This is a genomic window from Micromonospora sp. NBC_00389, from assembly GCF_036059255.1.
Classification (GTDB): Bacteria; Actinomycetota; Actinomycetes; order Mycobacteriales; family Micromonosporaceae; genus Micromonospora.
Genome location: NZ_CP107947.1, coordinates 5,134,537 through 5,192,207 on the forward strand (window position 1 = coordinate 5,134,537; position 57,671 = coordinate 5,192,207).

Consider the following 57,671-nt stretch of genomic DNA (forward strand, 5'->3'; position numbering starts at 1 on the left):
CGGCGTGGCCGCTTCGCCGACTTCGCTGCGGAGCTTCGCCGCAAGCGGGGCGGCAGGTCCTTCCGGGAGCTGTTCGAGCAGTACCCGGACGCAGTGCTCGCACTGACCCCGTGCGTGCTGGTCAGCCCCGCGTCCGCGGCGAACTTCCTGGCACCGGGGAGCCAACGCTTCGACCTTGTCATCTTCGACGAGGCCTCGCAGATCCGCGTGGCGGAGGCGATCGGCGCGATGGGCCGGGGCAGTGCCGTGGTGGTGGTCGGCGACTCCCGGCAGATGCCGCCGAGCAGCATCATGCAGGCCAGCCACACCGTGGACGAGGTCGACGAGGGCAACGGCCCGGTGCCGGAGGACCTGGAGAGCATCCTCAGCGAGGCCGTCGAGTCAGGGCTGCCGCAACGGTGGCTGTCCTGGCACTACCGGAGCCACGATGAGTCACTCATCGCCTTCTCGAACCGCTACTACTACGACAACAAACTCTCCAGCCTCCCGTCGCCCGGTGCCACGAGCACCGCGGGTGTCACCTGGCGGCGCGTCGACGGCCAGTACGACCGGGGCGGATCACGGACCAACGAGGTCGAGGCGCGGGCGATCCTCGCGGACATCACCCGGCGGTTGCACGACCCGACGACCGCCACCCAGTCCGTCGGCGTGGTCACCTTCAACATCCAGCAGCGGGACCTCATCCTCAACCTGCTTGAGGAGAGCGTCGACCCGATAATCCGCGAGCATCTTTCCGGTGCGGTCGCGGAGCCGATCTTCGTCAAGAACCTGGAGAACGTGCAGGGCGACGAGCGGGACGTCGTCCTGTTCTCCCTGGCCTTCTCCACCAACCCGGAGACCGGCCAGCTCCCGCTGAATTTCGGTCCGCTCAGCCAGGCGGGCGGCGAGCGGCGGCTCAACGTGGCCATCACCCGCGCCCGCCGCCAGGTCGTCCTGTATTCGTCCTTCGACCCGTCGGACATCGACCTGTCCCGTACGTCCGCGCTGGGCACGCAGCACCTGCGGGCGTACTGCGAGATGGCCGCCGCCGGTGCGGACCGTCTGGGTGACCTGGCCACCGACCGCACCGAGCGGCGCAGTCGGATTCGCGAGGAGGTGGCCGCGGCGCTGCGCGACCGCGGCCACGAGGTCCGCACCTCACACGGCCTCTCCGACTTCACCGTGGACCTCGCCGTCCGCATGCCAGGGGCGCCGCGGTGGCAGGTGGCCGTCATGCTCGACGGCCCCGACTGGAGCGCCCGCCCGACGGTGGCGGACCGGGACTCGGCGCCCGCGCTGCTTCGTACGATCATGGGCTGGCCGGAGGTGGTGCGGTTCTGGCTGCCGGCGTGGATCCACGACCGGTCGGCGCTGCTCGACCAGGTCGACGAGGCGGTCACCCGAGCCGAGGCCCCCGCGACAGCCGAACCGGAGCCCGAGCCGGAAGAGGCGCAACACGGCGAGATCGAGCTGTCGCAGCCGCGCGCCGCAACGGACATCGAGCCGTCGCCGTCGCGCCCGGCGCGGGACGCCGAGTTGCCACAGTCGCGCCTCGCCGCGGACGAGGAGCCCCTCCGGGGCGCGTCGTTGGCGCCCGTCACCGGACTCGCCGCCGTGTCCGCACCGCCTTCGGTGACGGTCGCGCCCGCGAGAGCGTCAGGCACCATCACGGCGAGCCCGTTCGTTCCGTACGTCCCGACGCCGCTCGGCGACCAGGCGGACCTCGACCTGCTCGCCACCGATCAGCGGGTACGCAGTCTGATGCGGACCGCGCTCCGCGAGATCATCGAGGCGGAGGGACCTGTCGAGCAGCACCGGCTCGCGCGCCTGGCCCTCGCCCGGTTCGGCTTCCTCCGAACCCGTGAGGACCGCCGCACCGCCGTGCTCGCCCTCGTCGACTCCCGACGGCTGTACGCGCACCCGACCGTGAGCCGGTACGCCTGGCCCGACGGGGCTGACCCGCAGACGTACCGCGCGTACCGGGTCACCCAGGCCAGCAACGACCGGGCGTTCGAGGAGGTGCCGCCCGAGGAGGTGGCCAACGCCTTCGTGCACGTGCTGCAGCACGCGCCGAGCATGGACGAGGAGCGGCTGCTGCGCGCCGGCCTGGAGCGGCTCGGCTACCGCCGCCGTACCGACAAAATCGACAAGCTGCTCCGGTACGGGCTCCACGTCGCCCTGACCAGTGGCCGCCTCCGCTTCGACCAGGAGGGCCGCCTCACCCTGGCCTGACCGGCGCACAAGGGTTCGTCAGCCGCTGACGCCCCGACGTCGGCGCGCCCGTCGTGTCAGGACGGTCAGCCGGCACCGTTCGAGCGCTGGATGAGGTGCTGCACCCACTTGTCGAACTTGCCGCTGGCCCCGCCGAGCAGGCCGGTCAGATCCTGCTCGGTGACCATTCCACGGTCGGTCAACGACACGATGAGGCCGCGCAGCCGCCGGTGGTCGTCCGCCTCCGAGGGCTCGACCGGGCCGCCGGTGCCCATGTGCCGCTGCAGGTCCTGGAGGATGTCCATCATCTGCGGCAGCGTCTCGATGATCTGCGACAGGCCGGTTTCGTGCGGGCTCGACGAGCCGCGCAGGTCCTGCAGGGTCAGGGCGACCGACATCGGGGTGACGATGTCGGCGTCCGTGGTTATCGAGTCGATGGCACGGCCGAGCTGTTCCTTGGCGGAGTGGACGCTGTCCAGGTCGGTGTGGTCGACCAGGATCGTGCGCATGCCCTGCACGTCGAAGGGGAGTTGCTGGTCCTTCGCCATCAGCTGCACGAACGGCTTTCGCAGCGCGTGCCGCACGGCCAACTCGTAGAAGACGTTGGCGTTCTGGTCGGTGAGGTCGGCGATGACCAGGTCGTTCTGGATGATCCGATCGAGCACCTGCGAGGTGATCAGGCCGGCGCGTTCGATCTCGTCACCCCGGATCGCCTGGAACCCCCGCGCCTCGACTACCGGGCGGATGACGTGCTTGAGGATCTGGTCGCTACGCCGGCGGATCTCGGAGCCCTCCGGGCCGATCGGAGCGATCACGAAACACTCACGGCGGGTGGGTTGCTCGTTACCGTCCCCCATGCGCGACAGCGTAGAGGAGCTCGGCGAGTCTCGCTGTCACGCTGGTCGCGCCCCGGCCCGCTCCCGGTCCCAGCGGGCCCGGTGCGCGGCGAGCAGTTGCCCGGCTTCGGCCGCCGCGTCCGGGGTCACCGGTTCCCGGGCCCAGCGGTCGAGGACCGGTGCCATGCCGTCGACCAGGCACCGGCCGACCGTGGTCAGGCGCGGCTGCGCGGTCAGCACCTGGACGGTCTCCCCGGCGGCCCGGGTCCACCGGGCGAACTCGACCTCGGCGTGGTGCCGGGCGGCCCGGTCATGCTCCACCAGCCGCTGCCGGCGCCAGAAGCCGGCGACCCCCAGGTGGGCGTACGCGCCGTGCAGAAGGCCGTCCAGCGGTCGGGGGTCGGGTCGCCACGGCGCGTAGAACGACTCCTCCGGCCCCGGCTCCACCAGCGGGAACAGGTCAGTCAGCCCGGCCAGCTTCAGGTGCTGGATCTCGTGGGCCAGGGTGACCGCCGTGGAACGGGCATCCGGCGGCAGGGACATCGCCACCGACCCGAAGCCGTGGTGGAACGTGCCGCTGCGGACTCCGGCCCGAGGCGCGGCGAGCGGCACCAGTGCGCAGAGCGCCGCCGACAGCTCCTCGGCGACCGCCCGATGCTCGTCGGTGAGCAGGCGCCACGCCCCGCGCAACCGGTGCAGCCACCGGCCCGGGTCGGAGACGGGACCGGCGATCGGGTGGGCGCCGACCTCGACCGTCATCGGCACGTGTCGCCACGTCCCGGTGTCCAGCAGCAGCCGCAGCGAAAGCCCGCCGTGGGTGGCGCGCAGCTCGGGGAAGGGCCGCCACCGGTGGTCGGGCACGTGGTCGTACCCGATCTCGATCCGCTCGCCGGCGCAGCGCACCTCCGCGCGCCCGCCGGCGCACCGCACCCGGGCGCGGGTCGCCGTGGGGTCGACCCGCAGGGTGCCGAGGCCGGGCAGGTCCAGCCGTCCCGGCGTGGCCGGGTCGAGCGGCACGTCCAGGTCGGCGTCCGCGCGGGCCCGCACCGCCGCGGCCGCGGCCACCGCCGCGAGCAGACCGGGGTACGCCGCCGCGCGTCCGCCCCGGCGCAGCAGCGACGCGGTGCCGAAGGCCCAGGCGGCCACCGGCGGATGGCCCCACGCCGCCCGGCGCTGGTCCCGGGTCAGCCCACCCACCATCCGGTACGCCGCCTCGACCGCTGCCCGGTCCGGATGGTCCACCCGGTGGGTGAGGACGACCAGAGCCCGGACCAGCATCAGGTTCTTGCTGTGCTGTGCGGCCCTCAGCAGCTCGATGGTGGCCGAGCCGCCCTGCCCCTTGGCGAGGTCGTCGAGGATGGATCGCGGCAGCCGGTGCCCGGCCGGCGTCACCGCGCCGCCCTCCGCAGCGCCGTCACGTCCCGGCGCAGGGTGCGGCGGATGTGGCCGATGAGCCGGTACAGGTCGGCGCAGTACACCGACGGGTTGTCGAAGCCGCTACCGGCGCGCCAGCGATGCGTGTAGAGGCCGCCGCCGCAGACCCGGTGCAGGTCGCAGGCGCGGCACTCGGCGGAGAGCCCGGCCACCCCGGCCTGCTGCGCCCGGACGCCGGGCTGGTCCAGGGCGGCGTCGAAGGTGTCCCGGTCCACGTGCAGGCCGGTGTGCCCGGCACCGGCGTGGGCGGCGCCGAGGGTGTCGTCCATCTCGATCGCCCCGTCGGTCTCCACCACGGCGACAGCGACCGGGCTGACCCCCACCCCCGCCAGGCGGGAGGAACCACCGAGCAGGAGTTGGATGATCTCGTCGAAGAGGCGGACCCGGGTCTGCTGCCCGCCGTCGGCGTGCCACTCGTCGAAGACGGCGATGAGCCAGTCCGCGTACGGGGCGTGCAGTGGGTCGGGTGGGCGGCCGGCGGGCGGCGCCGACCAGGTGCCGTGGGGCAGCAGGAAGTCCACCACCGGGGGCTGGTGGGCCAGCAGGCTGCGATAGGTGGTGAGCGGATCGTTGCGCAGGTCGACGGTGCAGAGCAGCCCGTTGAAAAGCCTCCGATACGACCCGGTGAGCCGGTGCAGCGCGGCCTCGACCCGGTCGTGGCTGCCCTGCCCGTCCGGCCCCCGTCGGTGCCGGTCGTGCGCGGTGCGGTCCCCGTCGAGGCTGACGCTGACCCCGACGTCGAGCCGGTCGAACAGGCGCAGGAAGGAGTCGTCCAACCGGAGGCCGTTGGTCTGCACGCTCACCCGCGCCGGCACCGGGGCGGCCCCGCGCCGCAGCAGCTCGACGGCCCGTGCGACGCCGCCCACCCCGGACAGCAGCGGCTCGCCGCCGTGCAGGACGATGCTCACCCCCTCCAGCCCGTGCCGGTGGGCGTGCTCGCCGATCCGCTCCCCGGTGCGCGCCAGCGTCGCCGCCGACATCACCCGGGGTCGGGACCGCCAGCGTTGGTCGGCCATCGTGTAGACGTAGCAGTGGTCGCAGGCCAGATCGCAGCGGCTGTGCAGCTTCACCACGAACTGTCGAAAGGGGACCGGTCGCCTCGGCGGCGCGGAGCGGACCGTCGCGCCGAGCGACGGCTGGTGGCCGCCAACGGGTCCGGGCATCAGACGCTCCGCCGTCCTGTCGGTCGCCGATCCGGCCACCTGACCAGAGTGGAGCATACATCGACATGCGACGTTCCGCGTGCCGCCGCCGACCGGCGGGTGCCGGTGCGGACCCGTCGTACCTGGTCTGACCGCCGTCCGGGTGTCCGCCTGAGGTGCGGCGCACGGTTATCATGAGCACACTCAGCGGATCTGGCCACCGGTCAATGTCTGGCCCGGCGGTGGGGAGCGGACCGGGCGCGGCGCGACACGGAGACAGGCGGTGGTCGGGGATGGACACCGGAGAGGACGACTTCCGTTCGGAGCTGATCGACCTCACCGACCTGGACCTCACCGAGTTGGACGCTCTGCCGGTCGGCGTCCTCGTCGCCGCGCTGCGACGGCTCGACCGCCGCGCCGCCGCCCCCGGTGACCAGTACGCAGGCTTCGAGAGCGCCCTCGATGGCGACGACTGACCCCACGGGCGCCGCGGCCGACGCTGGCGACCCGCACCACCGCCCGGGCCGGGGAGAGCCATGAACATCAGCAGGGATGCGACACCGGGTATCGCCACGATCGTCTCGTTCGTGTCGCCCGCCGACGACACCGGCCGCAGCAGCGCGGTGGCCAACGTCGCCTGGATCCTCGCCGGCAACGGCAAGAAGGTGCTCGCCGTCGACTGGTGCCCGAAGACCCCTCGGGTCTACGACTTCCTGCGCCCAGTCCAGGTGGACGCCGTCCCGGCGGCCCGGGAGCTGGGCGACGACCTCGCCGCCGTGCTCACCCCCGCACCGGACGCGCCGCCGGTGCCACCCGCGACGGTGATCGCACCGACCGCGCCCGAGCAGGGCACCCTCTACCGGTACGCGGTGTCCGGCTCGACCGCCACGTTCGCCATGGTCGGTCTCGGCGCCACCGCCGCCGGCCCGCCCACCGGCGATGCCGCCCGGCTCCGGCAGCTGCTCCAGCAGGCCGAGTACGACTACGTCCTGATCGACGCCCCGGTCGACCTGACCGAGCCGGGGATCACCCACGGCGCGGTGCTCAGCGACGTCGCGGTGGTGTGCATGCCACCTCGCCGGCCGGCGGTGCAGCAGGCGGCCGGGCTCGCCGCGGAGCTGCGGCAGCGGGCCACCGGCGGGATCCGGGTGCTGGCCGCGCCAACCCTGCACGAGGTCCCCGAGCCGTGGCGCGGGGAGTCCCGCGACTTCGTCCGCCAGGCCTTCGCCCGGCTGCTCGAAAAGCCGTCCGACGCCCCCGACCCCGCGGCGGTGGGGATCGTCGAGGTGCCGGGGCGCAACTACGACACCTTCGAGGACGTGTTGTCGGTGCTCGCCGACGAGCCCGACGACGCGGGCAGCCCGCTGGCGGCGTACGAGCGGATCACAGAGTGGATCACCGGGGGTGAGGTCACCCGGGCGGCCCCGGTGCCGGAGCGGATCCGTAAGCGCTACCGGCATGCGGTGCTCCTGGAGCCGGCGGAGAGTCTCGGCGACATCGCCGTGGCGTACGACCCGGTCGACCGGCCGTGGGCGGACTGGATCAGCGGGCAACTGCGCCGCACCGGGGTCCGGCCCCACCTGTGGGCGGTACGCCCCGGCGTGGAGCCCGACTTCGGGCCGAACGCCACCGTGCTGGCGGTCCTCTCGCCGGATCTCGCCGACCGGGCCGGTGCGGAGCTGTCCGGGCTGCGTCCGGAGTCCGCCGACCAGTCGGCGGAGGTGCTCGGCGTGCTGGTGGCCGGCGACGCGTGGCGGGAGCGGTTCGACCCCGAGCGGATCATCGATCTGCGCGCGGCGGACGCCATAAGGGCGCAGTCGCTGCTGCTGAGCCAGCTCGGCCTGATCGCCCCCGCCCAACCCGCCGGCGACCTGCGCAACGTCGCGCGCTTCCCGGCGGACGCCGACCGGCGACTGCGGTTCAACGTGCCACCCCGCAACCCGTCCTTCGTCGGCCGGGACGACTACCTGGAACGGGTGCGCGACCACCTCGCCAGCGAGGACCGCCCGTTGACCCTGACCGGCGGCGCGGGGGTCGGCAAGAGCGAGCTGGCCCGGGAGTTCGCGCATCGCTTCGCCTACGACTACGACGTGGTCTGGTGGATCCCCGCCCAGGACCGGGAGACCGTCCAGAACGGGCTCGGCGCGCTCGCCGACGAGATCAACGCGGTGGACAGCACCGGGGCTGCGGAGGCCGCCCTGGAGGCGCTCTCCGCACCTGACGGTGCCTTCCCGCGCTGGCTGCTGATCTACGACAACGCCGACGACGCCGATGTGCTGACCGGCCTGCTGCCGCACGACGGCGCCGGGCACGTCCTGATCACTTCCCGGGACGACGGTTCCTCCGGGCTGCCCTCACCGCTGGAGGTTGCCGCCTTCACCGGCGACGAGAGCGTCGCGATGCTGCGTCGGGTGCTCGGCATCGGCACCGAGGACGCCCGGTCGATCGCGGTGGCGCTGGAGCACCTGCCGCTGGCGCTGCGCCTGGCCACGGCCTGGATGCGGCAGCGCGTCGTACGGTTGGAGCACGGCGGGGTGCCCAGCCTGGAGGCGGTGGGTCAGGGTGTTCGGGAGTTGCTGGCCGCGCTGGAGGGACAGTCCGACGAGGACCTCGGCGAGCAGATCCCCGGGTCGCACACCGCCAGCGTGGCCCGGGTCCTCAGGATCACGCTGGAGGCGCTGCGCGCCACGCCCTTCGGTGAGTTGGCCATCCGGCTGGCCGAGCTCAGCGCCTTTCTCTCGCCGGAGGGCATCGGGCTGCCGCTGCTGCGTTCCACTCCGATGTTGACCCAGCTCGCCGCCGCGTCCGGCACCGACGCCGACGAGTTGCTGATCAACGCCGTCGAGGTGGACCTGGTTCTCACCGTCGGCGCCCGCTTCGCGCTCTATGACGTCGACTGGGGGCACGGTGCGGCCCTGCGGATGCACCGCGCCATCCAGGTCCTGCTCCGGGAGGCCATCCCCGAGCCGGAGCGGCGGGAGCGGCACCGGCAGGTCCTGCACGGCCTCGCCGGCTACGCTCCGACCGATCCGGAGGCCGACGACAACCGCTACGCCGCCGTCTTCGACGAGCTGCAACGGCATCTCGTACCGGCCGGGGCGCTGGAGTCCGACGACCGGCGGGTCCGGCACTGGGTCGTCAAGCAGGTGCGCCACCTGTTCCTGTCCAACGACAGCGATGCCTGGCGCTCGGCGCTGCTGTTGGCGTCGGCGGCGTGCGAACGGTGGGACCGCGGTGACGAGACCGACCAGTTGACCATGCGGCTCTTCGTCCAGACCGCGAACCTGTACCGGGCGCTGGGCAACCACCAGGAGGCGCTGCGGCTGGACGAGCGGGTGCTCAGCGAGCAGCGCCGCCGCTACGGCCTGCGCCACTTCCATACCCTCATCGCCGGTCGCGGCCGGGGCGGTGACCTGCGCGGCCTGGGCCGGTTCGAGGATGCCCTGGTCGAGGACCAGGCCACCTTCAATGGCTTCCGCCAGACGGTCGGCGACGACCACCCGAACACCCGGATGGCCGTGAACAACCTCGGGATCTCCTTCCTGCTCACCGGCGACGCCCCGGAGGCCCTGCGGCTCGCCCGCCTGGAACGGGACCGCCGGATGCTGCTGTTCGGCCCGGAGGACCCGCGGACCTGGCGGGCGTCGTGCCAGGTCGGCACCTGCGAGCGGGAGATCGGCGAGTACGAGCTGTCGCTGGCCACCCTGCGGGAGGCGCTCGCCCGCATCCACGAGCTGCCCACCGGCCGCCTCCTCGACGAGCTGCGGGTCAATCGCAGCCTCGCCGTCACCGAGCGCCGACTCGGCCTGACCATCCCGGCCAAGAAACGCAGCACCGAGACGTTCCGCGGCTATGTCGAGCACCTCGGCGAGGACCACCCGCACACCCGGGGCAGCCTGCTCAGCCTGGCGGCCGACTACTACCACGCCGGCGACGCCGGGATCGCCGTCAAGCACGCCATGCGGTGCCTGCGCGGTTACGAGCGGAAGCTGGCGTCGGGGCACCCGTTCACCGCGATCTGCTCAGTCAACCTGGGCCTGTTCCAGCGCGGCTCGAAGGAGTTCGACCAGGCAGTCTGGTACGGCGAGCGCGGCCTGCGCTCGCTGCGGGCGAAGCTCGGTGACGCGCACCCGTGGACGCTGGCGGCGACGACCGGCCAGGCCGGCAACCTGGCCGCCCGTGGGGACCTCGACGGCGCGCTGCCGGTCCAGGAGGAAGCATGCGTGACCTCCCTGCGGTATCTCGGCCGTGGGCACCCGGTCACGCGGGACGCCCTCGCCAACCTCGCCGCGATCCAGGCGCTGCGGGACGACGCCCCGAACGCCGCCGCTGCGCTGACCGATACCGACATCGATGTGCCGCAGAGCTGAGGGAGTGACCTGGTGACGGATCCGGAGCTGCGCGACGCCCTGGTCGAGGAGACGGCCGAGCAGGACGTCCCGGGTTTCCTCAAGAAGCGGGACCTCTGCCGAGGGCTGCTGCTCAGCGGCTGCGGCGTCTACCACGTCGCCTACTACACCACCGGGGTGCTCGACTTCGCGCTGGACCTGTTCGCCCATCCGTCCGCCCCGCCGCCGGGTGACGAGGCGGACCCGTCGCAACGCCGCGAGGTGTACCGCCGGGTCGGCGCCCAACTGGTGTACCGGGTCAGCGAGCTGCACCGCCGGCTGGGGGAGTTGCACACCGGGGCACTGATCCGGACGGTCGTGCAGACCCGGTCCGGTCTCGTCTTCTGCAACTCTGTGGTGGGCAACGAACACGTGGTCGGCTTCGCCGCCGTACCCGGGGCGGACGCCGAGCCGGTGGCCGACCCGAGCCGGGTCGGCGTGGTCGACCGGGCCGCCTCGCAGCTCGCCACCGACCTGCGCCGGTTGCTGCGGCAGCGGTCGCAGAACCCCGGCGGCTGGAACGCGGACACGGACGGGGAACCGGCACCGGACCCGGCGCCGGGGGAGGACTTCCCGACCCACGTGACCGGGTCGTCCACGCCCGACGGGGCCCTCACGGCGGCACTGCGCCCGGCGGGCCTGCACTACCTGAGCCACCACCGGATGGGTGAGCACGCGGCGGTCGACATCCTTGAGCACCCCGATCTGGAACCGTTCTTCAACCGGGGCATCACCGTGGCCGATCGGCGGGACCGCTACCAGCGCCTCGCCGGTGACCTGTCGCTGCTGGCCCTGCAGGTGGGTCGGGACCTGCGCCGGGCCGTCGCCGGGGACGTCACCCGGCTGGTCCTCGACGTGGAGATGGGCGCGATCTACTACTACCGGCTCTCCTCGGACGACTACCTGTTCGGCGTCACCCTCGACCAGGACCTGGTCGCCCGCGCGGACGAGGAGATGGCGACGGTGGCCCGACGACTCGCGGTGCCGGCCTGAATTGTCCGGGGGGATCGACGTGGTTCGTGATTGAGGTGGTTCTCCGCCGTCGGTATCGTCACCTCGGATCAATCAGGAGCGACGCGTCGGTTGGATGGCCGTGACCGTACTGGCGAGATCAGCGGCCGTGGTCGCCGCCGCCCTGGCCGGGTTGCTGGTGGCCTGGGCCGGCGACATCGACGGGCTCGAACGCGCCCCCGAGTACCTCCTGCTCGCGTCGGTCCTGCTGGCGGTGGGCCTGGTCGGGAGCACCCGGGACATCAGCCTCGCCGAGGTCCGTGCCCACCTGGGCACCGTGCTGCTGGCCGTCACGGTCGGCGTGGTCGCCAAGGCCGCGCTCATCGCCGGGGTGATGGTGCTGGCCTTCCGCGACCCCGCATTCCTGGTCCTCGGTGTGGCCGTCGCCCAGATCGACCCGCTTGCGGTGGCCGCCATGAGCCGTCCCGACCGCACCTCGGCCCGCGCCCGCTCCATCCTGTCGATCTGGGCGTCCTTCGACGACCCGATCACCGTGCTGCTCACCGTCTACGTCTCCGCGTTCGCCCTGGACCTCAGCGGAGGTGACGGGGGCGCGCTCGCCGGCGCGATCAGCGACCGGCCGCTGGAGCTCCTGGTCGACCTGTTCGCCAACATCGCCTTCGCGGCGGGCGCCTGGCTGCTGTGGCTGCTGCTGCGCGCCGCCGGCCTGCGGGAGGACGGGCCCCGCCCGGTGCGACCCCGGGTCCGGTCGGCGCTCAACTGGCTGGCCGTGGCGCTGCTGGTCGTGCTGGTCCTCTTCGCCGCCTGGCAGTTCCTCATGCTCGGCGTGGCGATCGCCGGGCTCTTCTTCCGACCCCGGCTCGGCCCGGTCGTCGGCCGGTCCACCCAGGCGGCGTACCTGGTCGCCACCTTCCTGCTCGGGCTGTTGCTCGTGCAGGGCGTCGACGTCGTCCCCGGCGTGGTGCTCGGCCTGGCGGCCGTGGCGGCCCAACTGGTGGTGTCAGTGCCGATCACCCGCGGCCTACCCACGTCCGACCGGCGCTACCTCGCCTGGGGGCAGCAGAACGGCATCACCGCGGTGATCCTCGCCCTCGTCCTCGAACGGGACTTCCCCGGCACGGTGGGCATCGTGGCGACGGCCATCGTGGTCATCAACGTCATCCACGCCCTGGCCACCGCGCTGCTCGACCGGCGTCGCCCCGGCGGCCCCGGAATGGTCGCGCCCCGGCCGGACGCCGACCCGACCGGGCCGCCCCGGATGCGTGAGGTCCCACCGGCCCGCACCCTGGAACCGGACCGTTGAGCCCGACCGGCGACGCTCAGCCGGCCAGCAGCAACTGACGGACCCGACCACCCAGCCCGTCGAAGACCGACCGCGCCTGCGACCAGGTACGCGACCGATCGGCCGGGTCTGCCCCGTCCTCACCACCCGCGCCGGGCGCGGCCAGCCCGCTCAGGGTGTCCAACTGGAACAGCGGCAGGTACTCGGCGATCCCGTCGTAGGTCTCGCAGAGCAGGTCCAACCGCTCCAGATCCGTCGGCTGAGGATTCGCGCGGTGGCCGTCGTACCACTGCTCGGCCCCTTCCCGGAACGCCTCTATCAACCGGCGGAGGACCACCGACGTACCGACCGCGCGCTGCACGTCCCGGGAGCGCAGCAGCGACCGCAGCGCCTGCCCGCCGTCGGCGCCAGCGACGGTCGCCACGCGGTGCGGGGCGAACGCGTCCCGCAGCCGCCGCTCGAAACCGGTGAGCTGGTCCAGTGCCGTGATGGCCTCGACGAAGACCCGGGCCACCCGCCCCGGCAGCGGGGACGTCACCCCCGTCGCCGCGTCGTGCCGCTCCGGTACGACGCTCAGCCGTCCCGCCGGGCCGGCCAGGTCCTGGCGCAGCTCGCCCCGGATCTCGTCGAGCTGGTAAGACAGCTGCTCGATGGAGCGCTGGGTGTTGCTCTGCTGCCGGTGGATCCGCTCGACCCGCTGCCGTACCGAGGTCAGGGCGTCCGCGCCGATCGCCTGCTCCAGCCGACGCATCAGGGCCTTGACGCTGCCGGAGAGATCCTCGGCGAAAGACTGCGGATCGTGGACGATCGGTTCGACGCTGAACGTGCCGGCGAGGTCCGCGGCGAACTCCGCGGGCAGGTGGCCGACGACGACGAGGACCACCTCGCTGTCCGGGACCGCCGCCCGGATCGCGACGACCCGCCGGTTGAGGTCGTCGACCTCCTCGGACTTGAGGACCGACTCGGTGAGCAGCACGCAACAGCCGGCGTTGCGTTCCTCCAGGGGTATCCAGAAGTCCACCGGGAGGTCGCGCATCGACCCGACCAGATGGTCCCGCTGGTACGACCAGCCGTCCTGAGTGAGCACCCGCCGTACGTCGGCGGCGACGTCCTGCCGGTTGGCCAGGTCGAACTGGACCCGGACCACCTCACGGACCATGACGTGGGTGACCGGCGTATTGGCCTGGGCGGCGCGCTGGAAGAGGTGGTAGCAGAGCCGGATCACCCGCCGGGGCACCCCGTCAGCGAGGTTGGCCAGGTATTCGGTGGTCTCCACGGTGAACGGCGCGAGCCGCGCCTCACCGAGCGCCCGCAGTTGGGTCTGCCGGATGAAGGTGCGGACGTCCGCACCGCTCAGCGCCGACATCCGCACGATCGGCCCGATCCGCTGCCGCACGTCGGTGCTGAGCAGATGGAGCATGTCGGGCAGCCCGGCGATCACCAGGAAGGCCCCGGCGGAGGTGAACACCCCGAGCAGCCGCTGTAGGCGGGCCATCGTCTCCTGCCCGGGCCGGCCGCCCGCGGTGAGGATCTTGTCCAGCTCGTCGAGGACCAGGGCGAAACGTTCGTGCCGTCGGCCGTGCAGCAGGGCCAGCACCCCCATCGCCTCGACGGCGGTGGCCTCCACGTCCGCGCTGGGGGTCACGCCGGCGGCGACCAGCGCCGGCCCCGGCGGGTGACCCGACAACCAGTCCCAGGCGGCCGCCTCGGTGGCCGGGTCGAGCAGCATCGCCAGTGCGGTGCCGAAGGCCGGGTCGGTGGTGACCTCCGCGAGCTCCTCGCGCAGCCGCAGGACGAGCAGATCCGTCGAGGTGGTGCGGCCCGCCGGGTCCGTCCGGTACCGGGTCAGCAGGTCGCGCACCACGTCGCGGGACAGCAGGGTGAGGAACCGCCGGTGCAGTGATAGGAAGGTGTCGCCCGGCGCGTCCAGGTAGATCGCCCGCCCGGCGGCTCCGGTGACCCGCCGGGTGTGGGCCAGCAACTCGACAGCGAGGTGGGTTTTGCCGGTGCCGTAGTCACCGACGACGGCGACGACGGCACCGTCGCCGGTGCGCAGGTAGTCGTCGAGTTGGGCGGTCGCGTCGCGGATGGCGGCGGTGATCACCGTGCTGCCGCCCGTGCCGTCCTCCGTAACCCGGGCCACGGCGGTCGGTGAGAAGGGATTGACCGGGCCTACCGCCGGTGGACCTCCGAGTGCGTCCATCTCCCTGATCCTCCGGTAGCTCCGGCCTGGGCGCCAGGTGTCGGGGGACCCGAGGCCGACCCGCTCGTGCGCCCCCTCCGGCCCGTCTTGCAATCGTAGCCCTCGGTAGCCACCGGAGGGGACCGGTACGCGGCCGCAGACTGCGGCGCTCACCTGCAAAAAGGGCCGATCAGCCGGGGTGCCGCTGGTCCGGTCGGATCGACTGCGTCGAATACGATTCGGGATACCGATCCCGCCTGATCACCGGGAACGGTCCGGGCGGTCGGTGGGCACCCGGGCGCCGGCCGGCGACACTGGTGCGAAGACGGTCCCGCGGACGAGGGAGTTGGTCGATGACGGGTCCGGTCCCCGGTGCGTACCGCCCGGCCGGACGGTCACTGCGGGCGGTCTTCGCGGTGATCGGACTGCTCGCGCTGGTGCTCGGCTTCATCGGCTTCGAGCGGCTGCTGCGGGCCGAGCCGGACACCGGCCACGACCTGTACGACGTGATCTACTACGACCTCCAGCTCTTCGTGCTCGGCGCGGAGCCGCTGCAGGAGCCCGGCCCGTACCCGTGGCAGTTGCAGGTCGCCCGGTTCGCCGCCCCGCTGTTCACCCTCCTCGCGGTCGTGGAGGCCAGCCGGCTGCTGCTGGCGGCCGAGATCCGGCGACTGCGCGCCCGCCGGGCCAGGGGGCACGCCGTTGTCTGCGGCGACTCGCAGTTCGCCCACATGCTCGCCGACCGGCTCTTCAGCGAGGGCGAGCGGGTGGTCGTGGTGCGCGCCGAGCCGTTCGGGCCACTGGAGTACCGCCGGCACCGCTACCTCGGGGTCACCGGCGACCCGACCAGCCCTGAGGTGCTGCGCGGCGCCGGCCTGCCGCACGCCCGCACGGTCTACGCCTGCACGGACGACGACGACCGCAACCATGCCATCGCCAACGCCGCGAGCCGGCTGATCCAGGACCGACGGCAGCCGGCCCGGGTCTACGTGCAGGTCCATGACCCCGAGATGTGCCTGTCGTTGCAGGCCCGACGACTGGGCGCCGCCGGCTCCAGTCGGCTGCGGCTGGACTACTTCCACGTCGACGACGTGGCCGCCCGGGCCCTGTACCGGCACCATCCCCTGACCTCGACGACGGGACGCCCCGTCCGGGTCCTCATCGCTGGTCGGGGCAGCTTCCGTCGGGCCGCGCTCGTGGCCACCGCACGGCACTGGCAACTGCGCCAGGCCGAAGCGCCGGCCGGTCGGCCCGTGCCACCCCTGCACGTCGACCTGGTGGCCCCGGACGCGACCGCTGAGCTCGCGCTGGCGACCACCCGCCACCCCTTCCTGCCCACCGCCTGCGAGGTGCGGGCGTACGACCTGGACCTCGACGGTCTGGTCGACTCGGGAATGCTGCGCCGTGGCTACGACCGGCTCTACGTCTGCGCCGTGGACGAGCGCAACGGGCTTCAGTTGGCGCTGGACAACCCCGAACTCTGGCAGCGGGCGGAGAGCACGGTGTTCGTACCCGTGTACCGGCAGGCGGCGCTCGCCGCCGCGTTCCACGGCGACCGCCGGCACGACCTGCTCGACGAGGTGCACGGCCGGCTCCAGCTCTATCCGGTGCTGACCCGGGCCTGTGACGCCGAGTTGATCGCCGAGGACCTCACCGAACGGCTGGCCCGGCAGATCCACGACAAGTACCTCCAGTCGCAGGAGCGCGCCGGGGTGCGCCGGGGCGACACACCCGCCATGGTGGACTGGGCACGGCTTCCCGAGTCGCTACGCCGGGCCAACCGTGCCCACGTGCAGGACATCGCCGCCAAGCTGTTGAGCCTCGGCTGCGTGGTGGCGCCCCGGCACGGCCCCACCGCCGGGGCGGCGGACCCGGACGCCGTCCGGGCCATCGACGACCGGATCGACGAACTGGCTCAACTGGAACACGAACGGTGGTGCCGGGAACGGCGGGGGGAGGACTGGGTGTACGGCGAGCCTCGGGACGACACCCGCCGCCGGCACCCCGCGCTACGACCGTGGGACGAGCTGCCGTGGGACGTCCAGGAGACGAACCGGGACGAGATCCGGGCGCTGCCGGAGGTGTTGTCCGACGCCGGGTTCGAGATGATCCGGCTGACCCCCGACCCGACCGGCCCGCCGGGGCCGCCCCGCCAGGCCGGTGGCCCGGAAGACTCCCCGCGCGCGTCGGGCGACGCCTCGGGGGAGAGGATTGTCTGATGACCTTGGACCCTGCGCCGGTCCGGGTGGGGATCACCGGGCACACCAACCTGACCCCCGCCACCGAGCGGCTCGTCTACGACGCACTCCGTACCGAGCTGCGACGGATCAGCGAGCGGCCGGTGCGGGGCGTCACCTGCCTGGCCACCGGCGCCGACCAGATCTTCGCGCGGGCGGTGCTCGCCACCGGCGGCACGTACGAAGTGGTCCTGCCGGCCCCCGACTACCGTGACCGGGCGATTCCCGCGGCCGGCCGCGCCGCCTTCGACGAGCTGCTCGACCAGGCGGCCGAGGTCGTCCACACCGGATGCCGGCACTCCGGCACGGCGGCCTACGTGGCGGCGAACCGGGAGCTGCTCCGCCGGGTGCACCGGGTGGTGGCTGTCTGGGACGGGGAGACCGGCTGCCACGAAGCGGCGACCGACCGAACCGTGGGCTGGGCGCGGCAGCGCCACATCCCGACGACCGTGCTGTGGCCGCCCGGCGCACGGCGGACGTCGACCGCCGGTTGAGGCGGCACGACGGTCCGTAACCAGGGCCGCACGGTCGCCGCGCAGGTCCGGCTGGCCGTGCGCGACCAGCACGGCAAGCGGGTCCTGCCGGCCCGGTACGACGACAACTTCTTCTGGCTCCTGCCGGGCGAGACCCGTCAGGTGCAGATCTCCTGGCCCGCGCGGTCGGGTCTCGCCCGCCGATCACGGTGACGGCTCAGGCGTACAAATCGGCCGCGTCCACCGCAGGAATCAGGGCGGACGACGGGCCCTCGCAACCGTCGGGCGGCGGGCCAGGACGCGGGCTGGTGCGTCACTTCTTCCTCATGACGGCCTCGCGCCAGATCAGACCCGCGATACTCGGCCGCACCTCGGTGGTGATCACCGCCATCGCCCGCCGGACGAAACGGTCGTCGGTCAACTGCGCCACCATGCTCGCCGCCAGATCCGCACGTGCCGTGAACAGGCCGTCCGCGACGTTCTCGGCCACGTGGTAGCGCGTGGCGGCCGGGTGGTCGAACAGCCCGGACGGCCGGACGATGGTCCAGTCCAGGTCGCTGTCGCGTACGAGCGACTCCATGCGACGCATGTCCTCGTGCGCGGTGCGGCCCACCCTGCGGTTGAACAGCGGATCCAGCACGTTGTTGAAGAAGAACTCGCCGGTCGGTCGCCACGTTGGATCCATGACGCTGGAGCTGACTGTGACAAGGCGCTTCACCCCGTGTCGGTGCATTGCGGCCACGATGTTCGCGTTGCCCCGCGAGTACACGGTGATCGGCCTCGGGGTGAGCGGGACACCCAGGCTGGACAGGACGGCATCGCTGCCGGCGACGGCCCGGTGGACGGCGTCCAGGTCCGCGACGTCGGCGCTGACGACGGCGAGGCCGGCGCGGGGCTGGACGTTGTGCGGGTGGCGGGTGACCGCGACGACCTCGTGGCCGGCGGCCAGGGCCTGCTCGATGATCTGGCGGCCGGTGGGGCCGGTGGCGCCAAAGACGACAGTGCGCATGTGCTCACTCCTCGTTGCGGGGTTGACGACGTTGACCGTGCCACCGGAGAGGCGCATTATTCAATCGTGTTGAATAAAACCCGGGGTCGACCTCGAGGAAACCCCGATACCAAGGCCCGCATCGCCGAGGCCGCGCGCGAGCTGTTCCTGAAGCACGGTTATCCGGGCACGACGGTCCGGGCGATCGCCGCCGCCGCTGACGTCGACTCGGCGCTCATCAGCTACCACTTCGGCTCCAAGCAGGGCCTCTTCAGCCAGTCGCTGAACCTGCTGTGCGTCGAGCCCGCCGCTCTCGACCAGGCCCTGCGGGGTGACCAGGCCGGCCTGGCCGACCGCCTGCTCGACTCGGTCACCGGCCTGTGGGACGCCACCGTGCCAGCCGAGAACCGGATGGCAGTGCAGGACGACGACACAATGCGCGCCCTGCGTGACTACCTGGACGGTGAGCTGCGCCTCCGCATCGCTGAATTTCTCGGCGGGCCCGACGCGACGCAACACGCCACCGCCGCGGTCGGCGTGCTGGGTGGGCTGATCTTCACGCGGTACCTGAACCCGATCCGTTCGATCGGTGGGCTGTCCCCGGCCGACGTCCGGCGCGTCTTCGGGCCGGCACTGCGGGCGGCCCTGCACGGCCGACCCCGTCGGTCGTGAGCCCGAGCGCACCACCTGATGAGGGCGTTTAGGGCTGTTACCGCACCTCCGCCGAGGGCCGCGGCCATGCTGCACACAGGGACAGTAGCCGCGACGGGAGGGTGCGGGCGGCGCCGGCCCGCAGCAGGGGTTTGAGCCCGGGGGGACTGGTCATGTCCAACGCCAGCCAGGCCGATGGCGGAACGGCGCGGTCCGGTTCCACGTCAGGCGCCGTACGGGTCGCCTTCGCGTTCTGGATCACGCTCGTGGGAACCACTGTGCCGACCCCGCTCTACCCGCTCTACGAGATGGAGTTCGGTTTCTCGTCGTTGACCGTGACCGTGATCTACGCGGTGTACGCGCTTGGCGTGGTCGTCGGTCTGCTGGTCTTCGGCCGCCTCTCGGACCAGATCGGCCGTCGGCCGGTCATCCTCACCGCACTGGTCCTCTCCGTCGCCGCCGACGCCGTGTTCCTGGCCGCCGTGGACCTGGCGATGCTCGTCGTGGGCCGCGTGCTCGCCGGTCTCTCCGCCGCACTGGTCATCGGGGCGGCGACCGCGGCGCTGGCAGAGCTGATCAAGGATCCGCGGCATCCCAGGCGGGCGGCCACCGTGGCGATCTTCGCCAACCTGGGTGGTCTCGCCACCGGCACCCTGCTGGCCGGGATCGTGTCGGACGTGGCGCCCGAGCCGCTCCGGCTGCCCTGGGTCATTGTCCTGGTCCTGGCGGTGGTCGGGATCATCGCGATGATCGGGGTGCCGGAGACGGTGGCGCAGCGTTCCCCGCTGACCCTGCGACCTCAGCGGTTACGCGTACCGCCGAACATCCGTGGCGACTTCGTCCGCTCCGCGATCACCGCCGGCGCGGGCTTCGCCGCACTCGGGGTGCTCACGGCGGTGAGCGGATTGTTTCTCGGCATGGTCCTGCACGAAAAGTCGCACACCCTGGCCGCGCTGGTGGTCTTCCTGGCCTTCGCCGGTGCCGCGTTCGGTCAGCTACTGACCCGTGTTCTGTCCTCACGTACCGCGCTGGCCTGCGCCTGCGCTGGCCTGATCGTGGCGGCCGGCCTGCTCGCGTTCAGCATGTGGATGGCGGTGCTGGTGACCCTGCTGATCGGCTCGACGATCACTGGTGTCGCGGCCGGGGTTGCGGTCGGCGACGGCATCACCACGATCACGATGAAGACCGCGCCGGAGGGCCAGGCCGAAGTGGTGTCGACCTTCTTCGCCATCCTGTTCGCCATGCTCGGCGTGCCGGCGGTCGGTGTCGGCCTACTCATCCAGGTGACCGGTCTGCGTGCCGCTGCCGAGCTCTTCAGTGCGGTGGTGGCGGTGCTCGCGCTGGTCGTCCTGGTCAGCCTGCTGCGGGGTGGCCCGGCCCGCGCCGGGGCGCGTCCCGCCGGCTGAGGCGGGCCCGGGTTTTGTCCACGATGACCGGGCGTTCGAGAGCCCTCCAAGGGTCTTGCGGCGGTCTTCGTATACAACATACGCTCCCCGGAATCGCCCACTCGAGGAGCTCCCGATGACGAACCTCACCTTCAGGGAAACGAGCCTGCCCCGCCGCCGTCCGCTCCGGGCCGCCGTGGCCGCGGTCGCTGTCTTCTGCACGGTCATTGCCTGCTCACCGGTGTCGGACAGCGGGGACGCCCAGTCCGGCGACAACCAGTCGGCAGGCCAGGATTCCTTCGGTACGCCGGCAGACCCCGCTGCTGTGAAGCAGGGCGGCAAGCTGGTCATCGCCCTCTCCGCGGAGCCCGACGCCCTGGACCCGACGCTGTCGCGGAGCCTCTACTCCCGCTATGTCTTCCAGGCGATGTGCCAGAAGCTCTACGACGTGAACGAGCAGGCGCAGGTCGTACCCCAACTGGCGACCGCCCTGCCCACCACGAGCAGTGACGGTCGGACGGTGACCATCTCGCTGCGCCAGGGGGTGCGCTTCGGGGACGGCACGGCGTTCGACTCCGCCGCGGTGAAGGCCACCCTGCAGCGACACCTGACCAACGCCCGGTCGGCACGCAAGAGCGAACTGGGTCCCATCGACGGCGTCGACACCCCGGACGCGCACACCGTCGTGCTGCGGCTGAAGCAACCGTTCGCGCCCCTGCTCGGCGCCCTCGCCGACCGGGCCGGCATGATCATGAGCGCCAAGGCGTTGCAGAGCCTGGGCGATGACTTCGCCTCGGCGCCGGTCTGCGTCGGCCCCTTCAAGTTCGCCAAGCGGGTACCGCAGAACTCGATCGACGTCGTGAAGGACCCGAACTACTACGAGGCTGACAAGGTCCACCTCGACGCCATCTCGTGGCGCATCCTCAGCGACGCGAGCATCCGCGCCGCCAACCTGCGCTCCGGCGACGCCCAGGTCGCCGACAGCATCTCCACCCAGGATGTCGCCTCCCTGCGGCAGGACGCCGCGGTCTCCGTCCTGCAGTCGCAGTCCCTCGGCTACCAGGGCCTCACGATCAACATCGGCAATGTCGACGGCGTCGGCACCCCGGCCAAGCCGATCAACCGCCCGTTCGCGCAGAACGCCAAGGTTCGGCAGGCCTTCGAGCACGCGATCGACCGGAAGGCGCTGGTCGACGCCGTCTTCAACGGCATCCACGCCGCCGCCTGCTCACCCATCTCTCCCGCGAGCACGTTCTCGTCGCCGGAGGCGCAGACCTGCCCGGCGCACGACCCCGCCAAGGCCAAGCAACTGCTCACCGAGGCAGGTGTGCAGACGCCGTACCCGGTGACGATGCTCGCGTCGAACACGCCCGACACGCTGCGCCTCGCACAGGCGCTCCAGTCCATGGTCAAGGACGGCGGGTTCGACCTGAAGATCAACCCGGTGGAGTACTCGTCCCTTCTCGACGAGCAGGACCGCGGCAACTTCGAGCTGCTGCAGCTGGGCTGGAGCGGGCGGATCGACCCGGACGCCAACATCACGAACTTCGTGGGCACCGGCGCGAGCCAGAACGTCGCCGGCTACAGCAACCCCCAGCTCGACACCCTGCTGACCCAGGCCCGGCAGTCCAACGACATCGAGGAGCGCAAGAAGCTGTACGGGCAGGCGGTCACGCTGCTCCAGCAGGACGACGCGCTGATCTACCTCTACCGGCAGCGGAACCTGACCGCCGTCAGCAAGCAGATCCAGGGCCTGCAGGTCTTCCCGGACGGCGTGATCCGCGCGGCCTTCGCCGGTTTCACCAAGTAGGTCGCCGTGGCCCGATATCTCCTCACCCGCGCCTGGCAGTCTGCGCTGACCCTGCTGTTGTCGACGATCGTGGTGTTCTTCGGTGTACGGGCGCTCCCCGGTGACCCCGCCCTGGCGCTGGCCGGGGAGGACCGGTCACCGGAGGCACTCGAGGCCATCCGTCGGCACTACGGGCTGGACCAGCCGCTGCCACTGCAGTTCGCGCAGTACGTGGAACGCATGGTGCAGGGCGACTTCGGGGTGTCGATCCGGACCGGTACGCCGGTCTCGTCGATGCTCACGACCGCCCTGCCGGTCACCGCCGAACTCTCCATCCTGGCGATCCTCATCGCCACGGCGCTCGGCGTCGGCGCCGGGGTGCTCGCGGCAGTACGCCGCGGGCGCCCGGCGGAGTGGCTGGCCAACGGGCTGGCCCTGATCGGCCTGTCGGTGCCGCACTTCTGGCTCGGGCTGCTCGCGATCCTCTACCTGTCCGTGGCGACCGGGCTGTTCCCCGCCTCCGGGTTCGTGCCGTTCCTTGAGGATCCCGTGGACAATCTGCACCACATCGTCCTGCCGGCCGTGATCCTCGGGACCGGCCTCGCCGCCATCATCATGCGACAGACCCGTTCGGCGATGCTGGACTCGCTCTCCTCCGACTACGTACGGACGGCGAAGGCGAAGGGCCTCCGACCGCGAGCCGTCATCACCCAGCACGCGCTGCGGAACAGCCTCATCGTGGTGGTGACCGTCGTGGGCCTGCAACTCGGGGGCCTGATCTCGGGGGCGGTCGTCACCGAACAGATCTTCGGGCTTCCGGGCTTCGGCAAAATGACCATCGACGCGGTGTTCCAGCGGGACTATCCGGTGATCCAGGCCGTCGTCCTGCTCACCGCCACGGCCTACATCGTGATCAATTTCTTCGTGGACCTGCTCTATTCGGTCATCGATCCACGGATCAGGGTGACGGGAGATCCGGCATGACCGTCCTCACCGTTCCGATGGCGGAGACCGGTTCCGGCAGCATCACCCGGCGCACCCGCGTTCTGCGCCGGTTGCGACGGAACCCGCTCGCCGTCGTGAGCTTCGTCGTGCTCGCCCTCGCCGCCGTCATCGCGTTGCTCTCGCCGTGGATCGCCCCGTACTCCGTCGACCAGACCGACTTCGCCCACACGTTCTCACCCCCCGGCACCCCCGGACACGTGCTCGGCACCGACGACCTGGGTCGCGACGTCCTGTCCCGGATCATGCTCGGGGCGCGGGCATCGCTGCAGGTGGGGCTCCTGGCGGTGGCCACATCATTGGTCATCGGTGTGCCGCTCGGGCTCGCGGCCGGTTACTTCCGCGCCTGGGACGCGGTGATCTCGCGCTTCACCGACCTGCTGCTCGCGTTCCCGTTCCTGATCATGGCGGTGGGGTTGGCGGCCATCCGGGGCGCCAGTCTCGGCAACGCCGCCGTGGCCATCGGCATCGCCCAGATCCCCGGGGTGATCCGGGTGGTGCGCTCGGACACGCTACGGCTCAAGTCGCTGGACTTCGTGGCCGCGGCCGTCGTGGACGGCGCCAGCGACCTGTGGGTGCTCGCCCGGCACATCCTGCCCAACGCGACGTCGGTGATCCTGGTACAGGCCACGGTCGCGATCCCGGCGGCGATCCTCGGCGAGGCGGTGCTCTCGTTCCTCGGCCTCGGCATCCAACCCCCGGCCCCCAGCCTGGGCACCATGCTGGCCACCGCCCAGCAGTTCGCCTCCCGTGCCCCGTGGGCCGCCGTCCTCCCCGGTGTTGTGATCATGGGTCTGGCGCTGGCGTTCAACGTCTTCGGTGACGCCCTCCGGGACGCACTCGACCCGAAGGGAGACCGGCGATGACAACGGTCGAACGGGCCGGAACGGCCGCCTCGGTCGACACACCCGTCCTGGAGATACGCGACCTCTCGGTTTCGTTCCCGACCGAGACCGGGACCGTCTCGGCGGTCGACAAGGTCAGTCTGGATCTCGAGCCCGGGGAGATCGTCGGGATGGTGGGCGAGTCGGGATGCGGAAAGAGCGTCACCGCGATGAGCATCGCGGGCCTGCTCCCGGAGAGCGCCCGGATCACCGGCTCGGCGCGGCTCAACGGCACCGAGCTGGTCGGCACCCGCGAGTCGGTGCTCCGCCGGGTACGCGGCAAGGAGATCGCCTACATCTTCCAGGAGCCGATGACGTCCCTCAATCCCGTGCTCACCGTCGGGCGTCAGATCGGGGAAGTGCTCCAGGTCCACGAACGGATGTCCCGACGGGCCGCCCGGGCACGCGCCGTCGAACTGCTGACGCTCGTCGGGATCCCGTCCGCCGCGAAACGAGTCGACAACTATCCGCATCAGCTCTCCGGAGGCATGCGCCAGCGCGTGATGATCGCGATGGCGGTGGCCTGCGGGCCGAAGGTGCTGGTGGCCGACGAACCGACCACCGCGCTGGACGTCACGGTCCAGGCCGGCATCCTCCAGGTGCTGCGGGACCTGCGCGACCGGCTCGGCACGAGCATCCTCATCATCACGCACGACCTCGGCGTGATCGCCGACATCGCCGACCGCGTCGTCGTCATGTACGCCGGGCGGGTGGTGGAGCGGGCACCGGTCACCGACCTGTTCGCGCACCCGTACCACCGCTACACCGCCGGGCTCCTGTCGGCGTCGCCGACACCGGGAAGGCACGCCGGCACCGACCGGCTGCAGGAGATCCCCGGCCTGGTGCCCGTCCTGTCGACCCAACCGGACGCGTGCACGTTCGCCGACCGCTGCCCGGCAGCCGACGCGCGGTGCCGCGACTCCGCCCCGCCCCTGGAGGCGGTGCGGGCCGGGGGCACGCTCGCCGCGACGGGCCACCTCGCGGCCTGTTGGCACCCCTGCCCGACCGCCCGCATGCAACCCGAGGAGGTGAACCGGTGACGCCAGAGCCGGACGCCCTGCAGGTCGAGGACCTGGTGATGCACTTCGGCCCGGTACGCGCCGTGGACGGGGTGTCCCTCACCATCGCGAAGGGCCGGGTCACGGCCCTGGTGGGGGAGAGCGGCTCCGGAAAGTCGACCGTGGGCCGCTGCGTGGTGCGGCTCGTGGAACCGACCGCCGGAGTGGTCAGGATCGCCGGGACGGATGTCACGCACCTGTCCCGGCGACAGCTACGCCCGCACCGCAGTGCGGTGTCGATCGTCTTCCAGGACCCCGCCGCCTCCCTGGACCCACGCATGCTGGTGGGGGAGGTCGTAGCCGAGCCGCTGCGGCTGTCCGGCAGGCGGATCCCGCGCCGCGACCGGGAGGCCCGGGTCGCCACCGAGCTTGGGCGGGTGGGCCTGCGCGCCGAGGTGGCACGCCGCTACCCCCATGAGCTCTCCGGCGGGCAACGCCAACGGGTCAGCATCGCCCGGGCACTGATCTCCGAGCCCAGGTTGCTCATCGCGGACGAACCCACCAGCGCGCTCGACGTGTCCGTGCAGGCGTCGGTGCTCAACCTCCTCGCCGACCTGCAACGGGACATCGGCTTCGCCTGCCTCTTCATCACCCACGACCTGTCCGCGGTCGAGTACCTGGCCGACGACATCGCCGTCATGTACCTGGGTCAGCTCGTCGAGAAGGGCTCGCGCGAGCGGATCTTCGCCCGGCCCGCCCACCCCTACACACAGGCGCTGCTGTCGGCCGCGCCGGTGGCCGACCCCGTCCGCCAACGGCAGCGTCAGCTGGTGCTGCTCGGCGACGACCTGCCGTCCGCGCTCGACCCGCCGTCCGGCTGCCGCTTCCGCACCCGGTGCCCGCTCGCGTTCGACAGGTGCGCGACGGAGGTACCGGCACAGGTGGAGATCGGCGACGGCATGGCCGCGTGCCACCTGGTCCAGCCGGACGGCACCGGGCCCGACGTCCGGGCCGCAGATACGAGTGAGGTGTTGTCATGACGTTCACCACCAGACCGACGCTCCAGGGCACCTTCGGCATGGTGTCCTCGACGCACTGGCTCGCCAGCCAGTCCGCCATGGGCATCCTCGAACGCGGCGGGAATGCCTTCGACGCCGCAGTCACCGCCGGGTTCGTGCTGCACGTCGTCGAACCACACCTCAACGGCCCCGGCGGCGAGGTGCCGGCCATCGTGGCGACCGCCCAGGACCCGAACCCGAAGGTGCTGTGCGGGCAGGGGCCGGCGCCGGCCGGTGCCACCATCGCGCACTTCCGGTCCCTCGGGATGGACCTCATCCCCGGATCCGGCCCGCTCGCGGCGGCCGTACCCGGCGCCGTGGACGCCTGGCTCCTCCTGCTGCGCGAGCACGGCACGCTCTCCCTTGAGGAGGTGCTGGAGCCGGCGATCGGCTACGCCGGCGCCGGCCACCCGCTGGTGGGCAGGGTCGGTGACACCGTGGCGGCCGTGCGGTCCCTGTTCGAGGAGCACTGGCCCACCTCCGCGCAGCTCTGGCTGCGCGACGGCAGGCCACCGGCGGCGGGGGAGATGTTCGCCAACCCGGCGTACGCGCGGACCCTGCGACGACTGGTCGAGGCCGGGCAGGCCGCCGGCACCGACCGGGAGGCACAGATCGAGGCCGCCCGTCGGGCCTGGAGTACGGGGTTCGTCGCCGAGGCGATCGACCAGTTCAGCAGGCAGCCGTTCCAGGACTCCAGCGGAAGTCCCCACGCCGGTCTCGTCACCGGCGCCGACCTGGCCGGCTACTCGGCGACCTGGGAGGAACCGGCCACCCTGGACTGGCACGGCTACTCGGTGGCGAAGACCGGTTTCTGGGGCCAGGGGCCGGTGCTGCTGGAGACGCTGTCCGTCCTCGACGCGCTCGACGACCCCGGCGCGTACGACCCGGCGACCGCGACCGGCATCCACGCCCAGGTCGAGGCGCTCAAGCTCGCCTTTGCCGACCGCGAGGCCTGGTTCGGCGACGGCGGCGACGTGCCCGCCAAGGCGCTGCTCTCCCGGGAGTACGCGCGGGAGCGGGCCGCCCTGATCGGCTCCCGAGCGTCAGCGGAGCTGCGGCCGGGGCGTCCCGACGGGGCGGAACCCCGCCTGCCGGCGCACGTCCGACCGGGTGCCGGGCGTCCGACCGCCCCGACGGATCCCACGACGGGGGAGCCGACGGTGCAGTCGGACGGGGTGATCCGCGGTGACACCTGCCATGTGGACGTGGTCGACCGCTGGGGCAACATGATCTCCGCTACCCCGAGTGGCGGCTGGTTGCAGAGTTCGCCCACCATTCCGGAGCTCGGCTTCCCGCTGGGCAGTCGGCTGCAGATGTTCTGGCTGGAGGAGGGCCTCGCCTCGTCGCTCACCCCGGGTCGGCGACCGCGTACGACGTTGAGCCCGACCATGGTGCACCGCGACGGGGAGCCGGTACTGGCGTGCGGCACACCCGGCGGGGACCAGCAGGACCAGTGGCAGCTGCCGTTCCTGCTTCGGCATCTCGTCGGTGGCCAGTCCCTGCAGGAGGCCATCGACGCGCCCGCGTGGCACACCGTCAGCCTGCCGGGGTCGTTCTACCCGCGCGACATGGAGCCCGGAGTCCTGGTGGTGGAGGACCGGCTCGACGAGGACACGCTGGCGGCCCTGCGGGCGTACGGGCACGAGGTGCGACTGTCCGACGCGTGGAGCCTCGGCCGGCTCTGCGCCGTGACCCGCGATCCGGACACGGGCGTGCTCGCCGCCGGAGCGAACCCCCGGGGCATGCAGGGCTACGCGTGCGGCCGTTAGTGGGCCGCTCCGTATCCGCCTTCGGCGTTCTCGTAGGCGGCCGCGGATGCGGCGTCGAGATGGTCGAGTGCGGCCCGCTCGGCGCGGTCGCCGTCACCTGACTCGATGGCGTCGACCAGCTGGATGTGCTCGGCCCACGAGTGTGGAGCACGTTCCGCCGCACCCAGCCGGAAGACCCACTGGACATGGAGGTACAGCGACTTGGCGATCGACGACAGCCAGGGGTTTCCGCTGATCTGGAGGATGCGCAGATGCAGGGCGCTGTTCAGCTCGGCGACCCGGGGCAGGTCATGCCGCTCGGTCGCCTCGCGGCCCTGGTCGAGCAGCGCGCGCAGGGCCGCCACGTCGGCCGCGCTCGCCCGCTCGGCCGCCAGCCGGGCGGCCAGTGTCTCCAGGCGCTCGCGGACGGCGAACATGTCCCCGATGGTCCCGCTGCTGGGCGAGGCGACGACTGCCCCACGGCGGGGGAGGATCACCACGAAGCCCTCCGCCTCCGCGACGCGCAACGCCTCGCGGACAGGGTTGCGGGAAACGCCGAAGTCCTCGGCCAACCGGTCCTCGGTCAGCCGCTCTCCGGGGAGGTAGTCGCCGTCGATGATGGCGGTCCGCAGTGCGGCGAGGACCTGGTCGCGTAGCGGTAGGTGTTGAGCGCCGAGCTTGTCCCGCAGGTCTTCAGCCAACCTGATCGCCTTTCCGTGATCTGTCGGGACAAAGTGTATACGAAGAACAATCTATGGAGGTGGCCGACAGTGTCGAGCACAGCGCCCCGCGTCATTCACCCCCGCGCCGCCGCGCAGGACAGCCAGCACCTCCTGCGGCGGCGGCAGGCCCTCGTCGTCGTGCTCACCTTCCTGACCGGAAGTGCCGACGCCATCGGCTTCCTCGCCCTCGGCGGAGCCTTCGCCAGCGTCATGACCGGCAACATGGTCCTCCTCGGACTCTCGGCGGGCCGGGGCGAGGCCGAGCTCGCCCTGACCTCCGGCTGCGCCATCGTCAGCTTCATCGTCGGCGTCCTCGCGGGCGCCCGCGTCGTCGGCTCGGCCCAGCCGGACGATCCCGTCTGGCCGCGACGGGTCACCTGGGCGCTCGTCCTGGAGCTCGTGGTGTTCGTCGTGTTCCTCGTCGTCTGGGAGATCAGCCTTCCCACCCACGACGAGCACGTCCATCTCGCGCTCCTGATGCTGTCGGCGGCGGCGCTGGGCGTGCAGAGCAGTGCGATCCAACGGTTCGGCGTACCGGGCCTGTCCTCCACGTACCTGACCGGGACCCTCACGAGTCTGATCGCCGGCGTCGCCGCGCGCAGCCCGTGGCGCAGCCTGCGGCCCAAGGCCCAGGTCCTGCTGGCCCTGATGACCGGCGCCGCGGTCGGTGCCCTGGTCGCCCTGCACCTACCGGTACTGGCGCCGGCGCTGCTGATCGTGCCGCTGGTGCTCGTCATCGCCGTGTCCTCGCGGATGAGGTCATAGCCGTCCACTGAGCGCGAACACAGGTCATGCCCCGCGGGCGAACAGGGCAAGGCGCACCCGATTGGGACTGTCGGTCTTCGTCATCAGGTTGGTGATGTGCGTCTTGACCGTGGTGACACCGATGTGGAGCCGCTCGGCGATCTCGGTGTTGGACAGGCCCTCGGCGACGAGGTTCAACACGTCCTGTTCGCGGGCGGTCAGTCCCTGCACCGGCCGCGGCGTCTCGGCACGGGCGTGCACCGCGCGCTGGACCAGGCGTTGCAGCACCTCCGGGCTGAACGGGCTGTCACCCACGGCGGCCCGGCGGATGCCGTCCAGCAGCTCGGCGGGGGGTGCGTCCTTGAGCAGAAACCCGCAGGCGCCAGCGGTCAGGGCGGGGTAGACGTGGTCGTCGTCACCGAACGTGGTCAGCACCAGGACGCGGGTGGCGGGGCGGTCGGCGAGGATGCGGCTGGTCGCGGTGATCCCGTCGACACCGGGCATACGCAGGTCCATCACGACGACGTCGGGGACGAGTCGCGCGGCGAGCGGGATCGCGTCGCGGCCACTGTCGGCCTCCCCGACCACCTCGATGTCGGGTTGGGCATCGCAGAGCATCCGCAGGCCCGCGCGGATGAGGTGCTGGTCGTCGACCAGCAGGACGCGGATCACGCCGCCTCCGGCGCGGGCGACCCGGCAGGTGCCTCGCGGTCCCGGGGCACCGACACGGCCGACGGTCCGGCGGCCGACGCGGCCGGCACGGCCGGGAGGACGGTACGCACCCGCCACCCCGTGTCGGTCGGGCCCGCCTCCAACTGGCCGCCGAGGACCTCGACGCGTTCGCGCATGCCGGTGATGCCGTGACCGCCACCCGGCGGCACCGCCGGCACCCCACCGCGCCCGTTGTCCGACACCTCCCAGTGCACGGCCCCGTCCCGGACCGCAACCACCAGGCGTGCCAGCGCGGACGTCCCGGCGTGCTTGGCCACGTTGGTCAGCGCCTCCTGGGTCAGGCGTAGCACGGCCAGGCCGCGCACCGCGTCGAGCGAACCGATCGCCGGGTCGAACTCGGCCTCCACGGTGACGCCGGCCTGGCGGGCCCGGTCGACGGTCGCACCGAGCGCCGCTGGCAGCGCCGACGGCTCGATCGCGGTCAGCGCGGCGTCACCGCGTACCCCATCGGGGTTGCGCAGGACCGCGACCAGCCGGCGCAGCTCCGCCAGGGCGGCGGTCCCCGTGCCGTGTACGTCGTCGAACACCTGGCCCACCCGGGGGTCCAGGTCGGTGAGGACGTGCCGGGCCACGCCGACCCGCAGCACCATCGACGCCACGTGGTGCGCGACGACGTCGTGCAGCTCGCGGGCGATGGCGCTCCGCTCGTCGGCACGCGCGGCGCGGCTCTCCGACTCGTGCCGGCGCTGCTCGGCCGCAGCCCGCTCCACGGCCTGCCGGCTGAGCTCCCGGTTGGTCCGGATGACCAGACCGAGCAACAGCGGTACGCCGACCTCCGGGGTCAGCCCGACGAGGCCGGAGGCGACCCGGCCGAGCGGGTCACCGATCGAGTCGGTCAGATCGACCACGGCCAGCAGCGTGGCGGCGAGCCAGATGGTGCGTCCTCGACGCACCCGCATGGTCACTTCCAGCAACGCCCAACTGGCGCCCACCTGGTTGATCGTGAAGTCGTCGATCAACGGGATCGCGATCGCTAGCAGCCCGGCCTGCACCACCAGATTGGCCAGCGGTCGACGGTGGAAGACCAGCGCCACGGCGAACGCGACCACCGCGAGGACCCACTGCGTGACCGTCGGCGTCGGCCCGGCCCGGGTGCCGAAGGCCAGGTAGCACACCCCGCTGAGGTCGAGCAGCACCATCCGCACGAGTGTGTTCCGCATGTCGAACAGCCGTCCCGCCCACCCCACGGGGGTCAGCCTAGGGGCTGCGGCGCTGGGGCGACGACCGCCGACCGTGGCCACCTGGTCCGGACCCCGAGGTAGGCGGCCAAGCCGAGCGGCCCGAGCAGGATCGTCAGCACCAGCACCGGAGCCATGACCAGCGCCGGTACCCCCCGTTCCCGGCTGTCCAGCCAGGCCCACCGCCCGACGAACAGGTCGAACGCGATCATGTGCGCCCAGCCCGCCGCCGCGCCGTCCGAGGTGCCGAGCAGATCCCGCACGCCGTCCAGGGTCGGCGACGTCACGGCCGGCAGCACCTCGCCGAAGGCCGGGATCACCAGCAGGCCGTAGATCACCACGACCGGCAGCACGATCAGCGGCGAGGAGATGATCCGGGCGGTCCACGACCAGCGCGGTAGCAGGATCATCAGCGCCCAGAACGGCGCGGCCACCGCGAACGTCAGGGTGAACAGCGTCGCGGTCATGCGGCCAGCGCCAGTTCCGGGCCGCGCCGGCGAGCCACCACCAGGCCGGTGGCGGTCGCGGTCACGACCACCAGGGCCGCGACGGCGGCCAGCGTGAGCGCGTCCGGACGCAGCAGCGGCTGACCGCGCAGGGCCTGCCAGGTCAACAACACCGTGAGTACGCCGTACGCCGCGCCCGCCACGACCACCAGCCGTGCCCGGGTGCGCTCGTCCAGCCGCCTGCCAAGGAACCGGCTCAGCAGGATCGCCAGGATCGGCAGCGCCTGGAGGGCGTGCAGCCCCACGAAGTGACCGATCCGCAGATCGCCACCGGTGGTGCTCCAGCCGACCAGTGGCAGCCCCGCCCCGCCGTCCGTGACCCCGACGCTGTGCGCCCCGCTGATCCCCTCGATCCCCGGATCCTGGGCGGGCAGCACCATCGGTACCGCCGCCAGCATGCCCAGCAGGGACAGGCCGAGCCCCCACCCGACCGCGCGGGCGGCGATCCGATCGGGGATCCGCCGTTGCAACACCACGATCCCGATGACGAAGTGTGCGAAGAACAGCACCATGATCGACGCACCCATCACGCCGAACAGGGCGGCGTTCAGCGGGGTCGTGTCGTTGAAGTGGCTGGTCGTACCGCGGATGACCTGCCCGACGATCACCACCATCTCGATCACCGATGTCGCGACGATGACCGTGGCCGCCCACTCGGCGATCCGGCTGCGGCGCGGCAGCAGCGACAGCATCCAGGCGAGGGTCGTGCCGTACACCACGAAGGACACGGCGAACTTGAACGGCTTGAGCCAGATCGGCACTCCGGTGAGGACACGCGAGTCGACGAGCATCCCGACCGCGGAGACGACGGCGAGCACCGCCATGGCGTAGACGAAAACCATCAGTGGGCGGTGCCAGTGTGCCGCCCGGCGCAGAGCGATAGTCATGCCTGTAGATGCTCCCGACCGGGCCCCGTGGCCGCGTCCGACCGCGAGCCCCGGTTGCGGCCGGAGGTCGGAGCGCCGTCTCCTCCCTGGGTAGGAGACGAAACGAGGTCGTGGCCCCTCGTCCGTGCTGGCACAATGGCCGGCCTGTCTACGGGATCGGAAGTGGCCATGACGATCAACGAAGACCGGATCCAGCCCAACGAGACCACCGTGCCGCTGCTGCACTGCGTGTCGCCGGAGGCGACCCTGGCGTTCTGGCGTGCGCTCGGGTTCGACGTGCACTACGAGCAGACCAAGCCGTACGTCTACCTGGCCTTCGGGTGGAGCGGTATCCACCTGCACTACGATCGCGCGCCGAGCGACCTGGACCCGACGGCGGAGACCAGCGGCGGCTGCCTGGTGATGGTCGACGAGGTCGCGGCGTACCACGCGGCGTTCACCGAGGCGATGCGCCGCACCTACGGCAAGGTGCTCGCCAAGGGACTGCCCAGGATCACCCGGTACCGCGCCGGCGCGTCCCGGTTCGGCATCGTCGACCCGTCGGGCAACACCATCACCTTCATCCAGCGGGACGAGCCGGCGGTGGAGTACGGCGGTTCGAAGGAGTTGCAAGGGCTGGCCCGGGTGCTCGACAACACCCGGATCCTGCGGGAGTTCAAGATGGACGACCGGGCGGCGTTCCGGGCACTCCACTCGGGGCTGCGCCGGCACGGCGACGACGCACCGGCGGTCGAACAGGCTTTGGCGCTCGCCGGGCTGATCGAGCTGTCGGTCGCGCTGGATGAGCCCGAGCGTGTGCCCAACTGGGGGAACCGCCTCCAGGCGCTGACGTTGACCGAGCAGGAGCGTACGCAGGTGGAGAAAGCCGTCGCCGATTCCACCATGCTCGGGCCTTGGCTGCCCGACGCAGGCTGACGTCCGTCGGCGACAGTCGTTTCGGTCGGGCCGGCGCAGGGAATTCTCGGGCCGGACGAAGAGGTGATGATGAGCCACTACACGCCGCTACCGACCGCCAGAGCGCGAAGGCTGCTTGCGCTGACCCTGCCGTTGCTCGGCACCGTCGCGCTGACCACCGCCTGCACCGTTGGCGAGGACCGGACCGATCCGGCCCCGTCCACCGCCCCACCGTCGACCGCGCCCGCAGCGACAGGCCAGGTGGGCCAACCGTCTCCGAGCGCGAGCACCCCGGTGACCATCCCGACGTCGGCCTTCGGTGAACTGCCACCCGAATTGCGGAAGTCCCCCCGACGGGCGACGCCCGTCGCGGACGCCCTGCCGACGCTGTGCGGCAACGAGTTCGGCACCGGAGGCCGACAGGTCACCGCGAGCGCCTCGATGACGCTCACCTACAAGACGGCCGGGGAACCAGCCAGCAACGTGCCGCAAGGCATGATCCATCAGACCATCTTCACCTTTGACGGCGACGGCGCTTCGGCCTACATGCGACGACTCCTCGGTGCTGTTCAAGCGTGTCGCTCCTACGACCAGGGTGGAAACCCCGTCAAGGTCGAGAGCCGGGCCATGCCCGGCGTCGGGGACGAGGCGTTGCTGCTGACCCGGAGGTGGGCCGAGGAGAGCCTGAACGGCGAACGCACCGGCCGCGACGCGTCCAGCCAGATCGCCGTGGCACGTGTCGACGGAGCAGTGACCGTGTTTCACGACCAGGGCTGGGAGGCACCAGCGGCAACGCCGCCATCCTGGACCGGGTCGTGCGCGACGGCGTGCAGACCATCGACGTCTGGCAGCGGTAGCCCGGTCTTTGCGCTACGAGAGAGCCGGGGACTGGATGGCGCGGTGGTACCGGTCGGCAGTCTGCCGGAGATGTTCGGCAAGCTCCGGTGCATCCTCGATACGGAAGTCGACGTCGAGAGCACCGAGGAGAAAGACCATTCCGCGGACGTTCTCGGCGCCGAAATAGAAGCGACACCTGTGCTCATCGATGGGTTCGATTCGTCCGTAGGTTGCGGCGTCCCGAGCTGCGTCCGATGTGGCCGGCGTGTGTAGCTCGACGATGGCCTGGTATGGCCAGATCTGAGCAACTCCGCGCGCGACGTACGCCGCTGCGTCGCCGCCGGGAATTTCGCGGGGCGTGAAGCGTGGCCCGGTGGAGGCCGCAGGTTGCATCCGGTCCACCCGGAAGGTGCGCCAGTCGTGGCGCTGGAGATCCCAGGCGACCAGGTACCAGCGGGGGCCCCAGGTGACGAGTTGGTGTGGCTCAGTGATCCGGGCGCTGGTGGTGCCGCCGTGGCCGGAGTAGTCGAACCGCAGAACCTGCCGGTCACGGCACGCCATGCCGATGGCGGTGAGGACCGCGGTGTCCACCGTTGGCCGGGAGCCGGGAGGTCGGACCGTGGACAGTTGCAGGGCGTTGACCTGGTGCTGTAGCCGCGAGGGTAGGACTTGTTCGAGTTTCACGAGGGCACGTAGTGCCGTCTCGCCGATGTCAGACACGCTGCTGGACGCCGCGGTGCGCAGCGCGATGCCGATGGCGACCGCCTCGCCGTCGTCGAGGAGAAGCGGGGGAAGTTGGGCGCCGGCACCGAGCCGGTAACCGCCCGCGATGCCCTTGCTCGCGTGCACCGGGTAGTCGAGATCGCGCAGCTTGTCGACGTCGCGGCGGACGGTGCGGGTAGTCACTCCGAGCCGGTCGGCGAGGTCCTGGCCGGACCAGTCACGGCGGGTCTGCAGCAGTGTCAGCAGTCGGAGCAGTCGGGCGGAGGTCTCCTTCACCACTTCAGTCTGCCACGACTATAGGACCGAAGCTGTCCGCTAGTGTTGTTAGCGTTTCCGCATGAGCAGAACGATCACTCCATACCGGATCGACGTCCCCCAGTCCGACCTTGATGACCTGCGTGCCCGGCTGTCGGCCGTGCGCTGGCCGAGCGAACTGCCCGGCGTCGGCTGGAGCCGTGGCGTTTCGCTGGACTACCTGAAGGAGTTGGCCGCCTACTGGCGTACCTCCTATGACTGGCGCAAGCACGAGGCCAAGCTGAACGAGATCCCGCAGTTCACCACCGAGATCGACGGGGAGAACGTCCACTTCCTGCACGTTTGCTCGCCCGAACCGGACGCGATGCCGCTGATCCTCACCCATGGCTGGCCGGGCTCGGTCGTGGAGTTCCTGAAAGTCGTCGGTCCGTTGACCGACCCGGCCGCGCACGGCGGCGACCCCGCAGACGCCTTCCACCTCGTCATTCCCTCGATGCCCGGGTTCGGGTTCTCCGGGCCGTCCCGGCAGACCGGCTGGAACACCGGGCGGGTAGCTGGGGCCTGGGCAGAGTTGATGAGCAGCCTGGGCTACGAGCGCTACGGCGCCCAAGGCGGCGACCTGGGCGCGCTGGTCGCCCCGGAACTGGGCCGGGCCACTGATCGGGTCGTCGGCGTGCACGTCAACGCGGCCACGTTCGGGTTCATCCCGTTCGGGACGGTGTCCGACGAGGAATGGGCCACCCTCACCGACGCGGAGCAGGCCCGGCTGGGACGACTCAAGAACTTCACGGACGACGAGAGCGGCTACTTCAAGATCCAGGCCACTCGGCCGCAGACCCTGGCGTACGGCCTGCACGACTCGCCGGTCGGGCAGCTCGCCTGGATTGTCGAGAAGTTCAAGGAGTGGACCTACCCCGCGACTGACCTGCCCGAGACGGCCGTCGACCGGGACCTGATGCTCACCAACGTGATGCTCTACTGGCTAACGGGCACCGCAGGTTCAGCCGCCCACCTGTACTACGAGAACATGCACTCCAGCACCTGGCACACCACACCCGCCACCACGCCTACCGGTGTGGCCGTGTTCGCCCAGGACATCGCGATCCGCCGGTACGCCGAGCCCGGCAACAACATCACCCACTGGTCGGAGTTCGACCGTGGTGGCCACTTCGCCGCCATGGAAGCCCCCGACCTCCTGACCGCGGACGTGCGCACGTTCTTCCGCTCGTTCCGTTAGCCGGTGGGCCCGCCACTGACAGCTTGCTCGGCCGTGCTGGCAGCGCTGGTCACCGGTGCCTACTCTCGCAGCCATGGGAGCAATCAAGCCGTGGCACCTGTTCCTCCTCACCCTCTGCTGTCTCCTTCCAACCGCGGCGGCGATCGTCGGTGGAGTCTGGGCAGCGCGTCGACGCGGCACCCGTCGCTGAACGCTCGATGAGGTGAGCGAGAGGCTGATCCGGCGGCGGGGCACGTCCAGCCCCGCCGCGCGGATCAGAAGGGCCACAGGTCGCGGGATCCGGCCTCGATGAGTGGGATCATCGCGAACGCGGCGTCGGACAGGCCGCCGAAGGTGTGCCGGTTGCCAACGGTCGGCGTGTGCCCGACCCGGTACCCGGCCAGATTCCAGGTGTACACCGGCACCTCAGCGGGCACCGCTGCGGCGACGTCGGTGGCCCCGTGCCAGTGGGCCTGCTCATCGGTGAGGATGACCACCCGGTCGTGCCGGTCGTAGTGCTGCCGTACCGCCTTCTCGGTGTCGGTTCCCATGCCGTAGAAGTAGCCGCCGTCCTTGAACCGGTGCACCGCCGCCAGTACCGACTCACCCGCCACCGCCGGGAACACCCGGCTGGCATGGGAGAACGACACCACCGTTGCCGCCTGCGCCCGGGCGGCCAGCGCGAGGCCGAACACCGTGGCGGCGTCCCAGCAGCGCAGTGTGCCGTCCTTGCTGAACGAGCTCTGCATCGAACCGGAGGTGTCGATGAGGACCAGGGTCCGTCCGTCCAGGGCGGGCACGTTCACCAGGGCGTGCTGCAACGCCTTCTCCAGCGGGTACGCCCACCGCAGGCTCGGTGTCGCGTTGTACGCCGACAGGAAGCGCATCGGCAGCACGCGCGAGGCGGAGACCTCCCCCGGGTCGGAGAGCTTGGCCGCCACCGTCTCCGCGACGGCGTCGCTGACTCCGGCCCGGTCGAAGTTGCGCAGGTTACGCAGCAGCGCGAGATAGCCCATGTTCGGGATGATCGACTCCCACGCCGCGGCGTCCATCGCGCTCTGTCGCCAGCCGGCCAGAGCCTCCCACGTCATACCGGCCGCGCCCAGCTCCGCCGGATCGGTGACCTCCCTGCGCTGCGCGACCGGCAACGCCATGAGCGCGTCCCGCGCCGCCAGCATCCGGAGCGACGCCGGCAGCGGGTTGTCCCGCTGGTGCCGCCGATCCAGCGCGTGCCGGAACAGGTCACCCTGCCGCTCGTCCGTCGCGGTGGGGTGGGTCAGGTCGATGACGTCACCGAACCGCACCGGGCTGCCGACGGAGTCGTACTTGAGCAGGCTCCGCTCGGTGTACAGCCGGACCGCCGCGTCGGCGATGCCCCGCTTCACCGGCTTGGGAAACGCCCGGCCATGGCGACCCAGCCAGTACGCCAGAGCCTCGCCCGGCTCGTCCGCACGCTGCAACGCGGCGTCCACGACCGCCCGCGACCCCGGCATCTCCGCGGCGACCTGGGCGCGGGCACCCTCCAGTGCCGCCACCACGGACGCCGAGCGCATCATCGCGCCAGCGCGCAGCCACGGCACGAAGCGGGCGAACCAGTCGGGATCGGTGACGGCGACGGCGGCGACCAGGTTCCGGAAGCGGGCGTCCCGGTCGGTGGCGCCCTCGTAGAAGGTGTCCTCCCCGACCATGTTCGACACACCGAGCAGGAACAGCTCGATGCGCGGCTCACGGGTGAAGCCGGGCGCGCCCTCGGCGGTCACCGGCCGGTGGCGGCTCTTGCGCAGCTTGATGTTGAACTTGGCCATGACGTCCCCCACGTCAGTCGGCCGGGAAGGCGCCACCGCACCACACACCCGAGATCAGAATCGGCCACGGACTAGTCCGCCGTTCTGTCCGTTGAACCATCCACCCGAAGGTGTCGGGGGACTCGAACCCCCATCTGCGGAACCCTGAAGTAACCGTTGCCTGCGCACCGGGTGTGTGGTGTGGTCGCGCTTCCCGAGATCGAGGTCGGCGACGGATGGTCCTTCACCGGGGTCCGAACCCCTCCAGATGTAACCGTCACCTGCGCACCGGGAAGTGCGGTCACGACCGTAGCGGTGGCGCCGATGCCCGGGCAACGGAGTTTGCGATCTTGTGATCGGTAGAGAGTGGTCACGCCGCACGCCCGAGATCAAAAGTGGACACGGTTTCGCGGGTTCGAACCGCGGGGCCCTTGCAGGGCCTGCACCATAGAAGTAGCCGTGTCCGTCGCACCCGGCGTGCGGCGTGAGCGCGCCTCCCGAGATCGAAGCGGCGACGGCGACCGGCCCTTGCGGGCCAAGGTGACCTGGGCCGCTGGTCGACGCCACCCGAAGTGGCGGTGGGATTCGAACCCACGTCTCCCCGTTGAGAGCGGAAGTAGCCGTTACCTGCGCACCGGGAGGTGCCCCACGACGGTAGGCCCGCACCCCCGAGCCAGCAAGCCGATTCCGTACGTCCACAACAGTCGCCGAATGAGCTGCTTGCCGACCAGATCGAACAGGGCGAAGTTGGCGGCGCAGCAGCTTCCGGTCCGGTGGCCGCTGCGCCGCCCCGGTCAACGTTCGGGAGCCGGGTCGCCGAACCCTAGACGGCCGCCGCCGTGTCCGGACGTGTTCGCTCGCCCCACCGGACGACCACCGGGGCGGCCAGCCCGACCGCGACGAAGATTCCGCCCATCAGCAACCAGCCGGGGGCGCCCCAGGCGACACAGAGCAGGCCCAGGATGGAGGGGGCGGCGACGTTCGCCAGGCCCGTGCCGAGCACGGAGACTCCGGTGTACTGCCCCTGGGCGTGCGGAGGCGCGAGTCGGAACTGCAACTCGAGCGAGCCCGCCGTGTGCCACAGCTCGCCGACGGTGTGCACGGCGACTCCGAACGTCATCACCGTGACCGCGAGCCATCCGGGCATCGTCGACGTGGCGGCGATCAGGGCCATCCCGACCAGGAACGCCAACCCGGAACGGCGCATGGCCCGACCTGCCGCTGGACTGGTGTCGATTCCCCGGCTCGCCCTGACCTGGAGCGCCGCCACGAGGGCGGTGTTGACCAGCACGGCCACCCCGATGAACCAGCGTGGCGCGTCGGTCTGCAAGATGATCCACAACGGCAGCGCGAAGACCAGTACCTGGCCCTGAGTTCCCATGATGGCGTCGAGCACGGTGACTGCCATGTAGGGCTTGTCCTTCAGTGCGATCCAGCGCCCGGTCAGGTGGGGCACCGGGATCGGTGGCAGTGAGGGCAGCCGGGTGATGATGGCGGCGCATGCCACGAAACTGATGGCGTTGCCGACGACCAGGGCCAGGTAAGCCGCGCGGGTGTCCAGTTGCACCGCGGCGCCGGCGGCGAGGGCACCGCAGCATCCGGCGAGGTTGGCGACCGAACGAAGATAGGCCCGGTACTGGGCCAGGTTTGTGCCGCCGAAGCCACGCACCAGCGGACCGCGGGACGCCCCGCCGGCTGAGTGGGCGAGCTGGGTCAGACAGATCACGGCGACGAACAGCCAGAACGTGTGGACGAAGGCGAGGGCGGCCATGGTGGCGGCTCGGATGATCAGAGTCAGCAGATAGATCTCGCGCGGGCCCCGCCGATCGGCGAGGTGCCCGATCGGGATCCCGGCGAGCAGCCCGACGAGGGCTGCGATGCCCATGCCCAGGGCGACCTGCGCGAGGGGGAGCCCGACCGAGCGGGTGAAGAAGAGCACGGCGCTGGCCATGAAGATGCCACTTCCGAGCATGTTGACGAAGGTCGCGAAGGCCAGGACGCGTCGAGGGCCGTGATCGGGGATGAGTGCTCGGGCAACGAGCCATGATCTGTTCGGCGGCGGGATGGGAATGGACGTCGTCTCTGTCGGCAAATGACGGGCCTCTCGTCGACCATCGTGGGCTCGTGGCAGGGCTGCACCCCTGCCGGGCGCCGCTACTCGAGGGTGGCCAACTCGTCCGGCGACAGGCTCAGCGCACCGGCGGCCAGGTTCTCGACCAGGTGATCGGGGTTGCCGGTGCCGGGGATGGCCAGCAGGTGCGGCCCGCGGCTGAGGGTCCAAGCGATCCGCACCTGTGCCGGCGTCGCGCCGTGTGTGCGCGCGATGGCCTCCACCGCCGCGTTGGCGGCCACGCCGCCGGCCTCACGTTTGTCGCCGGCGATGGCGAAGAACGGCACGAACGCGGCGCCCTGTTCGCCGCAGGTGCGCACGAACTGGTCGTGTATGCGGCGGGTGTCGACGCCGTACGGGTTCTGTACGCAGACCACCGGGGCGATCGCCTGCGCCTGCGCGAGGTGCTGCGGGCGAATGTTCGCCAGGCCGAGATGCCGGATGAGTCCGGCGTCACGCAGGTCGGCCAGCGCGCCGAAGTGCTCCGCGACGGAGTCCAGCCCGTGCTGGCGCAGGTTCACGACATCGAGATGGTCGCGGCCGAGCTGGCGCAGGTTCTCCTCGACCTGCCCGCGCAGCTGGTCCGGCCGGGCCAGCGGCAGCCATTCCCCCGAGGGGTCGCGGCCCGGCCCGACCTTCGTGGTGATGACCAGGTCATCGGCGTACGGCGACAGTGCCGTGTTGATCAACTCGTTCGCCGACCGGAGCGGAGTGAAGTAGAACGCCGCTGTGTCGATGTGGTTCACGCCGAGCTCGACCGCCCGGCGCAGCACGCCGATGACCCGAGCGCGGTCGCTCGCCGCGCCGCCGTTGCCCGTTATGCGCATCGCGCCGAATCCGATCCGGTTGACGGTCAGGTCTCCGAGGGAATAGGTGCCGGCGGATCTCGCAGTGATCATGTTGGTGGGCATTGGACGAACCTAGCCACCATTGCTGACCTGGGCAGTCGGTCGTCTGCCCGATACCGGTCGCGCAAGATCACTGTTAGTTTATTCATGGTGGGAAGCAGTCCGACCGGCCAGTGAGGCGACCGCCCGCAGCGACCGGCCATCCACCTTCGACCCCACGATCTACCAGCGGCGGCACACCGTCGAATGCGGAATCAACAGGCTCAAAAAGCGCGTTCCCGCAGCCGTGGACCTGGCCTGAGACCCTGTGAAGCACCGCCACTGGTTCGGGTGAACCGACTCTGGCGGAGGGGCAGCTCAGCGGGAGATGATCGTGGTTCGTCTCGATGGAGAGCCGAACCACGCGATCGGGCGGGGAGGTGGGTGACGCCGATGACCCCGACGCAGCTGCGCGCGTATGTCGCCGTGGTCCGGCTGGGGTCCGTCAAGCAGGCCGCCGCGGAGCTTCAGGTCTCCGAGTCGGCCGTGTCACTTCACGTCGCACAGCTACGCAAGGAGTTCGGGGACAAGCTGTTCACCAAGACTGCGGCGGGGCTCGCGTTCACCCCTGGCGGGCTCCGGCTGGCCAGCCGCGCGGCGGAGCTGCTGGGCCTGCAGGACCGCACGATGCTTGAGGTGAGCGGCGCGAAGCGCGGCCGGCGGCTGCTGCGGGTGGCCGCGTCCAGCCTGTTCGCCGAGTTCGCCGCGCCGGGGTTGATCGAGCTGTTCGCGAAGCGGGCCGCCGACCTCGATGTCGAGTTGAGCGTGGGCGACCCGGGCGCGTTCGAGTCGCTGTTGCTGACCCGCGCCGCGGACATCGCGATCGGGCCGCAGCCGCCGGTCGTCGATCAGGCGATCGCCTGCCGGCCGATGATGAACTACCGGCTCGTGCTCGTCGCCGGCCCGGACCATCCGCTCGCCGGCGTGCCGGCGTCCCCTGGGCAGTTGCGGGAGCAGACCTGGCTGCTCGGGCCGTCGGCGGCCACCGACCTGGGTGCGGTGCCGGGGATGCTGCGTCGGCTGGCGGTGCCCGACGACCGGCAGCAGATCTTCCAGAGCCACGCGGCGGCGCTGGGTGAGGCCAAGCGGGGCCGGGGCGTCTCACCGGCGCTCGCGTTCACCGTCGCGCCGGATCTCCGCGAGGGTCAACTCAAGCCGGTGGTGGGGCCGCACGCGACTGTTGAGGCGGTGTGGCACTCGCAGGTGCTCGCCAACCCGGGGCTGCTGTCGGCCGCCGACGAGCTGTGGCGGTTCTCGTCGACCCCGCGGGCGATTCAGGCGATGATGCGCGGCGCGGGCGTCAATGTCGGCCACTTCAAGCCGTCGGTGCACGTGACGCTCTGGAGCTGACGGGCGGCGACCAGCAGGTCCTGGAACGTGCCGGCCGGCAGCAGCCGGTCGCAGTAGGGGAGCGCGGCGGACATGCCCGCCGCCCGAGGAGCGAAGCCGGGGGCGCCGGCACGTGGGTTCAACCAGACGATCCGGTACGCGCGGCGGCGCAGCCGGGCCATCACGGTCGCCAACTCGTCGGGCGGGTCGCTGTCCCAGCCGTCCGAGCCGATCACGACCACGGCCCCGCGCACGGCGTCGGCGTGATGGGAGGTGAGCAGGGCGCGCAGGTTCGTGGCGATCCGGGTACCGCCGTACCGGTCGGTCACGGCGGCGCTGGCCTGCGCGACGGCCTCGGCGGCCGAGGTGTGTCGCAGCACCACCGTGAGCCGGGTCAGTCTTGTGGCGAACGCGAACACCTCCGCGTCGGCGACCACCGCGAACGCCCGCATCAGGTGCAGGTACGCGGTCGCCTGCGCCCGCATCGACTCGCTGACGTCGCAGAGCAGCACGACCCGGCGGGGGCGCCGCACCGGCCGCTCGCGGACGATCTCGACGGGTTCCCATCCGGTGCGCCGAGCACGGGCGATGGTCGGCCGCAGTGCGATTCGCGGTCCGGCCGAGCCGACGGCGTGTCGCCTGGTGCGCCGGGTCGGCCAGCCGGCGACGGCCGCGCGCAGAGCGTCGCCGAGCATCGTGACCTGCGCGGCGTCGAGTTCGTCGAACGGCCGGTCGGCGAGCCCGGCGAGGGCGCTGGGACGCCGCTCGGGCAGCCGCAGCGCGGTGTCGGCTTCCGTCGCCTCGGCGACGGCCGGCGGCAGAGTGGCCCACGGCAGTCCGCCGCCGGGGCCGGTGTCGTCCGTGTCGGCGGGCACCGGCACGTACACGTCGTCGTGACCCTCCGCCGGGGGCGCGGACCGCGAGGGTGGCAGCAGGGGTGGCGGGTCCGCGAAGACCGCCGTGAAGACCCGGTCGAACTTGGCGAGATCGGAGTGCCGCCGGACCAGGCTGATCCGGGCGGTCCAGTACAGCGTGGACATCGAGTCGGGCGGGCTGGCGGCGAGCGCCCGGACGAAGTCGTCGACGTCGGTGAGCCCGGCCGGGACGCCGGCGTGCCGCAGTCGGCCGGCGAGGGCCACGGCGAACGCGGCTCGGTCGATCCCGTGCAGCAGGGCCGGGCTCACCGACGCGCGACCAGCCAGGCGATCACTGCGCCGACCGCGACGAGACCGACGATCACTGGTACGAGTCGCTTGGTGATCGAACCGCCGGCGATGCTGAGCAGGTCGAGCGCCTCAGGCTCGGAGGCCGGCGTCGTCCGCGTGCCGGCGGTCGCCGACTCGACGGCCGGCGCGGCCCGGCTGGTGGCGGCCGGCGGCTCGACGGGTGCAGGCTCGGCGAGGGAGAGCTCGGCGGCCGACGGCGCTACCGGCGACGGCTCGACCGGTGCGGGCGTTACGGCAGCGGTGCCGGGCGTGGTCGCGACCGCCGCGGCGGACGCGGCCGGGACCGGCTCGGCTTCCTGCCGAGCGGCGGGCGCCGACGCGACGGGCTCGGAGTCGGACCGGGCGGCGGGCACCGGCGCGGTGCCCCCGGCGACCGGCGTCGCCTGCTCGGCCGCCAGCTTGGCCTCCAGATTGGCGACGAACTGGGCCAGCAGCTTGCCCGACACCTCCTTGATCATGCCGCTGCCGAACTGGGCCAGCTTTCCCGAGATCTTCAGGTCGGCGTCCACGCTGACCAGCGTCCGGTCGCCGTCCGGCCGCAACCGGGCGGTGACCAGCGCCGAGGCGTTCCCGGTCGACCGGGCGTCGCGGCCCTTCGCGTCGATCACCCCGTGGTACGCCGCGTCGTCCTTCTCGACGAACTGTGCCGTGCCCGCGAACTCCGAGATGACCGGCCCGACCTTGACCTTCACCCTGCCCCGGTAGACGTCGCCGTCGACTCCGGTCAGTTGGGCGCCCGGCAGGCACGGCGCGATCCCCTCAAGGTCGGTGAGCACCGCCCAGGCCCGCTCGATCGGGACGGTGACCGCGAACTCGTTGGTGATCTTCATGGCTGACTCTCCTGGTAGGCGCCGAGCGCGGCGGCGACCACGGCGCGGTCGTCGGGGGTCTTGGCGATGGTGCCGAGGGTCCGGGGGACGTCGTCGGCGGCCAGGTCGGCGGCGCCCAGCACGGAGAGCGCGGCCACCCAGTCGATGGTCTCCGCCATCCCGGGTGACTTCTCCAACTCCAGGCCGCGTACGCCGCCGATGAACTGGACCGCCGTCTGGACCAGCGGCTCGGTCGCGCCCGGTACGGCCCGGCGGACGATCTCCACGGCCCGGGTCGGCTCGGGAAAGTCGATCCAGTGGTACAGGCAGCGGCGGCGCAGCGCGTCATGCAGCTCCCGGCTGCGGTTGGAGGTGAGCACCACGATGGGCGGTGTGCGTGCGGCGAACGTGCCGAGCTCGGGGATCGTGATGCCGGCCTCGCCGAGGAATTCGAACAGCAGCGCCTCGAACTCGTCGTCGGCGCGGTCGATCTCGTCGATCAGCAGGACCGGCGGTACCGGCCCCTGATGGCGTACGGCCCGCAGGATCGGCCGTTCCTGGAGGAACTCGGCGCTGAACAGGTCCGCGTCGGTGAGCCTGGCGTGCTGCGCCTCGGCGAGCCGGATCGCCAGCAGTTGCCGCTGGTAGTTCCACTCGTAGAGCGCCTCGCCGGCGGTCAGCCCCTCGTAGCACTGCAGCCGGATCAGCGGCGTCTCCAACGCTCGGGCCAGTGCCTTGGCGGCGGCGGTCTTGCCGACACCCGGCTCGCCCTCCAGCAGCAGTGGCCGGCCGAGCCGCAGCGCCAGGAACAGGGCCATCGCCATGCCGTCGTCGACCAGGTAGTCGACGGCGTCGAGGCGGTGCCGGACGCTCAGCGCGTCCTTCATGCCTCGCCCGCCAGCAGTCGCTCGTAGTCCGCGCGGGTGTCCACGTCGATCGGCACCGGCCCGTCGGCGGGCACCTCGGTCACCGGGTAGCGGCCGGAGTGCAGCAGCTTCCAGACGGCCTTGTCGCCGTGCAGGTCGTACAGCTCGGGAAGGACCTCGCGGCCGAAGCGGAACGGATGGCCCAGCCCGTCGGCGTACCGGCACACGGCCAGCGGAGTGGCCGCCGTGGCGACCCGCCGGACGTCGGCGGCGCGTACCCCGGGCTGGTCACCGAGCAGCAGCACGAGCGCGTCGGCGCGCGGGTCCACCGCCCGCGCCGCGCTGCTGACCGATGAGCCGCAGCCGGTGCTGAACGCCGGGTTCTCGACGACCTGACACCCGGTCAGGTCCACCTGGGCGCGGATCCCGCCCGCCGCGCCGCCCAGGGTCACGAGCAGTTGGTCGAAGCCGCACGAGCGGGCCAGCTCCAGGGTCGCGTCGAGCAGCGTGCGCCCCCGGTACGGGAGCAGTTGCTTCGCCTCGCCGAGACGCACCGACGCCCCCGCGGCGAGCACCAGGCCGGTCAGGAACACGGGCTACGCCGCTGTGTAACTCGCGAGGCAGCCGGCGCAGCAGAACCAGAAGTCCTGCCCGTCGACCCGCGCGTGCGGTGTCTCCGACCCGACCAGCACGGTCATCCCGCACACCGGGTCGACGGCCTGCTGCGGCCGGGCTGCCGGCGCACCCGAGGACGGGGCCAGCCCGTCCACCCGGATCGCCCGGACCACCTCACTCATGATGGACAGGGCGATCTCCTGCGGCGTACACGCCCCGATGTCCAGTCCGGCCGGTGAGTGGACGCGGGCCCGTTCGGCGTCGGTCAACTCCAACTCGTCGAGCACGACCGCGCCGCGTCTGCCGCTGGCGACCAGCGCGACGAACCCCACGCCGGCGTCCAGTGCGGCCCGGATCGCCTCCTGCTCGCCCCGGCCGAGCCCGGCCACCACGACCGCCGTGCAGCCGGCGTCCTCATCGGAGGTGACGACGTCGAAGTCGAGGAACGCGGCGAGGGTCGCCACCGCGGCGCTGATCGGAGTGTCGCCGACCACCCGCAGTGCCGGCGGCGGCAGCATCGGCCGGAGGAAGACCTCGATCGCGCCGCCGGAGTGGCACGGGTTGACCACCACCCGCGCCCCCGGCGCCTCGGGGAACGGGGGAGTGCCGTCCGGCAGCACCCGCAGCAGTAGCGCGGTGCCGTCGCGCAGGGTGTCGAGCGCAGCCGCCCGCACCGAACTTTCGGCGCACACTCCGCCGACGAAGCCCTCGATCGAGCCGTCCGACCGGATCACGGCGGCGTCGCCCGGCCGCGCCGACGTGGGGTCCTGGGTGCGGACCACGGTGGCGTGCACGAACGGCTCCCGGGAGACGGTCAGCTCCCGGGCGCGCTCCGCGATGGTGGTCATGGTCGCCTCCCTCAGATCGGTGGACGGGCCTGGCCGCGCATCGCGTCCCAGACCCGCGACGGCGTCAGCGGCATGTCGGCGTGCCGTACGCCGAAGGGCTTCAGGGCGTCCACGACGGCGTTGACGATGGCTGGCGGCGAACCCACCGTGGCGGACTCGCCCACACCCTTCGCGCCGATCGGGTGGTGCGGCGACGGGGTGACGGTGAAGCCGGTCTCCCAGTCGGGCACCTCCAGCGACGTCGGGATCAGGTAGTCCATCAGCGACGCGCCGAGGCAGTTGCCGTCCTCGTCGAACGCGATCATCTCCATCAGCGCCATGCCGACCCCGTCGGTCAACCCGCCGTGCACCTGCCCCTCGATGATCATCGGGTTGATCCGGGTGCCGCAGTCGTCGACCGCGATGAACCGCCGCACCGTCACCTGCGCGGTGCCCGGGTCGATGTCCACCACGCAGATGTACGCGCCGTGCGGGTACGTCAGGTTGGACGGGTTGTAGCAGATCTGCGCCTCGAGCCCACCCTCGATGCCCTCGGGCAGGTCACCCGCGCCGTGCGCGCGCAGGGCGATGTCCTGGATCGTGACGGACGTGCCCGGGTCGCCCTTGACGTGGAACGCGCCCTTGTCCCACTCCAGGTCGGCCACCGACACCTCGAGCATGCCCGAGGCGATGATCCGGGCCTTGTCCCGGACCTTGCGGGCCACCAGGGCCGCCGCCGCACCCGACACGGGCGTCGAACGGCTGCCGTACGTGCCGAGGCCGAACGGGGTGTTGTCCGTGTCGCCGTGCAGCACCTCGATGTCGGCCGGCGGGATCCCGATCTCCTCGGCGACGATCTGCGCGAACGTCGTCTCGTGCCCCTGGCCCTGGGACTGCACGCTGAGCCGTACCACGGCCTTGCCGGTCGGGTGGACGCGCAGCTCGCAGCCGTCCGCCATGCCCAGCCCGAGAATGTCCATGTCCTTGCGAGGGCCGGCGCCGACCGCCTCGGTGAAGAACGCGATGCCGATGCCCATCAGCTCGCCCCGGGCCCGCTTCTCCTCCTGCTCGCGGCGCAACTCGTCGTAGCCGGCCATCTCCATCGCTAGCCGCATCGTCGGCTCGTAGTTGCCCGAGTCGTACACCCAGCCGGTCTTCGTCGTGTACGGGAACTGCTCCGGCTGGATGAAGTTCTTCAGCCGCAGCGCGGCCGGGTCCATGCCCAGCTCGTCGGCGAGGCAGTCGACGATCCGCTCGACCAGGTAGACGGCCTCGGTGATCCGGAACGAGCAGGCGTACGCCACGCCGCCGGGCGCCTTGTTGGTGTAGACCGCCGTCATCTTGCAGTAGGCGGCCTCGATGTCGTAGCTGCCGGTGAAGACCCCGAAGAAGCCGGCCGGGTACTTCACCGGCGCGGCGGTGCCGTTGAAGGCGCCGTGGTCGGCCAGCACGTTGGTGCGGATGCCGAGGATCCGGCCGTCGCGGGTCGCCGCGATCTCACCGCGCATGATGTAGTCGCGGGCGAAGCCGGTGCTGATCAGGTTCTCCGACCGGTCCTCCATCCACTTCACCGGCTTGCCGGTGACGATCGAGGCGACGATCGCGCAGACGTACCCGGGGTAGATCGGCACCTTGTTGCCGAACCCGCCGCCGATGTCCGGCGAGATCACCTGGATCTTGTGCTCGGGGATGCCCGCCACGATGGCGTAGAGGGTGCGGTGCGCGTGCGGCGCCTGGGTGGTCGACCAGAGCCGCAGCTTGCCGTCGACGGCATCGAAGTCGGCGACCGCCCCACACGTCTCCATCGGCGCCGGATGCACCCGGGGATAGACGAGATCCTGCGTCACCACGACGTCCGCGCGCGCGAACACCGCCTCCGTGGCCGCCTCGTCGCCGGTCTCCCAGTCGAAGCAGTGGTTGTTCGTTTTGTCCGCGAGGTCGTCGCGGATCAGCGGGGCACCTGGCTCCAGCGCGCGACGGGCGTCGATCACCGGGTCGAGGATGTCGTACTCGACGTCGATCAGCTCCAGCGCGTCGCGCGCCGCGTACCGGTCCTCGGCGACGACGAACGCGACCTCCTGGCCCTGGAAGCGCACCTTGTCGGTGGCGAGCACGGCCTGTACGTCGTTGGACAGGGTCGGCATCCAGGCTAGGCCCTGCTGCGCCAGCATCGCCCCGGTCACCACCGCCTTGACCCCGGGTGACGCCTCGGCGGCGCTCGTGTCGATGCTGATGATCCGGGCGTGCGCCACCGGCGACCGGAGGATCGCGAGGTGCAGCATGCCGGGCAGTTGAACGTCGTCGACGTACCGGCCGCGACCGCGGATGAACCGCGGATCCTCCTTGCGCAGCATCCGGCCGTACCCGACGGGCTTCTGGTCGTTGTCGTGGAAGGTGTCCACGCGCTCGTGCACGGTGGTCATGCGACGGCCTCCGCGGGCTGGCCGGCGTCGGCGATCTCGCCGGCTTCGGTCGATTCGGTGGTCTCGGTGACCCGGGCTGCGGCCTCCGCCTCGGCCACGGCGGCCCACCGGACCGAGCGGACGATCGTGGCGTAACCCGTGCACCGGCAGATCTGACCCGAGATCGCCTCGCGGATCTCCGTCTCGCTCGGGTCCGGGTTCCGGTCGAGCAGCGCCCGCGCGGTCATCATCATCCCCGGCGTGCAGAAGCCGCACTGCAGGCCGTGGCACTGCATGAAGCCCTGCTGGATCGGGTCGAGCTCGGCGCCCCTGGCGAGACCTTCGACGGTGCGCACCTGGTGGCCGCCGGCCATCGCGGCGAGCACCGTGCACGACTTCACCGGCTCGCCGTCCAGCCAGACCACGCAGGTGCCGCAGTTGCTGGTGTCGCAGCCCCAGTGCGTGCCGGTCAGGCCCAGCACGTCCCGCAGGAAGTGCACCAGCAGCAGCCGGGCCTCGATCTCGCGGGTGACCTCGACGTCGTTGACGGTCATCGTGACCTGCATGCTCAGCTCCTCGCCCGTTCGACGGCCCGGCGCAGGGTCCGCCTGGTCAGCTCGGCGGCCAGATGCCGCTTGTAGTCGGCGCTGCCGCGCTGGTCAGTCGCCGGGTCGCAGCTACGCGCAGCGATCGCCCCGGCCTGCTCGAACAGACTCTCCGAGGGCTCCTGGCCGCGCAGCGTCGCGGAGATCTCCGGGATGCCCGTCGTGTTCGGGCCGACCGCCGCGAGCCCGACCCGAGCGTCCACGATCGCGCCGTCGTCGAGCCACACCGCCGCGCCGGCCGACACCACGGCCCAGTCGCCGGCCCGGCGCTCGACCTTCTCGTACGCGCTGCCGCAGCCCGGCCGCACCGGCAGCCGGATCTCGACCAGGATTTCGCCGTCGGCGACGGCCGTCGCGTACGGCCCGACGTGGAACTCCTCCATGGACACGACGCGCTCCGCACCGCCCGGACCACGGATCACGCACCGCGCGTCCAGCGTCGTGCAGACCGCCGAGAGGTCCTCGGACGGGTCGGCCTGGCAGAGCGAGCCGCCCAGCGTGCCCCGGTTGCGCACCACCGGGTCGGCGATCACCCGCTCGGCGTCGGCGAAGATGGGGAACGCCGCGGCCAGCTCGGTGGAGTCGAGCAGCTCCCGATGCCGGGTGAGCGCGCCGATCCGTACCTCGTCCGGGCCTGTCTCGATGTAGCCGAGTTCGGCGTGCAGATCGTTGATGTCGATCAGGTAGTCGAAGTTGGCCAGCCGCAGCTTCATCATCGGCAGCAGGCTGTGCCCGCCGGCGATCAGGCGCGCCGTGCCGCCCAGCCGCTCCAACAGGCTGATTGCATGGTCCACACTGGTGGCTCGCTCGTACTCAAACGGTGCCGGCACCTGCATGTCGCACCTCCGCAGTCCGGGAAAATCTCATCCCGGCGCGGTCCAAAGTCAACGGCGACCTAAGCAACTGCTTAGGTCGCCGTTGACGGTGCCACCGAGGCTCACGGATCGTGCGGCCATGCGGGACATCGTCGACGGGTTGACGGGCTGGCGCACCGACGGCGTCGCGTTCGCCGTCGCGACCGTCGTCCGCACCTGGCAGTCGGCGCCCCGGCAGGCCGGCGCGGCGATGGCCGTCTCCGCCCACGGCGAGGTCCTGGGCAGCATCTCCGGCGGCTGCGTCGAGGGGGCCGTCTACGACCTCTGCCTGACCTCCGTCGAGACCGGCGAGGCCCGCACCCAGACCTTCGGTGTCAGCGACGACGACGCGTTCGACGTCGGCCTGACCTGCGGCGGCACCATCCAGATCCTGGTCCAGCCGGACGTCGCCCTGACCGAGCCCGACGAGGTGCTCGCCGCGATCCGCGACGGCCGGCCGGTCGCCACGGCTTCGGTGGAGAACGCGCAACTGGTGATCTGGCCCGACCGGGTCGCGGGCAGCCTCGGCGCGGGCGACCTGGACGACGCGGTGGCCCGGCAGGCGGCCGGCATGCTCGCCCTCGGCGCCACCGGCACGGTGCACCTGGGTCGGCAGGGGGAGGAGCGACTCGACGACGTGTCCGTGTTCGTGCAGTCGTACGTGCCCCCACCCCGCATGATCATCTTTGGGGCGATCGACTTCGCCGCCGCGATGGCCCGGATCGGCCGGTTCCTCGGCTACCACGTCACGGTCTGCGACGCCCGCCCGGTGTTCACCACCCGTACGCGCTTCCCGGACGCCGACGACCTCGTCGTCCAATGGCCGCACAGGTACCTGGAGTCGACGTCCGTCGACGACCGTACGGTGCTCTGCGTCCTGACCCACGACCCGAAGTTCGACGTACCGCTGCTTGAGGTCGCCCTGCACACCCCGGCTCGCTACATCGGCGCGATGGGCAGCCGGCGTACGCACGTGGACCGGCTGCGACGGCTGCGCGAGGCCGGGGTGAGCGAGGCCGCGCTGGCCCGGCTCTCCTCGCCCATCGGGCTGGACCTGGGCGCGCGAAAGCCGGAGGAGACGGCCGTGGCGATCGCCGCCGAGATCGTCGCCCAGGCCTGGGGCGGCTCGGGTCGCCCGCTCAGCGACCTGGAAACCCCGATCCACCATTCCTGATCGACCGCGAGCGATCGGCACGGTGGTCGCCGCACCCTGGCGTACGAGCGGTTGCTGCGGGATCCGCTGCGGGCCGGACGGCTACTCATCTATTGTCAGTCTGTTCATGTTTTATCGCTTTCGTCGGAAAGGTGCAGCGATGAGGGTGCGCCGCTGGGTCGAAAGCTGGCCGCTCTACCGTCAGCTCACCGGCACGGACCCGCTCGGTCGAGGTGCCGCGGCCAAGTCCGCCGGCTCCCTGTCGCTCACCGCCCGCACCGACACGGCCGACTCAGTGGCCAAGTCCGTCTGTCCCTACTGTGCCGTCGGTTGCGGTCAGCGGGTGTTCGTCAAGGACGGGCAGGTCAGTCAGATCGAGGGCGACCCGGACAGTCCGATCTCGCGGGGTCGGCTCTGTCCGAAGGGCGCGGCCAGCAAGAGCCTGGTGACCAGCCCATTGCGGCAGACCACGGTCCGCTACCGCCGGCCTTACGGCACGGAGTGGGAGGACCTCGATCTCGACACGGCGATGAACATGATCGCCGACCGGGTGTTGGCGGCCCGGGAGGAGACCTGGGAGGACGTCGACGCGCAGGGTCGGCCGCTGAACCGGACGTTGGGTATCTCCAGTCTGGGTGGGGCGACGCTGGACAACGAGGAGAACTACCTCATCAAGAAGTTGTTCACCGCGATGGGGGCGCTCCAGATCGAGAACCAGGCGCGTATTTGACACTCCTCCACCGTCCCCGGTCTGGGGACCAGCTTCGGTCGTGGCGGTGCGACGGCCTTTCAGCAGGACATCGCCAACGCTGACGTGATCGTCATCCAGGGTTCGAACATGGCTGAGGCGCACCCGGTGGGTTTCCAGTGGGTGATGGAGGCCAAGCGGCGCGGCGCGAAGGTGTTCCATGTCGATCCGCGGTTCACCCGGACCAGCGCGTTGGCCGACTCGTACCTGCCGATCCGGGCGGGCACGGACATCGCCCTGCTGGGTGGGGTGGTGCGCTACATCCTGGACAACGAACTCGACTTCCGCGAGTACGTGGTCGCCTACACCAACGCCGCCACGATCGTGACCGACGAGTTCCGCGACACCGAGGATCTGCACGGGCTCTTCTCCGGCTTCAAGGAGGAGAACGCCAGCTACGACCAGTCCAGCTGGCGGTACGAGGGGCACGGGCAGAACGTCCCGACCCGCGACACCGAGACACAGCGGGAGACCGCCGCCGGGCTGGAGCACGAGTCGCACGGCGCACCGGTCGACTCGCAGACCCAGCGGGACGAGACGTTGCAGCATCCGCGGTGCGTCTACCAGATCCTCAAGCGGCACTATGCCCGGTACACCCCGGAGATGGTGGAACGCGTCTGCGGCATTCCGCAGGAGAAGTTCCTGGAACTGGCCCAAGCCTGGACGCAGAACTCCGGCCGGGAACGCACCGGAATGCTGATCTACTCGGTGGGCTGGACGCAGCACAGCGTGGGCGTGCAGTACATCCGCACCGGCGCGATCATCCAACTGCTGCTCGGCAACATGGGCCGCCCCGGCGGTGGGGTCATGGCCCTGCGCGGGCACGCCAGCATCCAGGGCTCCACCGACATCCCGACCCTGTTCAACCTGCTGCCCGGCTACCTACCGATGCCACACCACGCCGACCACCCGAGCCTGGACCAGTGGGTCGACAGCATCCGCCACCCCGGCCAGAAAGGCTACTGGGGTAACGCCCGCGCCTACGGGGTGAACCTGCTCAAGGCGTACTGGGGCGACGCGGCCACCGCCGAGAACGACTACTGCTACGGCTACATGCCCCGGATGACCGGCGACCACGGCACCTACCAACAGGTGCTCAACATGATCGACGGCAAGATCAAGGGGTACTTCCTGCTCGGGCAGAACCCGGCCGTCGGCTCCGCGCACGGGCGCGCCCAGCGCCTCGGCATGGCCAACCTCGACTGGCTCGTGGTCCGTGACCTGTTCATGATCGAAAGCGCCACGTTCTGGCAGCATGCGCCGGAGATCGAGACCGGCGAGATCATGCCCGAGGAGTGCCGTACAGAGGTGTTCTTCCTACCCGCCGCCTCGCACGTGGAGAAGGAGGGCACCTTCACCCAGACCCAACGGCTGCTGCAATGGCGCGAGAAGGCCGTCGAACCCCCAGGCGACGCCCGCTCCGAGCTGTGGTTCTTCTACCACCTCGGCCGCATCATCCGGGAACGCCTGGCACAGTCAACGCAGCCCCGCGACCGGGCGCTGCTCGACCTGACCTGGCACTACCCGACGCACGGGCCGAATGCCGAGCCGAGCGCCGAATCGGTTCTGTACGAGATCAACGGCTACGAGGTGGCCAGCGGCCGGCCGCTGTCGACGTTCACCGAGATGAAGGACGATGGCTCCACCGCAAGCGGCTGCTGGATCTACACCGGCGTCTACGCCGACGGCGTCAACCAGGCCGCCCGCCGCAAGCCCGGCGCGGAGCAGGACTGGGTCGCCGCGGAGTGGGGTTGGGCCTGGCCAGCGAACCGGCGGATCCTCTACAACCGCGCCTCCGCCGACCCGGACGGCAAACCCTGGAGTGAGCGCAAGAAGTACGTCTGGTGGGATAAGGAGAAGGCCGAGTGGACCGGCTACGACGTGCCGGACTTCGAGAAGACCAAACCACCGTCCTACCGGCCACCCCCGGACTCCTCAGGCGTGGCCGGGATCGCCGGTGACGACCCGTTCGTCCTCCAAGGCGACGGCAAGGGCTGGCTGTACGCGCCCACCGGCGTGCTCGACGGGCCGATGCCCACCCACTACGAGCCGGTCGAGTCACCGGTGCGCAACCCGCTCTACCGCCAGCAGGCCAACCCGACCCGCAAGGTCTACACACACCCGATCAACACGCTCAACCCGAGCCCACCGGAGCCGTACAGCGAGGTGTTCCCGTACATCTTCACGGTCAGCCGGCTCACCGAACACCACACCGCCGGCGCGATGAGCCGAACGGTCGGCCCGCTGGCCGAGCTGCAACCGGAGATGTTCGTCGAGGTGTCGCCGGAACTGGCGGTCGAACGAGGGCTCAACCACCTGGGCTGGGCCTACCTGGTCAGCGCCCGCGCGGCCATCGAGGCACGGGTGCTGGTGACCGACCGGCTCACCCCGCTACGGGTGGACGGCCGGATCATCCATCAGGTCTGGTTGCCGTACCACTTCGGCTTCGAGGGCCTGGTGACCGGCGACTCGGCCAACGACCTGTTCGGCATCAGCCTCGACCCGAACGTCCTGATCCAGGAGAGCAAGGTCGGGACCTGTGACGTTCGGCCCGGTCGACGCCCGAGAGGCCAGGGCCTGCTGGACCTCCTCGTCGACTACCGGCGGCGGTCGGGGGATCTCAGCCCGCACTATCCACCGCAGGTCACGACCGACGCCGCCGACAGCGGCCGCGACCCGGAGGTCTGACCGATGCCCCACGCCAACAGCCTGTACGGACCGCTCGACCCGGCGCCCGACGCCGGCTACGAGGACGCCCCGCCGCGGATGGGGTTCTTCACCGACACCAGCGTCTGCATCGGCTGCAAGGCCTGCGAGGTCGCCTGCAAGGAGTGGAACAACGTCCCCGGCTCCGGCCTGGACCTGCTCGGCATGTCCTACGACAACACCGGGGCGCTGACCGCGAACTCGTGGCGGCACGTCGCGTTCGTCGAACAGTCCCGCCCGATCGGTTGGGCGACCCCGGCGTTCGAAGACAACCCGGACGGACCGCCGGTCAGCCCGGAAACGGCGGCGGTCGCCGCGCACACCAGCACCGACACCGGGACGGATCCGGGCCTGCCGACCGGCTCGCCGCCGGCAGCGGCCCGGATGGCCGCCGGGCCGGAGTTCCTCGGGATGCCGGGTGCGCAGCCGCCGGGTCGGGGCACCGGCGTGCAGGAGCGTACGGATTTCCGCTGGTTGATGATGTCGGACGTGTGTAAGCACTGCACTCATGCGGCGTGTCTGGATGTGTGTCCGACGGGTTCGTTGTTCCGGACGGAGTTCGGGACGGTGGTGGTGCAGGAGGACATCTGTAACGGCTGTGGTTACTGCATTTCGGCCTGTCCTTACGGTGTGATTGATCAGCGTAAGGATGATGGTCGGGCGTGGAAGTGCACGTTGTGCTACGACCGGCTCGGTGCGGGGATGACTCCGGCGTGTGCGCAGGCGTGTCCGACGGAGTCGATCCAGTACGGGGCGTTGGATGAGTTGCGGGAGCGGGCTGCCGCGCGGGTCGAGACGTTGCACGAGCGGGGAGTGTCCGAGGCGCGGTTGTACGGGCATGATCCGAACGATGGTGTTGGTGGTGACGGGGCGTTTTTCCTGTTGCTGGATGAGCCCGAGGTGTATGGGCTGCCGCCGGATCCGGTGGTGACCACCCGGGACCTGCCGGCCATGTGGAAGCGCGCCGGCCTGGCGGCGATGACGATGGCGGTCGCCACGGCGGTCGCGTTCCTGGGCAGGCGGCCATGACCGACGCGACGCCATCGAACGAGCCGGTCGGCGCCCGGTTCCGCGAGTTCCAGGCCGGCCTCGACCGGCCCGACGGGAAGCGCCAGCCCGGCAGGCGGCGCGGCGACGGCGAGCAGCTCACGGTGCCGCCGGCCGACTTCACCTCCTACTACGGCCGGCCGGTCCTCAAACCGCCGGTGTGGAAGCACGACATCGCCGGCTACCTGTTCACCGGCGGCCTCGCCGCCGGAAGTGCGCTGATCGGAGCGGGCGCCCAACTGACCGGGCGGCCCGGGCTGCGCAAGGTCGGCCGCTGGACGGCCCTCGGCGGCGTCGCCGCCAGCACGTACCTGCTGGTCCACGACCTTGGGCGCCCGGACCGGTTCCACCACATGCTCCGGGTGGCCAAGCTGACCTCACCGATGTCGGTCGGCACCTGGATCCTCGCCGCGTTCGGGCCGCTGGCCGGTGTGGCCGCAGTCGCCGAGCTCGCGCCGCTGCTCCCGCAGCACGGTGTGTTCGGCCTCGCCCGCCGGATCGCACCGCCCGTCGGCAACGTCGCCGGCCTGGCCGCCGCGGCCACCGCGCCGGCGCTGGCCACGTACACCGGGGTGCTGCTCGCCGACACCGCCGTACCGTCCTGGCACGACGCCTACCCGTCGCTTCCGTTCGTCTTCGCCGGCAGCGCGCTCGCCGCCGCGTCCGGGGTCGCACTGATCGCGGCACCGGCCGCGGAGACCGCCCCCGTGCGACGACTCGCCCTGGCCGCCGCGGCCATCGAGCTGGGCGGCGGGCGCCAGTTGGAGCGGCAGGGACTGACCGGCGAGCCCTACACGCACGGACGCAGCGGCCGGCTGGTCAAGGCGGGACGCACTCTGCTCGCCGTGGGCACCGCGGCGGCGCTGCTCAGCCGACGCAACCGGGCCCTGTCGGTGATCTCCGGCGCGGCCCTCGTGGCATCGTCCGTCGCCACCCGGTTCGGCGTCTTCGAGGCGGGAAGGGCGTCGGCACGCGATCCGAAGTACACGGTCGTGCCACAACGGGAGCGGCTCGATCAGAACGGCTCGGCTGCGCTCCACCAGCCCTGAGCGCCTTGGCCCGCCGGCGGGCCGCAGCTCGACAACCCTCCCCGCCCGGGTGCGGACGACATCAGCCGGTGAACAGCTTCGCGGCGGTGATGGCGGTCTGGACGATGCCGTATCCGAGTAGCGCCGCGACCAGCAGCCACGACAACCAGAGCCGCCCGGTCTGGGTACCGACGTGCTCGGGCACCGGGGGCCTGCTCTCCGGGCCGAGGGCGACCGGCTCGGTGACGCTGGCGCGCGCCACGGGGGACGTTGGTCCCCGGTCGGGTTCATGGAACCGCGCTGGCACGGAACGGACCAGCAGGTTCGCGATGAACCCGACGG

Annotated in this window: 47 protein-coding genes, 1 tRNA gene and 1 pseudogene (2 of these 49 only partly in view); 24 read left to right on the forward strand and 25 right to left on the reverse strand. The window is 71.4% G+C overall.

Annotated features, from left to right (window positions below):
• On the forward strand, nt 1-2,211 hold the end of the coding sequence (locus OG470_RS24290) for a DUF4011 domain-containing protein (RefSeq protein ID WP_328415751.1). Its footprint begins 3,798 nt before the window's first position; only the last 2,211 of its 6,009 coding nucleotides appear in the window; the start codon falls outside the window, past its left edge; its stop codon occupies nt 2,209-2,211.
• Nucleotides 2,212-2,276: 65 nt separating this feature from the next.
• Here OG470_RS24290 and OG470_RS24295 read toward each other — a convergent pair whose 3' ends face one another.
• From OG470_RS24295 to OG470_RS24305, 3 genes are read right to left on the reverse strand one after another with little or no spacing between them, the layout of a single operon-like run.
• Nucleotides 2,277-3,047 (reverse strand): hypothetical protein, encoded by a 771-nt coding sequence (locus OG470_RS24295; RefSeq protein ID WP_328415753.1) that lies wholly within the window; start codon nt 3,045-3,047, stop codon nt 2,277-2,279.
• A 36-nt stretch (nt 3,048-3,083) separates the two neighbouring features.
• A complete protein-coding gene (locus OG470_RS24300; protein ID WP_328415754.1) occupies nt 3,084-4,418 on the reverse strand; it encodes an HEXXH motif domain-containing protein in 1,335 nt (444 codons plus the stop codon).
• Complete coding sequence (locus OG470_RS24305; protein WP_328415755.1) at nt 4,415-5,623, reverse strand: FxsB family cyclophane-forming radical SAM/SPASM peptide maturase; 1,209 nt, start codon at nt 5,621-5,623, stop codon at nt 4,415-4,417. The genes OG470_RS24300 and OG470_RS24305 overlap by 4 nt, the downstream gene beginning before the upstream one ends.
• Before the next feature lie 272 nt (nt 5,624-5,895).
• Here OG470_RS24305 and fxsA point away from each other — a divergent pair, with 272 nt between their 5' ends.
• From fxsA to OG470_RS24325, 4 genes are all read left to right on the forward strand, one after another.
• A complete protein-coding gene (fxsA, locus tag OG470_RS24310) occupies nt 5,896-6,078 on the forward strand; it encodes an FxSxx-COOH cyclophane-containing RiPP peptide (RefSeq protein ID WP_328415758.1) in 183 nt (60 codons plus the stop codon).
• Nucleotides 6,079-6,138: 60 nt separating this feature from the next.
• On the forward strand, nt 6,139-9,972 hold the full coding sequence (fxsT, locus tag OG470_RS24315) for an FxSxx-COOH system tetratricopeptide repeat protein (protein WP_328415759.1): 3,834 nt from the start codon (nt 6,139-6,141) through the stop codon (nt 9,970-9,972).
• 12 nt (nt 9,973-9,984) lie between these two features.
• Nucleotides 9,985-10,983 (forward strand): hypothetical protein, encoded by a 999-nt coding sequence (locus OG470_RS24320; RefSeq protein ID WP_328415760.1) that lies wholly within the window; start codon nt 9,985-9,987, stop codon nt 10,981-10,983.
• Between the two features lie 100 nt (nt 10,984-11,083).
• Nucleotides 11,084-12,265 (forward strand): hypothetical protein, encoded by a 1,182-nt coding sequence (locus OG470_RS24325; protein WP_328415762.1) that lies wholly within the window; start codon nt 11,084-11,086, stop codon nt 12,263-12,265.
• Between the two features lie 16 nt (nt 12,266-12,281).
• Here the strand turns inward: OG470_RS24325 and OG470_RS24330 are convergent, their stop codons facing one another.
• Entirely contained in the window at nt 12,282-14,447 is a 2,166-nt protein-coding gene (locus OG470_RS24330; protein ID WP_328415764.1) for an AAA family ATPase, read from the reverse strand.
• Nucleotides 14,448-14,779: 332 nt separating this feature from the next.
• Between OG470_RS24330 and OG470_RS24335 the strand changes: the two genes are divergently transcribed.
• From OG470_RS24335 to OG470_RS24345, 3 genes and pseudogenes are all read left to right on the forward strand, one after another.
• Nucleotides 14,780-16,645 (forward strand): RyR domain-containing protein, encoded by a 1,866-nt coding sequence (locus OG470_RS24335; protein WP_328415765.1) that lies wholly within the window; start codon nt 14,780-14,782, stop codon nt 16,643-16,645.
• Nucleotides 16,645-17,157 carry a hypothetical protein gene (locus tag OG470_RS24340; RefSeq protein ID WP_328415766.1) on the forward strand — a complete coding sequence of 171 codons (513 nt, stop codon included), beginning with the start codon at nt 16,645-16,647 and terminating at the stop codon, nt 17,155-17,157. Before OG470_RS24335 ends, OG470_RS24340 begins: the two co-directional genes overlap by 1 nt.
• A 15-nt stretch (nt 17,158-17,172) precedes the next feature.
• Nucleotides 17,173-17,349 (forward strand): annotated as a pseudogene (locus OG470_RS24345) (glycoside hydrolase family 2 protein); the annotation flags it as partial.
• Between the two features lie 100 nt (nt 17,350-17,449).
• On the opposite strand, the gene OG470_RS24350 reads toward OG470_RS24345, so the two are convergent.
• Complete coding sequence (locus OG470_RS24350; protein ID WP_328415768.1) at nt 17,450-18,145, reverse strand: NAD(P)-dependent oxidoreductase; 696 nt, start codon at nt 18,143-18,145, stop codon at nt 17,450-17,452.
• 66 nt (nt 18,146-18,211) lie between these two features.
• Between OG470_RS24350 and OG470_RS24355 the strand changes: the two genes are divergently transcribed.
• The 8 genes from OG470_RS24355 (at nt 18,212) to OG470_RS24390 (ending at nt 27,660) form a co-directional block, all read left to right on the forward strand.
• Entirely contained in the window at nt 18,212-18,796 is a 585-nt protein-coding gene (locus OG470_RS24355) for a TetR/AcrR family transcriptional regulator (protein ID WP_328415770.1), read from the forward strand.
• A gap of 152 nt (nt 18,797-18,948) precedes the next feature.
• On the forward strand, nt 18,949-20,181 hold the full coding sequence (locus OG470_RS24360; protein WP_328415771.1) for an MFS transporter: 1,233 nt from the start codon (nt 18,949-18,951) through the stop codon (nt 20,179-20,181).
• A gap of 115 nt (nt 20,182-20,296) precedes the next feature.
• Nucleotides 20,297-21,970 (forward strand): ABC transporter substrate-binding protein, encoded by a 1,674-nt coding sequence (locus tag OG470_RS24365; protein ID WP_328415773.1) that lies wholly within the window; start codon nt 20,297-20,299, stop codon nt 21,968-21,970.
• A gap of 6 nt (nt 21,971-21,976) precedes the next feature.
• Entirely contained in the window at nt 21,977-22,933 is a 957-nt protein-coding gene (locus tag OG470_RS24370) for an ABC transporter permease (protein ID WP_328415775.1), read from the forward strand.
• Nucleotides 22,930-23,817: an ABC transporter permease gene (locus tag OG470_RS24375; protein ID WP_328415777.1), complete on the forward strand. Its 888-nt coding sequence runs from the start codon at nt 22,930-22,932 to the stop codon at nt 23,815-23,817. The genes OG470_RS24370 and OG470_RS24375 overlap by 4 nt, the downstream gene beginning before the upstream one ends.
• The gene (locus OG470_RS24380) at nt 23,814-24,875 is read left to right on the forward strand and encodes an ABC transporter ATP-binding protein (protein WP_328415779.1); all 1,062 of its coding nucleotides are present in this window, start codon (nt 23,814-23,816) and stop codon (nt 24,873-24,875) included. The genes OG470_RS24375 and OG470_RS24380 overlap by 4 nt, the downstream gene beginning before the upstream one ends.
• Before the next feature lie 38 nt (nt 24,876-24,913).
• Nucleotides 24,914-25,873, forward strand: a complete 960-nt coding sequence (locus tag OG470_RS24385; RefSeq protein ID WP_328426576.1) for an ABC transporter ATP-binding protein — start codon at nt 24,914-24,916, stop codon at nt 25,871-25,873.
• Nucleotides 25,870-27,660 (forward strand): gamma-glutamyltransferase family protein, encoded by a 1,791-nt coding sequence (locus OG470_RS24390; protein WP_328415781.1) that lies wholly within the window; start codon nt 25,870-25,872, stop codon nt 27,658-27,660. The genes OG470_RS24385 and OG470_RS24390 overlap by 4 nt, the downstream gene beginning before the upstream one ends.
• Here OG470_RS24390 and OG470_RS24395 read toward each other — a convergent pair.
• Complete coding sequence (locus OG470_RS24395; protein ID WP_328415782.1) at nt 27,657-28,340, reverse strand: GntR family transcriptional regulator; 684 nt, start codon at nt 28,338-28,340, stop codon at nt 27,657-27,659. The genes OG470_RS24390 and OG470_RS24395 overlap by 4 nt on opposite strands.
• A gap of 69 nt (nt 28,341-28,409) precedes the next feature.
• Between OG470_RS24395 and OG470_RS24400 the strand changes: the two genes are divergently transcribed.
• Entirely contained in the window at nt 28,410-29,126 is a 717-nt protein-coding gene (locus OG470_RS24400) for a YoaK family protein (RefSeq protein WP_328415783.1), read from the forward strand.
• A 24-nt stretch (nt 29,127-29,150) separates the two neighbouring features.
• Here OG470_RS24400 and OG470_RS24405 read toward each other — a convergent pair whose 3' ends face one another.
• The 4 genes from OG470_RS24405 to OG470_RS24420 are packed head-to-tail and all read right to left on the reverse strand — an operon-like array spanning nt 29,151 to nt 32,408.
• Nucleotides 29,151-29,777: a response regulator transcription factor gene (locus OG470_RS24405; protein ID WP_328415784.1), complete on the reverse strand. Its 627-nt coding sequence runs from the start codon at nt 29,775-29,777 to the stop codon at nt 29,151-29,153.
• Entirely contained in the window at nt 29,774-30,997 is a 1,224-nt protein-coding gene (locus OG470_RS24410) for a sensor histidine kinase (protein WP_328415786.1), read from the reverse strand. Before OG470_RS24410 ends, OG470_RS24405 begins: the two co-directional genes overlap by 4 nt.
• A 32-nt stretch (nt 30,998-31,029) precedes the next feature.
• Nucleotides 31,030-31,482 (reverse strand): ABA4-like family protein, encoded by a 453-nt coding sequence (locus OG470_RS24415; RefSeq protein ID WP_328415788.1) that lies wholly within the window; start codon nt 31,480-31,482, stop codon nt 31,030-31,032.
• Nucleotides 31,479-32,408: a hypothetical protein gene (locus OG470_RS24420; RefSeq protein WP_328415790.1), complete on the reverse strand. Its 930-nt coding sequence runs from the start codon at nt 32,406-32,408 to the stop codon at nt 31,479-31,481. The genes OG470_RS24415 and OG470_RS24420 overlap by 4 nt, the downstream gene beginning before the upstream one ends.
• A gap of 168 nt (nt 32,409-32,576) precedes the next feature.
• Here OG470_RS24420 and OG470_RS24425 point away from each other — a divergent pair, with 168 nt between their 5' ends.
• Entirely contained in the window at nt 32,577-33,323 is a 747-nt protein-coding gene (locus OG470_RS24425) for a glyoxalase (protein ID WP_328415792.1), read from the forward strand.
• Between the two features lie 77 nt (nt 33,324-33,400).
• On the opposite strand, the gene OG470_RS24430 is transcribed toward OG470_RS24425, so the two are convergent.
• Together OG470_RS24430 and OG470_RS24435 are read right to left on the reverse strand one after the other, a co-directional pair.
• Nucleotides 33,401-33,754, reverse strand: coding sequence for a hypothetical protein (locus OG470_RS24430; protein WP_328415793.1), 354 nt, complete (start codon nt 33,752-33,754; stop codon nt 33,401-33,403).
• A gap of 418 nt (nt 33,755-34,172) precedes the next feature.
• Complete coding sequence (locus tag OG470_RS24435) at nt 34,173-35,138, reverse strand: helix-turn-helix transcriptional regulator (protein WP_328415794.1); 966 nt, start codon at nt 35,136-35,138, stop codon at nt 34,173-34,175.
• Between the two features lie 61 nt (nt 35,139-35,199).
• Here OG470_RS24435 and OG470_RS24440 point away from each other — a divergent pair, with 61 nt between their 5' ends.
• Nucleotides 35,200-36,354, forward strand: a complete 1,155-nt coding sequence (locus OG470_RS24440; protein ID WP_442930964.1) for an epoxide hydrolase family protein — start codon at nt 35,200-35,202, stop codon at nt 36,352-36,354.
• A 254-nt stretch (nt 36,355-36,608) separates the two neighbouring features.
• On the opposite strand, the gene OG470_RS24445 is transcribed toward OG470_RS24440, so the two are convergent.
• From OG470_RS24445 to OG470_RS24460, 4 genes are all read right to left on the reverse strand, one after another.
• Nucleotides 36,609-38,138 (reverse strand): TROVE domain-containing protein, encoded by a 1,530-nt coding sequence (locus OG470_RS24445; RefSeq protein WP_328415796.1) that lies wholly within the window; start codon nt 38,136-38,138, stop codon nt 36,609-36,611.
• A gap of 552 nt (nt 38,139-38,690) precedes the next feature.
• Nucleotides 38,691-38,753, reverse strand: a tRNA-OTHER gene (locus tag OG470_RS24450).
• Nucleotides 38,754-38,940: 187 nt separating this feature from the next.
• Nucleotides 38,941-40,209, reverse strand: a complete 1,269-nt coding sequence (locus tag OG470_RS24455) for an MFS transporter (protein ID WP_442930965.1) — start codon at nt 40,207-40,209, stop codon at nt 38,941-38,943.
• Nucleotides 40,210-40,271: 62 nt separating this feature from the next.
• Nucleotides 40,272-41,138, reverse strand: a complete 867-nt coding sequence (locus OG470_RS24460; RefSeq protein WP_328415797.1) for an aldo/keto reductase — start codon at nt 41,136-41,138, stop codon at nt 40,272-40,274.
• A 369-nt stretch (nt 41,139-41,507) separates the two neighbouring features.
• On the opposite strand from OG470_RS24460, the gene OG470_RS24465 reads away from it, so the two are divergent.
• Entirely contained in the window at nt 41,508-42,464 is a 957-nt protein-coding gene (locus OG470_RS24465) for a LysR family transcriptional regulator (protein WP_328415799.1), read from the forward strand.
• On the opposite strand, the gene OG470_RS24470 is transcribed toward OG470_RS24465, so the two are convergent.
• Genes OG470_RS24470 through OG470_RS24505 form a run of 8 tightly spaced genes read right to left on the reverse strand, consistent with a single transcriptional unit; the run spans nt 42,389 to nt 50,629 of the window.
• A complete protein-coding gene (locus OG470_RS24470) occupies nt 42,389-43,627 on the reverse strand; it encodes a vWA domain-containing protein (RefSeq protein WP_328415801.1) in 1,239 nt (412 codons plus the stop codon). The genes OG470_RS24465 and OG470_RS24470 overlap by 76 nt on opposite strands.
• On the reverse strand, nt 43,624-44,499 hold the full coding sequence (locus tag OG470_RS24475) for an SRPBCC family protein (protein ID WP_328415803.1): 876 nt from the start codon (nt 44,497-44,499) through the stop codon (nt 43,624-43,626). Before OG470_RS24475 ends, OG470_RS24470 begins: the two co-directional genes overlap by 4 nt.
• Entirely contained in the window at nt 44,496-45,365 is an 870-nt protein-coding gene (locus tag OG470_RS24480; RefSeq protein ID WP_328415805.1) for an AAA family ATPase, read from the reverse strand. Before OG470_RS24480 ends, OG470_RS24475 begins: the two co-directional genes overlap by 4 nt.
• Nucleotides 45,362-45,937, reverse strand: a complete 576-nt coding sequence (locus OG470_RS24485) for a nucleotidyltransferase family protein (RefSeq protein WP_328415807.1) — start codon at nt 45,935-45,937, stop codon at nt 45,362-45,364. Before OG470_RS24485 ends, OG470_RS24480 begins: the two co-directional genes overlap by 4 nt.
• Nucleotides 45,938-45,940: 3 nt before the next feature.
• Complete coding sequence (locus OG470_RS24490; RefSeq protein ID WP_328415809.1) at nt 45,941-46,807, reverse strand: XdhC family protein; 867 nt, start codon at nt 46,805-46,807, stop codon at nt 45,941-45,943.
• Nucleotides 46,808-46,818: 11 nt separating this feature from the next.
• Entirely contained in the window at nt 46,819-49,209 is a 2,391-nt protein-coding gene (locus OG470_RS24495) for an aerobic carbon-monoxide dehydrogenase large subunit (protein ID WP_328415811.1), read from the reverse strand.
• The gene (locus tag OG470_RS24500; protein ID WP_328415812.1) at nt 49,206-49,754 is read right to left on the reverse strand and encodes a (2Fe-2S)-binding protein; all 549 of its coding nucleotides are present in this window, start codon (nt 49,752-49,754) and stop codon (nt 49,206-49,208) included. Before OG470_RS24500 ends, OG470_RS24495 begins: the two co-directional genes overlap by 4 nt.
• Nucleotides 49,755-49,756: 2 nt before the next feature.
• Nucleotides 49,757-50,629 carry an FAD binding domain-containing protein gene (locus OG470_RS24505; RefSeq protein WP_328415814.1) on the reverse strand — a complete coding sequence of 291 codons (873 nt, stop codon included), beginning with the start codon at nt 50,627-50,629 and terminating at the stop codon, nt 49,757-49,759.
• A gap of 118 nt (nt 50,630-50,747) precedes the next feature.
• On the opposite strand from OG470_RS24505, the gene OG470_RS24510 reads away from it, so the two are divergent.
• From OG470_RS24510 to nrfD, 4 genes are all read left to right on the forward strand, one after another.
• Nucleotides 50,748-51,821 carry an XdhC family protein gene (locus tag OG470_RS24510; protein WP_328415816.1) on the forward strand — a complete coding sequence of 358 codons (1,074 nt, stop codon included), beginning with the start codon at nt 50,748-50,750 and terminating at the stop codon, nt 51,819-51,821.
• 139 nt (nt 51,822-51,960) lie between these two features.
• Nucleotides 51,961-55,236 carry a formate dehydrogenase gene (fdh, locus tag OG470_RS24515; RefSeq protein WP_328415817.1) on the forward strand — a complete coding sequence of 1,092 codons (3,276 nt, stop codon included), beginning with the start codon at nt 51,961-51,963 and terminating at the stop codon, nt 55,234-55,236.
• 3 nt (nt 55,237-55,239) lie between these two features.
• Nucleotides 55,240-56,283: a 4Fe-4S dicluster domain-containing protein gene (locus OG470_RS24520; RefSeq protein WP_328415819.1), complete on the forward strand. Its 1,044-nt coding sequence runs from the start codon at nt 55,240-55,242 to the stop codon at nt 56,281-56,283.
• Entirely contained in the window at nt 56,280-57,350 is a 1,071-nt protein-coding gene (gene nrfD, locus OG470_RS24525; protein WP_328415822.1) for an NrfD/PsrC family molybdoenzyme membrane anchor subunit, read from the forward strand. The genes OG470_RS24520 and nrfD overlap by 4 nt, the downstream gene beginning before the upstream one ends.
• 61 nt (nt 57,351-57,411) lie before the next feature.
• On the opposite strand, the gene OG470_RS24530 is transcribed toward nrfD, so the two are convergent.
• Nucleotides 57,412-57,671, reverse strand: partial view of an OFA family MFS transporter gene (locus tag OG470_RS24530; protein WP_328415823.1) — the 3' portion only. The gene runs 1,297 nt beyond the window's last position; 260 of the gene's 1,557 nt are visible here — the last part of the coding sequence; the start codon falls outside the window, past its right edge — the gene reads right to left on this strand; the stop codon is at nt 57,412-57,414.

Excerpts from the sequence above, each read along its gene's own strand:
- OG470_RS24295 (WP_328415753.1), bottom strand. The coding sequence starts at position 3,047 with ATGGGGGACGGTAACGAGCAACCCACCCGCCGTGAGTGTTTCGTGATC.
- OG470_RS24305 (WP_328415755.1), bottom strand. The coding sequence starts at position 5,623 with ATGCCCGGACCCGTTGGCGGCCACCAGCCGTCGCTCGGCGCGACGGTC.
- fxsA (WP_328415758.1), top strand. The coding sequence starts at position 5,896 with ATGGACACCGGAGAGGACGACTTCCGTTCGGAGCTGATCGACCTCACC.
- fxsT (WP_328415759.1), top strand. The coding sequence starts at position 6,139 with ATGAACATCAGCAGGGATGCGACACCGGGTATCGCCACGATCGTCTCG.
- OG470_RS24330 (WP_328415764.1), bottom strand. The coding sequence starts at position 14,447 with ATGGACGCACTCGGAGGTCCACCGGCGGTAGGCCCGGTCAATCCCTTC.
- OG470_RS24335 (WP_328415765.1), top strand. The coding sequence starts at position 14,780 with ATGACGGGTCCGGTCCCCGGTGCGTACCGCCCGGCCGGACGGTCACTG.
- OG470_RS24340 (WP_328415766.1), top strand. The coding sequence starts at position 16,645 with ATGACCTTGGACCCTGCGCCGGTCCGGGTGGGGATCACCGGGCACACC.
- OG470_RS24350 (WP_328415768.1), bottom strand. The coding sequence starts at position 18,145 with ATGCGCACTGTCGTCTTTGGCGCCACCGGCCCCACCGGCCGCCAGATC.
- OG470_RS24360 (WP_328415771.1), top strand. The coding sequence starts at position 18,949 with ATGTCCAACGCCAGCCAGGCCGATGGCGGAACGGCGCGGTCCGGTTCC.
- OG470_RS24365 (WP_328415773.1), top strand. The coding sequence starts at position 20,297 with ATGACGAACCTCACCTTCAGGGAAACGAGCCTGCCCCGCCGCCGTCCG.
- OG470_RS24375 (WP_328415777.1), top strand. The coding sequence starts at position 22,930 with ATGACCGTCCTCACCGTTCCGATGGCGGAGACCGGTTCCGGCAGCATC.
- OG470_RS24380 (WP_328415779.1), top strand. The coding sequence starts at position 23,814 with ATGACAACGGTCGAACGGGCCGGAACGGCCGCCTCGGTCGACACACCC.
- OG470_RS24385 (WP_328426576.1), top strand. The coding sequence starts at position 24,914 with ATGCACTTCGGCCCGGTACGCGCCGTGGACGGGGTGTCCCTCACCATC.
- OG470_RS24390 (WP_328415781.1), top strand. The coding sequence starts at position 25,870 with ATGACGTTCACCACCAGACCGACGCTCCAGGGCACCTTCGGCATGGTG.
- OG470_RS24410 (WP_328415786.1), bottom strand. The coding sequence starts at position 30,997 with ATGCGGAACACACTCGTGCGGATGGTGCTGCTCGACCTCAGCGGGGTG.
- OG470_RS24415 (WP_328415788.1), bottom strand. The coding sequence starts at position 31,482 with ATGACCGCGACGCTGTTCACCCTGACGTTCGCGGTGGCCGCGCCGTTC.
- OG470_RS24420 (WP_328415790.1), bottom strand. The coding sequence starts at position 32,408 with ATGACTATCGCTCTGCGCCGGGCGGCACACTGGCACCGCCCACTGATG.
- OG470_RS24425 (WP_328415792.1), top strand. The coding sequence starts at position 32,577 with ATGACGATCAACGAAGACCGGATCCAGCCCAACGAGACCACCGTGCCG.
- OG470_RS24440 (WP_442930964.1), top strand. The coding sequence starts at position 35,200 with ATGAGCAGAACGATCACTCCATACCGGATCGACGTCCCCCAGTCCGAC.
- OG470_RS24445 (WP_328415796.1), bottom strand. The coding sequence starts at position 38,138 with ATGGCCAAGTTCAACATCAAGCTGCGCAAGAGCCGCCACCGGCCGGTG.
- OG470_RS24460 (WP_328415797.1), bottom strand. The coding sequence starts at position 41,138 with ATGCCCACCAACATGATCACTGCGAGATCCGCCGGCACCTATTCCCTC.
- OG470_RS24465 (WP_328415799.1), top strand. The coding sequence starts at position 41,508 with ATGACCCCGACGCAGCTGCGCGCGTATGTCGCCGTGGTCCGGCTGGGG.
- OG470_RS24475 (WP_328415803.1), bottom strand. The coding sequence starts at position 44,499 with ATGAAGATCACCAACGAGTTCGCGGTCACCGTCCCGATCGAGCGGGCC.
- OG470_RS24480 (WP_328415805.1), bottom strand. The coding sequence starts at position 45,365 with ATGAAGGACGCGCTGAGCGTCCGGCACCGCCTCGACGCCGTCGACTAC.
- OG470_RS24490 (WP_328415809.1), bottom strand. The coding sequence starts at position 46,807 with ATGACCACCATCGCGGAGCGCGCCCGGGAGCTGACCGTCTCCCGGGAG.
- OG470_RS24495 (WP_328415811.1), bottom strand. The coding sequence starts at position 49,209 with ATGACCACCGTGCACGAGCGCGTGGACACCTTCCACGACAACGACCAG.
- OG470_RS24500 (WP_328415812.1), bottom strand. The coding sequence starts at position 49,754 with ATGCAGGTCACGATGACCGTCAACGACGTCGAGGTCACCCGCGAGATC.
- OG470_RS24505 (WP_328415814.1), bottom strand. The coding sequence starts at position 50,629 with ATGCAGGTGCCGGCACCGTTTGAGTACGAGCGAGCCACCAGTGTGGAC.
- OG470_RS24510 (WP_328415816.1), top strand. The coding sequence starts at position 50,748 with ATGCGGGACATCGTCGACGGGTTGACGGGCTGGCGCACCGACGGCGTC.
- OG470_RS24520 (WP_328415819.1), top strand. The coding sequence starts at position 55,240 with ATGCCCCACGCCAACAGCCTGTACGGACCGCTCGACCCGGCGCCCGAC.
- nrfD (WP_328415822.1), top strand. The coding sequence starts at position 56,280 with ATGACCGACGCGACGCCATCGAACGAGCCGGTCGGCGCCCGGTTCCGC.